A 55,749-nucleotide genomic window follows, 5' to 3' on the forward strand; every position below is an offset into this window, starting at 1 on the left:
GGTCGGTCGGTTTGTTCTTCGAGCGGTCGTCAAGTGCCTTGCCAGGGGCCGGTTTCTGGGGTTCCCCTAGTTGTAAACCGGGCGGTTGGTATGTACGTTCCGCAACCCGCGCGCGGGCGAGGACGACGTCGAGGTCGAGCTGGCGCGCGCGACGGAGGACGAGAAGAAGTCCCAGCTGGACCGCCTGGCGGACTTCCAGCACCGCCACCACGAGGAGGCGCAGCAGGCGCTGAAGACGTTGCGCGAGGCGGCCACCCGCGGCGGCAACCTGTTCGGGGTGCTGATGGATGCCGCGCGGGTGTGCTCGCTGGGTCAGATCACGGAGGCGTTCTTCGAGGTCGGCGGGCAGTACCGCCGCAACGTCTAGCGGCGGACCGCCGTCAGCTGCCAGACCGGGACGAGCACCCGGCCGTCGTCGTCGGTGTCCAGCCGGTCCAGGCCGGCCGGTTCCGCGTCGAGCATCGTCCGGATGCTCTGCTTCAGCTCCTCCGCGGTCATCGACGTCGTGTAGACGGTCGGCTCGAGCTTCTCGATCGTCCAGTCCTTGCCGACCGTCTCGCGCAGGTTGGCCTCGCTGATCAGGTACGGCGCCGGGAACGCGTCCGGCACCTCGGGGGAGAAGGCGAACAGGTGCAGCCGCGCGCCCGGCCGGGTCGCGCGGGTCAGGGCGGCGAGGTACCGGTGCCGCTCGTCCTCGCCCAGGCAGTGGTAGAGCGCGCTGTCCAGGACCGTGTCGAAGCGTCCTTCGTAACCTTCGAGCTTCGTCGCGTCGGCCACCGCGAAGGTGACGTCTCCCGTGCGGGTGCGGGCCTGCTCGATCGCCGAGGGCGCGCCGTCCAGCCCGGTCACGTGCAGGCCGCGGGAGGCGAGGAACGCCGAGTTGTCGCCGAGGCCGCAGCCGATGTCGAGCACCTCGCCGGTGAACTCGCCGGCGTCGGCCAGCGCGACCACCGCGGGTTGCGGCGCGCCGATGTCCCACGGCATCTTCCGGCCCATCGGCGTGGTGCCCCGGTAAAGCTCTTCGAAGTCGATGTCCTGCACGTCCATGACCACCCCATTATTCAACGTATGATGAGATCACTTCATCATGCACCCACCGCCGACCTGGTGGTAGTGGTTGGGTATGAAATTCGGGATCTCGACGTTCGTGACCGACGAGGGCATCCGGCCGGACGTGCTGGGTGCGGCGCTGGAGGAACGCGGCTTCGATTCGCTGTTCCTGGCCGAGCACTCGCACATCCCCGTCAGCCGGGAAAGCCCGTACCCGGGCGGAGGCGACCTGCCGGAGAAGTACAAGCGCACGCTCGACCCGTTCGTGGCGCTCACCGCCGCGGCCACCGCGACGTCCGAGCTGCTGCTGGGCACCGGCATCGCGCTGCTGATCCAGCGCGACCTGATCCACACCGCCAAGGAGGTCGCGTCGCTCGACCTGATCTCCGACGGGCGCGCGCTGTTCGGCGTCGGCGTCGGCTGGAACCGCGAGGAGATGCGCAACCACGGCACCGACCCCAAGACCCGCGGCGCGCTGATCGACGAGCAGCTGGCCGCGCTCAAGGAGATCTGGACCAAGGACGAGGCCGAGTTCCACGGCGAGCACGTCGACTTCGACCCGATCTACGCCTGGCCGAAGCCGGTGCGCAAGCCGCACCCGCCGATCTACATCGGCGGCGAGAGCGAAGCGGCGCTGAACCGCCTGGTCCGCTACGGCGACGGCTGGCTGCTTCGCGGTCACACGCACTTCGGCGAGGCGAAGCGCGTCCGCGGCTGGCTCGCCGACCAGGGGCGGGCGGACATCGAGTTCGCGGTCTTCGGCGGCGACACCAAGGGCAAGATCATCGACGGCTTCCGCGAGGCGGGCGTCGAGCGCTACACGTTCCTGCTGGAGACGCTGCCCGAGGCCGAGACGCTCAAGGCGCTTGACGAGCTGGCCGAGGTGGCCGCCGCCCACCGCTGACCGGCCACGGGCCCAGGTGCGGGAGGTCGCCGGCCAGCCGGGTGCCGGCGGTCCGCCCGGACAGCCACGCCGCGAGGTCGCGCGCGGACCCGGTGACCTCGGTGCCGCCCGAGCCCCAGCGGTGGTCGCCGGCGCGGACCGCCACGCCGTCCGGCAGCCGGCCCTGGAGGAAGTCCACGGCGTGGCCGCAGAAGTCGTCGGGCCAGTCGGCGAAGCCGATGCCGATGTCGAGGTCGACGGCGTGGATCCAAACCTCGCGCCAGCGGGCGAAGACCGTGCTGGACAGCTTGCCGTCGCGGTAGTCGACGTGCTGCTCCCAGTCCCTGACGCGAGCCCACGCGTCTTCGAGCCGGACGGAGTGCCGCAGCAGGTCCCGCCGGTGCTCCTCGGCGCTGCGGCCCGCGGTCGCCTCGATGGTGCCGTCCCGGTCGTGCGTTTTCGGGTCGTAGAGCGGGACGAGCACGCCGAGCAGTGCGTTCTCGACCAGGTCGGCGAGCGCGCGCCCGGCGTCGGTGACGTGGGAGAGGACGTGCCCGCGAGTCCAGCCGGGCAGCGGCGACGGCTCGCGCACCTGCTCGTCGGTCAGCGGTTCGAGGGCGCGGTGCAGCCTGCTGTGCGCCTCGGCGACCGCGGCCGCCGGGATCACTTGTCGAGCAGCAGGTGCACCGACAGTTCGAGGCGGTTCGCGACGTCGGCGGCGGACGCGCGGCGGGTCACCCACGCCACCAGGTTCGCCATCCAGACGTCCGCGACGACGTGGAAGATGTCGCGGTCGGCCTCGGTCGGCTCGGTGATGCCCATCGCCTGGGCGAACATGTTCTCCATCAGGCGCCCGACCTGCTCGACCTCGGCCGCGGCGGAGGTGTCGGCGAACATGAACGCCCGCACCATCGCCTCGGTCAGGTGCGGGTCGCGCTGCATCAGGCGGGTGTTGCGGCCGAGCACGAACATCAGCCGCTCGGCGGGGGTGTCGCCGGGGATGGCCTGGCGTTCCAGCTTCTCCTGCGCGCGCTCGAATTCGCGCGCGAGACCGGAGACCAGCAGGTGGATCTTGGACGGGAAGTACCGGTACAGCGTGCCGAGCGCGACGTCGGCCTTCTCGGCGACGGCGCGCATCTGCACGGCGTCGTAGCCGCCTTTCGAGGCCAGTGCGAGGGTGGCGTCGATGATCCGGCGACGGCGGTCGCGCTGGGCGGCCGAGCCGAGTTCGTCGGCGCCGATCGCGCTCAGGCCGTTCCCGCGTGCCTTCGCCGGCGCTTTGGCTTTGCCGGGCATCGGCATTCCCCCGTCCTTCGGAACTTGTTCCAGTTCACGACGTAGAGTACCTGTCCTGGCGAAACGTTCAACAATTGACCCACTGGCCGAAAAACTGTAACACGTTCTACACTCGCGAGTAGTGTCCCATGCCGCGAGGAGGGCCCATGCCGGTCGCGCTCACCGAGGAACAGGCCGCGCTGGCCGAGGCCATCCACGCCTGGTCCGCCGCGCACCACCCGCGAGAAGCGGTGCGAGCGGCGGAAACCGGCTCGGGCGCCGGGGTCCCGGCGAGCTTCGCGGGGCTCGGCCTGTTCGGCGTCGCCCTGCCCGCCGCGGCCGGCGGTGCGGACGGCACCCTCGCCGACCTGGCCGCCGGGCTGGCCGCGGCGGCCGAAGAACTCGTTCCCGGTCCGGTACTGAGCACCACGCTCGGCGGGCTGCTCCTGGCGGAGGTGCCGGAGGCGAAAGAGCTGCTCCAGGCCGTTGCCGAGGGGGAAGCCACGGTCGCGGTCCTGCTGGACGAGCTGGTCGACGGCGTCTCCGGGCCGGTGCCCGGTGTGGACTCCGGGACCTGGCTGGTGGTGCCGGTCGAGGGTGGTCACGTGCTGCTCGCGCCGGGGACGCCCGGGCTGAGCGTGGAGCCGCTGACGCCGTTCGACTTCTCGCGCCCGCTGGCGCGCGTCCGGTTCTCCGGGAGTGCCGACGTCCTGACACTGCCACCGGTCGCCTCGCTGGCGGTGACCCTGGCTTCGGCCGAGGCGGCGGGGGTCGCGCGGCGGTGCCTGACCGTCGCGGTCGAGTACGCCAAGGTCCGCGAGCAGTTCGGCAAGCCCATCGGCGGGTTCCAGGCGATCAAGCACCTGTGCGCCGAGATGCTGTGCCGCGCCGAAGCGGCCGAAGCACTGGCCTGGGACGCGGCTTCCGGGCAGCACCCGCTTTCGGTGGCGAGCGCGGCCGTCGTCGCTCTCGACGCCGCCGTCGCCAACGCGAAGGACTGCGTCCAGGTGCTCGGCGGGATCGGGTTCACCTGGGAGCACGACGCGCACCTCTACCTGCGGCGGGCCGTGGCGTTGCGGCAGTGGCTCGGCGGATCGGGGCCGTGGCGGCGTGACGCGGCTTCGCTGGCTCTCGCCGGGACCGAGCGGACGCTGGGCGTCGACGTCGGGGACGATCCCGCCCTGCGTGAGGAGGTGGCGCGGATCGCCACGTTGCCCGCGTCTTCGCAGCGTGTCGCCTTGGCCGACGCCGGACTGCTGACCCCGCACTGGCCTGAGCCCCACGGGCGCGGTGCCGACGCGGCGGAGCAGCTGCGGATCGACGGCGCGCTGGCGGCCGCCGGCGTCCGCCGTCCGGACCTGGTGATCGGCGCGTGGGCGGTCCCGACGATCCTCGAGCACGGCAGCGACGAACAGCGCTCCCGGTTCGCGCGGCCGACGTTGCGCGGCGAAATCACGTGGTGCCAGCTGTTCAGCGAGCCGGGCGCGGGGTCCGATCTGGCGTCGCTGCGGACGGCCGCGCGGCGCGTCGACGGTGGCTGGCGGCTGACCGGGCAGAAGGTGTGGACGTCTTTGGCGCGCGAAGCCGACTGGGGGATCTGCCTGGCGCGCACCGACCCGGACGCGCCCAAGCACAGGGGGATCACGTACTTCCTGGTGGACATGCGCGCCGAGGGCATCACGACGCGGCCGCTGCGGGAGATCACCGGCGAGGCCGTGTTCAACGAGGTGTTCCTCGACGACGTGTTCGTGCCGGACGCCGACGTCGTCGGCACGCCGGGCGGCGGCTGGCGGCTGGCGCGCACGACCCTGGCCAACGAACGGGTGGCCCTCGGGAGCGGGTCCGCGGTGGGGGAGAGCGTGCAGTCGCTGGTGTCCACAGTGGACGTCTCGGCGCTGGACGACGTCGCCTTGGACCGGCTCGGCTCGCTGGTGGCCTTCGGGGTGGCGGGTTCGGTGCTGGACCTGCGGGCCGTCCTGCGCCGGCTGGAGGGGCAGGACCCGGGCGCGGAGTCGAGCGTGCGGAAGCTGCTCGGGGTGGCGCACCGGCAGGACGTCGCGGAGTTCGCCCTGGAGCTGGCGGGCGCGGGTGCGCTGGTCGCGGGCGACCCGGCCCAGCACGAGTTCCTGCTGACGCGGTGCTTGTCCATCGCGGGCGGCACCACGCAGGTCCTGCGGTCCCTGACCGCGGAACGTCTGCTGGGCCTCCCGCGCGGCTAGCTTCCCGGCTGGGTTGCCCGACGAGACGGTGCGAAAGGACCGTTCGCGCCGCCGGGGCCGAAACTGTCGGGGTCGTGTTCTAGCGTTGCCGTCGTGGAGTTCAGCACAGACACCCAAGCCACGTACCTTCCCGCGGATCCCCCGCGGGACGGCGTGCTGGCCTTGTGGGGCGACGACGTGGCCGGCGGGACCACGATCGAGCTCGTGCTGCCCCGGGGCGCGAAGTTCGCGCGCACGAAGGTCGACGCGGAGCTCGTCCCGCTGGAACGCGCGCTGCCTCGCCTGCTCGCGGTGGGGGAGGAGGCCAGCCCGGCCGTCGCGGCGTGGTCGGCGGCCGTCAACGCGGGGGTGAACCTCGTCGCGCGGGGGCGGCTGCGGCCCGCCGTCTCGCCGGCCGGGGCGGCGGCCTGGCGGATCGGGCCGTTGGACGCGGCCGACGAAGAATTGCTGCGCGGCCTGGCCGGTGCGTTGCCACCGGAGGCGTACGCCCTGCCGCTGACCGGGCTGAAACGCATCCGCCTGCACTCGCCGGACTCCCTGGTCCGCGCACTCTGGGACGCGACCGCCGACCTGCTGGCGCGCAGCCCGGCGGCGCCGGTCGGAGCCGGCGACCCGGCGTTCGCGGCGCGCGAACCGGCGCTGCTCGGCCCGGACGGCGCGGCCTGGCTGGCCGAGCTGGATGCCCGCGAACCCCGCGGCGTCCAGGTGCTGCTGCGGGTCGAGGGCCGGGACGACGACACGTTCGCCGGCGTGCTGGCGGTGCGCAGCATGGCGGAGGCGAGCCTGGTGGTGGAGGCGTCGACGCTGTGGGACGCGCCGGACGCGGTGCTGAACCGGCTCGGCGACCAGGTCGAGACGCAGCTGCTGCTCGGCCTGCGCCGCGGCGCGCGGGCGTGGGCTCCGCTGGAACGGGTGCTGGCCCAACCGGCCCCGGCGGAGCTGCCGTTGACGGACGACGACGTCGTCGACCTGCTGACCGACGGCAGCCGCGACCTCGGCGGTGCCGGCATCGAGGTGCTCTGGTCGAAGGGATTGTTCGCCGGCGAGGTGAAGGCGAAGGCGAGCGCGACCCAGGCGCCGGCGAGCGTCACGGAGGCGGAGTTCGCGCTGAAGAGCCTCCTGGAGTTCCGCTGGCAGCTCAGCCTGGGCGGTGAGCAGCTGACCGAGGCGGAGGTCGCGGCCCTCGCGGAGGCGAAGCGCCCGCTGGTCCGGCTGCGCGGGCAATGGGTACGGGTCGATCCGCAGCTGCTCGCGCGCGTCCGGGGCCGCACCCGCAAGCTCGACGCGGGCGAGGCCCTCGCGGCGGCCCTGACGGGCGAGCTGGAACTGGACGGCGAACGCGTCGAGTTCGCGGCGCCCCCGGCGCTGGGCGATCTGGCCGAGCGGATCCGCGACCGGGAGGGCGCTTCGGTGCTCCCGCCACCCGGGTTGCACGCGACGCTGCGGCCGTACCAGCAGGCGGGACTGGCTTGGCTGGCGACGATGACGGGGCTCGGGCTGGGCGCCTGCCTGGCCGACGACATGGGGCTCGGCAAGACGATCCAGCTGATCGCGCTGCACCTTCATCGCCGAGCACTGGCCGGCGCGCACCGGTCCGGGAGTGAGCCGGTCACGGATCGGGGTGCCGCGCTCGCGGCGTGGGCGGCACCTGCCGCGCCCGAGGCCCACAGCCATCCGCACCCGGTCGATGCCGCCGCGGAGCCGGAACCCTCCACCGTCCTCGATCCTTCCACCGCCGGTCCGACCCTGGTCCTCTGCCCGACCTCCCTCCTCGGCAACTGGGAACGCGAGTTCGCCCGCTTCGCCCCGGACATCCCGGTCCGCCGGTTCCACGGCGGCCGCCGTCACCTCGACGACCTCGCCCCCGACGAGGTCGTGCTCGCCACCTATGGCGTCCTCCGCCGCGACCGCGAGACCCTGTCCGAAGTGGACTGGGGTCTGATCGCCGCGGACGAGGCGCAGCACGTCAAGAACCCGCTGTCCGCCACGGCCAAGGAGCTCCGCAAGATCCCCGCCCGGGCGAAGGTCGCCCTCACCGGCACCCCGGTCGAAAACCGGCTGACCGAACTCTGGTCCATTGTGGACTGGACGACGCCCGGGCTGCTCGGTCCGCTCGACCGGTTCCGCCGTACCGTGGCGCGCCCGATCGAGCGCGACCGCGACAAGGCCGTCACCGAGCGGCTGGCCGCGACCGTCCGGCCGTTCCTGCTGCGACGGCGCAAGTCCGACCCGGACATCGCCCCGGAACTGCCGCCCAAGACCGAGACCGATCGGTTCGTCCCGCTGACCGCCGAGCAGACCACGCTCTACGAGGCCGTCGTGCGTGAGAACCTCGCCGAAATCCGCGAGAAGAAGGGCGTCGAACGGCGTGGGCAGGTCCTGCGGCTGCTCACCGAGCTCAAGCAGATCTGCAACCACCCGGCCCAGTTCCTCAAAGAACCCCACAGCGCGCTCACCGGCCGGTCCGGCAAGCTCGCGGCGTTCGAAGAGCTGGTGGACGTCATCCTCGACGAGGGCGAGAGCGTCCTCGTCTTCAGCCAGTACGTCCAGCTCTGCCGGCTGCTCGAGCGCCGCCTCAAGGATCGCGGCCTGCCCACCGAGCTGCTCTCCGGGGAAAGCTCGCCCGCGAAACGCCAGGACATGGTCGACCGGTTCCAGGCCGGCGAGATCCCCGTGTTCCTGCTGTCGCTCAAGGCGGGCGGCGTCGGGCTCAACCTGACCCGGGCCACCCACGTCATCCACTACGACCGCTGGTGGAACCCGGCGGTCGAGGACCAGGCGACCGACCGCGCGTACCGCATCGGCCAGGACCGGCCGGTCCAGGTCCACCGGCTGATCGCCGAGGGCACCCTGGAGGAGCGGATCGCGCAGGTCCTGGAGAAAAAGCGCGGGCTGGCCGAGTCGATCGTCGGCGCCGGGGAGGACTGGATCACCGAGCTGTCCGACGACGAGCTCGCCGACCTGGTCCGGCTCGGGAGCGGGTGATGCCCCCGAGACGGAACTTCGGCCGGACGTGGTGGGGCCGCGCCTGGGTCGACGCGCTGGAGCAGCGCGCGAAGCTCGACCCGAACCGGCTGCCCCGCGGGCGGACGTACGCGCGCAAGGGCACGGTCAGCGAGCTGCACTTCGGCGCCGGGGAGATGACGGCGCGGGTGCGCGGCAGCCGGCCGCAGCCGTACAAGGTGACCATCACGATGCGCACCTTCACCGACGGCGAGTGGGACACGCTGCTCGGCGTGGTCGGCACGCAGCTCGGGCACGCGGCCGCGCTCCTCGACGGCGAGCTGCCGGCCGCGCTCACCGAGCAGGCCCGCGAGGCGGGCGCCGACCTGCTGCCCGGGCCGGGCGACCTGCGGCCGCGGTGTTCGTGCCCGGACTCGGCGAACCCGTGCAAGCACGTCGCCGCGGTGTACTACCTGGTCGCCGACGAGGTCGACCGCGACCCGTTCACGCTGTTCCTGCTGCGCGGACGTCCCCGCGCGGACGTCCTGGCCGAGCTGCGCTCCCGCCGCGCCCCGGCGCGCGGCGAGCGGCCCAAGCTGCCGAAGCGCGTGGACGAGGGGCTGACCCCGCGCGCGGCCTACGCCCGCCGGCCGGGGGCGATCCCGGCCCTCCCACCGCCACCGCGGGTGGCCGGACCACCGGCGATCCTGGACCTGGACCCGCCGCCGAGCACGGGCTGGACGGCGGAGATGCTCTCCAGCCTGGCGGCGGACGCGGCCTCGCTGGCCCGCGACCTGCTGACAGGCGGTGCCAAGGCGGCAGAGCTGACGTTCGAAGAGGACTTGGCCCGCCGAGCGGCGGCCCGGACCGGCTCGGACTTCACGGCGCTGGCCACGGCGGCCGAGGTACCGGCGCGAGACTTGGTCCTCTGGGCGGAGGCGTGGCGCGAAGCGGGCCGCACCGGCGTGGCGGTGGTGCGCGAGACGTGGCAGCCGGGCCCGGGCCCTCTGGCGGAGGCTCAGGCAGTGCTGGCCGAGGCCGGGCTCCCGGGAACGCCGAAGGTCTGGCGCAACCGCTTGACGCAGGGAGAGCTGCAGCTGCGCTACGGCCAGGACGCCCGCTGGTACCGCTTCATCCGAGTGGGCACGGAGTGGCGCCTGGACGGCCCACCTTCGGCAAGCCCGGTGGACCTGGCCTACTGATCACGGCTGCGACGAGCTTGGCCAGCCGCTCGCCGGATGGCGTGGGCCCGAGCGCACCGAAGGCCGCCTTTGGCTCGCCACCGCCGGCCGCGTCCCCCGCCCGGCCGCAGCTACCGGTTCTCGGCCTTCCAGGCGTTGTACGTGAAGTCCAAGAACCGCGCCACACCCCGTACCACATGCGCACTCCGCACGGAAGTGAACACATCGAACGCGTGCTGCGCCCCCGCCAGCTCCGCATACGCCACCGGCTGACGGGACTTCTCCCGCAACCGCCGCACGAACTCGCGCGCCTCTCGGACCGGCACCAGCGAATCATCCCGTCCGTGGATCACGAAAAACGGCGGCGCCTCGGAAGAAATCCGGTCCAGCGGCGACGCCGCCACGTAGTCGTCGAGGTGCCGGACCGGGTCCCGGTCCGCCGCGAACACCCGCCGGGCGATCAAGCTCTCCAACCGGTACTGACTCGCCCGAGAACCCGAAGTCGCCGCGAAGTCGTACACCCCGTAGTGCGGCACGCACGCTTGAACGCTCGTGTCGACGTCCTCGAACTCCGGCTGCAGCGCCGGGTCGTTCTGCGACAACGCCAGCAGGGCCGACAGGTGACCACCCGCCGAACCGCCCGTCACCGCGACGAACCGCGGGTCGCCGCCGTACGAAGCTATCGAAGAGCGGATCCACGCCAGCGCCTGCTTCGCCGCCACGATGTGCGCCGGCCAGCGGTGCGTCGGCGACAGCGGATAATTGATCGCGACGCACACCCAGCCGCGGCGAGCCAGGTAGCGCATCAGCGGACGGCCCTGCTCCTCCTTGTTGCCGATCACCCACGCGCCGCCGTGGACCTGCAGCAGCACCGGCGCGCCGGTCACCGGGGACGACGGGCGGTACACGTCCAGCAGGAACCGCTTGCCGCCCGGGGCGTACGCGATGTTGCGGTCGACCCGCACGTCCGGCGCGCCCATCCGGAACGGCAGCGCCAGCTCGCCCCACGGCAGGCCCAGGTCCGAACGCCCCAGTTCGGACGCGTAGTCCTCGCCCAGCGCGGACTCCAGCGCCTTCTCGATCTCCTCGCGCGCGCCGTGACCCGTCCGGATCAGCGCCGCGAGCCCGGCGGCGGACGCGGCGGCCATCGCCAGCCCCGCCTGCGTCGAGCGGTCGCGGACGCCGTGGCGGGCCACGTGCACCGCGGCGTCCGCCGCCGTCAAGGCCAGGAACTGGGGCGCGAGCTCCCCGGTCAGCCAGCCCGCGAAGAACGCCGGGATGGTCGTGGACCGGGCTCGCAACGGGCGGAGCGCGTTCGCGGTGAGGCCGAGCTGGACCGCGCGACGGATCAGGAAATTCGGCTGCACCACCGCGATGATACCGGCGAGTAGTGTAGCGCGCCGCTCACGGGAAGTGGCTTACGCTGATCGGCATGCAGAGACTGAGCGGCCTCGACGCGAGCTTCCTCTACCTCGAGACGCCGTCCCAGGTCCTGCACGTCTGCGGCCTGCTCGTCCTCGACGGCTCGACCGTCCCCGGCGGCTACAGCTTCGCGAAGCTCGCGGAAAAGCTCGACGAACGCGTCCGGCTGATTCCGGCGTTTCGCCGCAAACTGCACAATCCACTCTGGAACATCGGGCATCCCGTGTGGGTCGAGGACGAGGACTTCGACCTCGACCACCACGTGCACCGCATCGGCGTGCCGGCCCCCGGCGACCGCACCGAGCTGGCCGACCTGTGCGCGCACATCGCCGGGCAGCAGCTCGACCGCGCGTACCCGCTCTGGCAGCTGTACGTCATCGAAGGCCTGGCCGACGGCCAGATCGCGGTGCTGCTGAAGATGCACCACGCCAGCGTCGACGGCGTGAGCGGCGCCAGCCTGATCACCTACCTCGCCGGCCTCGAGCCGGACGCGCCGGCGCCGGAGATCGAGGGCCCCCGCAACGCCTCGATGCCGTCGCCGCTGAAGCTGCTTCGCACCGGCGTCGAAAGCTTCGCGAAACGCCCGGCCGAAATCGCGCGGCTGCTGCCGGACCTGCTGGGCCTCGTGCCGCAGTGGCTCGGGAAAGCCCTGCAGGGCAAGGGGATGCCGGTCCCGTTCACCGCGCCGCGGACGTCGCTGAACGGCACGATCACCGGCCACCGCAGCGTCGCGTTCGCCCAGCTCGACCTCGACGAGGTCAAGGACGTGAAGAACGCCTTCGGGGTGACGGTCAACGACGTCGTGCTCGCGCTCGTCGCCGGGGCGCTGCGGGACTTCCTCGCGGCGCGCGGCGAACTGCCGGAAGACCCGCTGGTCGCGACCGTCCCCGTCTCGGTGCACGACCGGACCGAGCGCGACCACGGCAGCAACAAGGTGTCCGCCTTCTTCGCGTCACTGCCGACGCACCTGCCCGACCCGGCCGCGCGGGTGTTCTTCCTGGCCGAGGCCAACCGGCTCTCGAAGGACCACCACTACGACATCGACGCCGACATGCTCCAGGACTGGGCGCAGTTCTCGGCCGCGACGGCGTTCGGCCTCGCCGTGCGCGCGTACTCGGCGCTGCGGCTGGCCGAGAAGCACCCGGTGGTGCACAACCTGGTCGTGTCGAACGTGCCCGGCCCGCCGATGCCGCTGTACCTGCTCGGCGCGCGGATCACCGGCTTCTACCCGCTCGGCCCGGTCTTCCACGGTGCCGGGCTGAACATCACCGTGCTGTCCAACGCCGGCAAGATCCACGTCGGGCTGCTCGGCGCGCGCGAGCTGGTCAAGGACCTCTGGCCGCTCGCCGACGCGCTCCCGGAGGCGCTGGCCGAGCTGCTCAAGGCCGCGGGCTGAGCACCACGACGGGGATCTCCCGGTCGGTCCAGGCCTGGTACTTCGCGAAGTCCGCGTACAGGTCCACCAGCCGCGGCCAGAGATCGGCGCGCTCTTCCGGCGAGGCCACCCGCGCCGTCACGAGCACCTCCCGCCGGCCCCTGAGGTGGACGCGGGTCTCGGGGTGCGCCAGCAGGTTCCGGTACCACTGCGGGTGCTTCGGCAGCCCGCCCTGGGAACCGACGATGACGACGTCCTCGCCGGAGCTCAGGTAGAGCAGCGGTGTCGTGAACAGCCGGCCGGACTTGCGGCCGCGGTGTTCCAGCAGCAGCGTCGGCACCGGCTTGCGGAACCCGGCCCCGACCCGCCATTTGCCGCCGACGCGGCCGCCGGTCAGCTTGAACACCGCCACCTGGGCTTTCGCCCCGTACTTCATGACCTTCGCCGTCACCGGCGAGTCGAGGCCGTCGGGCTTCTGGTCCGGCAGGCTGAAGCGTCCCATCACGGGTTCCTTCCTCGGAGGGAGTGGACGGCGGCGAGCAGGGCGGGCACCCAGCGGTCGGCGGCGAGCACGCAGGCGGCGTGCCCGGCCTCGACCTCGTAGGTCGCCGCGCCGGGGATGCGGTGGGCCAGCGATCGCTGGTGGTCGGGGGCGATGAACCGGTCCCGGGTGGTCACGACGACGGCCGCGGGCAGCCGCAGGGCGGGGAGCCAGCGCGTCGAGTCGAACCGGCCGATCTCGTCGACGGCGACCGCGATCTCCCACGGCGTGGTCGACCGGAACTCCCGCAGCCCCCACCGGTAGTCCTCGACGCGCTCACGCGGGACGGCGGCGGCCACGGCCGGCTGCTTCACCCGCTCGCGCAGCTGCCGCAGCGTCCGGCCGAACACGTCGAGCGCGACGCTCTGGCGCAGCCCGCGCCGGAAGTTGCTCGCGGTCGAGCACAGCACCAGTCCGGTAACACGTTCTGGTTCGGCGCGGGCGACGAGCTGGGCGACCATCCCGCCCATCGAGTACCCGGCGAGCGCGAACCGCCCGATGCCGAGCGCGTCCGCCACGGCGGTGACGTCCCCGGCGCAGTCGGCGAGCCGGAACCGCGGCGACCGGATGCCCCGGCCGTGCCACCGCTGGTCGAACACGACGACGCGGTGGTCGTGCGCGAGCCGGTCGAGCGCCGGGTACCAGGTCAGCAAGCCCGTGCAGGCCACCGAATGCAGCAGGACGAGCGCGGGCGCGTCGCGCGGGCCGACGTCGGTGACCACGGTCGTCCCGCGCCCGGGCAGCTCGAGGGGGACCGGGTCGGGCACGCCGGCGGTCGGGGGCACGGTGATCCGCCGGCGGCGCCGCGCGCCACTCGGTCCGGTCACCGCCACCGAAGCTCCTCCGCGGGGGTTGCCGTGCAGGGTGTTTCCGGTTAAGACTAGAACAGGTTTCAGTATTGCGTCGACCCGGAGGGCGGGCGTGGACTTCACCCTTGACGATACGCAGGCGGAGATCGCCGCCCTCGCCGCGAAAGTGCTCGGCGCGGCCGACGACCCCTGGCACGCGCTGGCCTCGTCCGGCCTGCTGGCCCTCGCCCTGCCGCCCGACCTGGAGGGCGACGGCCTGGGTGTCGCGGAGATCGCGCAGGTCCTGACCGAGGTCGGCCGCGCCGCCGCGCCCGTGCCCGCGTACGCCGCTCTCGCACTGGGCGTGCTGCCGATCGAGACCCTCGGCACGCCGCAGCAACGCGCGCGGCTGCTGCCGCCGGTCGCCGCGGGGGAGGCGCTGCTCACCGCGGCCCTGCACGAGCCGTCCGCCCCGCTCGTCGCCGAGCCCGCCACGACCGCGCGGGCCCGCGACGGGAAATGGCTGCTCGACGGTGTGAAGACGGCGGTCCCGTCGGCGAGCGAAGCCACCCGGATCCTGACCCCCGTGTCCACCCCGCACGGCACCGCCGTCTACCTGGTCGACCCGCACGCCGACGGTGTCACGCTCGTCCCGACGCCCACCTCGGCCGGGACGCCGGAGTACACCGTGCGGCTGGACAACGTCGCCGTCGAGGAGACCGACCTCCTGTTCGACCGGGGCGCCGTCGCGGCGCTGCACCGGTTCGCGCTCGCCGGCGCGCTCGCGGTCGGGGACGGCCTCCTGGCCGGCGCTCTCGCCCTGACGGTGAAGCACATCGGCGAACGCACCCAGTTCGGCCGCCCGCTGGCGACGTTCCAGGCGGTGGCGGGCCAGATCGCCGACGTCTACGTCGCCACGCGGACCGTCCACCTGGCCGTGACGTCCGCGGTGTGGCGGCTCGCGTCCGGCCTCGACGCGGACGCCGACCTGGACATCGCCGCGTACTGGTTCGCCCAGGAGACACCCCGGGCGCTCGCGACCTGCCACCACCTGCACGGCGGCGTCGGTGTCGACGAAACCTATCCGCTGCACCGGTATTCGTCGGCGGTGAAGGACCTCGGCCGGGCGCTCGGCGGTGCCACGCACCGGCTCGGCAGGCTCGGCGAACGAGTGGTGGGGGCGAGCTGATGCACGTCGAGCTGACCGCGGCGCAGAAGGCGCTGCGTGCCGAACTGCGCGACTACTTCGCCGGGCTGATCAGCCCGGAAGAACGCCAGGCGATGCTGCGCGAGCGGCACGGCCCGGTGTTCCGCGAGATCGTCCGCCGGATGGGCCGCGACGGGCGGCTCGGCGTCGGCTGGCCGGTCGAGTACGGCGGGCAGGGCTTCGGCGGCATCGAACAGCACCTGTTCGTCGACGAGGCCGCGCGTGCCGACGTCCAGCTGCCGTCGGTGACGCTGCAGACCGTCGGGCCGACGCTGCAGCAGTTCGGCACGGACGAGCAGAAGTCCTTCTTCCTGCCGCGCATCTTGGCCGGTGAGATCCACTTCGCGATCGGCTACACCGAGCCGGAAGCGGGCACCGACCTCGCGGCGCTGCGGACGACGGCGGTGCGCGACGGCGACGAGTACGTCGTCAACGGCCAGAAGATCTTCACCACCGGCGGCCACGACGCGGACTACATCTGGCTCGCCGTGCGGACCGCGCCGGACGCGCCGCGGCACAAGGGCATCTCGATCCTCATCATGGACACGAGCGACCCCGGCTACTCGTGGACGCCGATCATCACCTGCGACGGTGCCCACCACGTCAACGCGACGTACTATTCGGACGTTCGCGTGCCGGTGAACCGCTTGGTGGGCAAGGAAAACGAGGGCTGGCGGCTGATCACGACGCAGCTCAACCACGAGCGCGTCATGCTCGGCCCGGCCGGGCGGATCGGCGGCCTGTACGACCGCGTCCGCGCCTGGGCCGCCGCCCACGGCCTGCTCGACCTCGCCGACGTCCGGGCCGTGCTGGCCGACGCCCTGGCGGTGACGCGGGTGAACGAGCTGCTGAACTGGCAGGTCGCGGAGTCCGCGGCGAGCGCGCCGGTGGCCGTCGCGGACGCGTCGGCGACGAAGGTGTTCAGCTCGGAGGTCATCCAGCGCATCGGCCGGAACCTCGAAGAGCTGGTCGGGCGCCACGGCGACCTGGCCGATCCGGACACCGCCGAGCTGGCCGAATGGCTGGACGTCGCCGCGAAGCGCAACATCGTGCTGACGTTCGGCGGCGGGGTCAGCGAAATCCAACGGGAGCTGATCGCCTCGATCGGCCTGGGCCTGCCGAGGGTGCCGCGATGAACATCCGAGAAGCCGCCGAAGAGATCGCCGCCCGCGGGGAGTGCGCGCCGCGGAAGGCGCGCGACCCGGTGAACCAGGCCATGGTGAACAACTGGGTCGAGGCGATCGGCGACGACAACCCGGTCTACACCGACCCGGAGTTCGCCGCGCGGAGCGTCCACAAGGGACTGGTCGCGCCGCCCGCGATGGCCCAGGTGTGGACGATGGGCGGCCTGAACACTCCCCGGGGCAGTGACGATCCGCTCGGCCTGATGATGGAGCTGCTCGACGAAGCCGGGTTCACGTCCGTCGTCGCGACGAACTCGGAGCAGACCTACCACCGCTACCTGCGTCCCGGCGAACAGGTCGAGGCGCGGACGCGGCTGGAGGACGTCGTCGGTCCCAAGAGGACGGCGCTCGGCGAAGGCTGGTTCGTCACCACGCGGATGACCTGGTACGTCGAGGACGAAGCCGTCGCGGAGATGATGTTCCGCGTCCTCAAGTTCCGCCCGCCCGCGCCGAAACCGCCGCCGGCGCCGGTGCTGCGCCCGGTGATCAGCCGCGACACGGAGTTCTTCTGGGACGGCCTCCGCGAAGGCGAGCTGCGGATCCAGCGCTGGGGCGAGACCCTGCGGCACCCGCCCGGGCCGATGCCGCCCGACGGCTCGCTGGACACCAAGCCCGACTACGTCGTCGCGAGCGGGCGCGGGACGGTGTTCTCGTACGTCGTGCACCACCACCCGCCGGTGCCGGGCAAGGACCTGCCGTTCGTCGTGGCGCTCGTGGAGCTGGAAGAAGGGGTCCGCGTGATGGCCGAACTGCTGGACGCCACACCCGAGGAAGTCCACATCGGACTTCCGGTGGTGGCGGCGTTCGTCCGCGTCGACGACGACCTGACGCTGCCGGCCTGGAAGGTGGCGCGATGACCGTCACCGAAGGGACCGAGCTGCCGCCGCTGACGATCGAGGCGACGCCGACGTTCGTCGTCAGCACCGCGCTCGCCACCCGCGACTTCCAGGACGTGCACCACGACCGCGACTCCGCGATCGAGCGCGGGTCGAAGGACATCTTCCTCAACATCCTCACCGACACCGGCCTGGTGCAGCGGTTCGTGTCCGCGTGGGCCGGGCCGGAAGCGCTGATCCGGTCGATCAAGATCCGGCTCGGCGTGCCGTGCTACGCCTACGACACGCTGACGTTCACCGGACGGGTGGTGTCCTCGTCGGGGCGTGACGTCGTCGTCTCGGTGTCCGGAGTGGACAGTCTCGGCGAGCACGTCGCCGGGACCGTGGAGGTGACGCTGCCGTGACGCTCTCGGGCCAGGCGGCCATCGCCGGCATCGGCGCGACGGAGTTCTCGAAGGACTCCGGGCGCAGCGAACTGCGGCTGGCGGCCGAATGCATCTCCCACGCCTTGGCGGACGCGGGGCTTTCGCCGTCCGATGTGGACGGGCTCGTGTCGTTCACCATGGACGGCAACGCCGAGATCGCGGTGGCGCGGGAGCTCGGGATCCCCGAACTGAAGTTCTTCAGCCGCATCCACTACGGCGGCGGCGCGGCGGCGGCGACCGTGCAGCAGGCCGCGATGGCGGTGGCGACCGGCGTCGCGGACGTCGTCGTCGCCTACCGGGCGTTCAACGAACGCTCGGGCATGCGGTTCGGGCAGGTCTCCTCGGCCGCGGCCGGGCAGGTCAACTCGTCCGGGGTCGACAACGCGTTCCACTACCCGATGGGCATCGCGACGCCCGCGGCGACGGTGGCCATGGTCGCGCAGCGGTACCTCCACGACTACGGCGCGACGAGCGAGGACTTCGGGCGGGTCGCGGTCATCGACCGCAAGCACGCGGCGACCAACCCGAACGCGTGGTTCCACGAGCGGCCGATCACCCTGGAGGAGCATCAGGCGTCACGCTGGGTGGCCGAACCGCTGCACCTGCTCGACTGCTGCCAGGAGAGCGACGGCGGGGTGGCGCTGGTCGTCACCAGTACTGCCCGTGCCCGCGACCTGGCGCAGGCGCCGGCGGTGATCGCGGCGGCGGCGCAGGGGAGCGGGCCGGACCAGTACGTGATGACCAGCTACTACCGCGACGACCTGGCCGCGCTGCCTGAGATGGGCGTCGTCGGTCGGCAGCTGTGGGGGCAGTCCGGGCTCGGACCGTCCGATGTGGACGTCGCCGTGCTGTACGACCACTTCACGCCATACGTGCTGATGCAGCTGGAGGAACTCGGGTTCTGCGGTCGCGGGGAGGCGAAGGACTTCATCGCCGGCGGCGCGCTGGAACTGGACGGCGCGCTGCCGTTGAACCCGCACGGCGGCCAGCTCGGCGAGGCGTACATCCACGGCATGAACGGCATCGCGGAGGGTGTCCGGCAGATCCGCGGCACGGCGGTCAACCAGGTCGCCGGCGCGGCGCGGGTGCTGGTGACGGCGGGGACGGGCGTGCCGACGAGCGGCCTCGTCCTGACGGCTTCACCTCATTGACGGCTGGTGCCGGGCCGTCGCGGGTGTCACGGTGGAGACACCACCCGCGACGGAGAGTGAGGACGGCTGGCGATGGTGCTCGACTGGGCGCTCACCGCGCTGTTCGCGACGCTGGCGCTGCCGTGCGTGCTGCGGCTCGTCCGCCTCGACTACGCCCGGCTGGGGTGGCCGGTCCGCCACGGCGACCTGGCCGAGCTGCTGCTGGTGATCGCGATGGTGGCGATGCTGTCCCCGGTCGGCGGCCCGATCCCGGCGGCGGGCTGGCAGGCGGTCCTGGTGCTGACGACGGGCTGGTTCGCGGTCGCGTGGTGGCGCGGCCGGACGGGCTGCGCCCACCACGCCCTCTCGGCGGCGGCGATGCTCTACATGGTGACGGCGATGCCCCACACCGCCATGGCGCACGGGCCGTGGCTGACGATGAGCTCCTCGGCCCGGCTGGCGCTGCCGCTGGTCGCGGTGGCGGCGGCGGGGTATTTCGTGCTGGACGCGGCGCGGACGGGGGTGCTGGCGGTGCGCGGCTCGGCGGTGATGTCCGACGGGGCCGGGCAGGCATCACGCGCGGTCTGCCGGGTGGTGATGGGGGCGGGGATGGGCTACCTGTTGCTGGCGTCGGCTTTGTGAGGCGTGGGCGGTCGCCGTAGTTCGCGTGCTTGGGCCGGGACTCGCGTGATCGGCGGCGTCAGGCCTCGACTCGGCGGACCTCGCCCAACGGGCTCTCCCCGGCCGCCGGGAGCGTCTCCGCCGGGTGGTTCGCCACCCACTGCGTGGCCGCCGCGATGTCGTTCTTCAGCGCCGTGATCAGGTCCTCCGCCGACGCGTACGCCTGCTGGTCCCGCAGGTGGGCTCCCAGCCAGACCACCAGCGTCTCGTCGTACAGGTCCCCGGCGAAGTCCAGCAGGTGGGCCTCCAGCAGGCGGTACCCGTCCGCGCCGTAGTACGTCGGGCGGCGGCCTACCGAGATCGCCGCCGGGATGGGGGTTCCGTCGGCTCGGCGGACCCAGCCTGCCCACACCCCGTCGCCGACCGAGCCGGACTGGTCGCGCAAGGCGATGTTCGCCGTGGGAAAGCCCAGCTCACGGCCTCGTTCGTCGCCGTGTTCCACCGTGCCGCGCACCACGAAGTATTCCGGCATCGTCTTCCGTCCTCCCGAGGTCTCCCCACCACGGTAGCGGGCGACCGCCGGCACGCTCACGAAGTGGACACCAGCACCGTGTCCGCCAGCACCGGCGCGTCGTCGCGCTCCACCGCCGTCGTCGTCACCAGCAGCCGGTCGTCGTAGCGCCACACCCGGATCCGCAGCGTCTCGCCGGGGAACACCACCCCGGCGAACTTCGTCGCGAACGACGCCACCCGCGCCGGGTCGCCGTCCAGGAACTCGTCGACCAGCACCCGCGCGACGATCCCGTACGTGCACAGCCCGTGGAGGATCGGCCGGTCGAACCCGGCCGCGCGCGCGAACGCCGGGTCCGCGTGCAGCGGGTTCCGGTCCCCGCACAACCGGTACAGCAACGCCTGCTGCGGCAACGTCGGCGTCTCGAAGACGAAGTCCGGCTCCCGTGAAGGCCACTCGACGCGATCCGACGGACCCCGCGAACCGCCGAACCCGCCTTCGCCCCGGGCGAAGATGCTTGACCGAGCCGTCCACAGTGGATCGCCCGAGGACGACGTGACCGAGACCTCCTGGATCACCACCGCGGCCTTGCCCTTGTCGAACACGTCCGCGATCCGCGAGCGGGCCACCGCCTTCCCCGAGGTCGGGATGGCCCGGTGCAGGGTGACCTCCTGCTTGCCGTGCAGCACCTTCGCCAGGTCGATCTCCACCCCGGGGAACGACACCGCCGGCGGGTCGAACACCCGCAGGTTCGCCGCGACCGTCGCGAACGTCGGCAGCACGACCAGGTCCTGCTCGTACGTGTACCGCAGCTCGTCCGGGCCGGCCCCCAGCGCCAGGTGGTAGAGCAGCACGTCCGACGACGTCCAGGCGAAGTTCACCTCGCCGATCTCGGCACCGATGGCGACCGCGGGATCGATGGGCACGCAGGACTCCTATTCGTAGCTGATCGAGACCTCGTCGGTGACCGGCAGCGACTGGCAGGCCAGCACGATGCCGTCCGCCATGTCCTCGGCGTCCAGGACCTCGTTGTGCAGCATCTTCACCTCACCCGAAACGATCCGGCACGCGCACGCGCTGCATTGTCCCTCGCGGCACGAGTACGGCGCGTCCAGGCCCGCGTCCAGCAGGCGGTCGAGGAGCTTCCGCTGCCGCGGCCAGGCCATCGACTGCGTGGCGCCGTCCAGCGTCACCGTCAGCGCCGCCGGTGCTTCGTCCGACTCCGGCTCTTCCTCGGCGGGGGCGTCTTCGAACGGGTTCCCGGTCAGCGACGTGAACTTCTCGATGTGCACGCGGTCGCGCGGCACGCCGAGGTGCCCGAGCGCCTCGCGCGCGGCCGCCATGAACGGCGCCGGCCCGCAGAGGAACGCTTCGAAGGACGTGTACGCCGAGGCCAGCCCGCGCAGCTGCGAGACGTCGGGCAACCCCTGGACGCTCTCCAGCCAGTGCACGACGACCAGGCGGTCTCCGTACCGCTTCGCCAGCGAAGCCAGTTCGCCCGCGAAGATCACCGAATTCTCGTCGCGGTTCGCGTAGACCAGCACGACGCGCCCGGAACCCCGCTCCAGCGCCGTTTTCAGGATCGCCATCACCGGTGTGATACCGCTGCCGCCGGCGAACAGCAGGAAGTCCTCGTCCACCGACGCCGGGCAGAACACGCCGGCCGGCGCGAGGACGTCGATCGACATCCCCGGCTCGAGCGAGGAGCAGACCCAGCTCGACCCGTACCCGCCGTCGGTCCGCTTGACCGTCACCTGCACGCGGTTCTCGTGCGGCGCGCTGGAGAGTGAGTAGCACCGGGCCACCGAACCGGTCTCGTCGCTGGGGATCCGCAGCGTCAGGAACTGCCCGGCCTGGTAGGAGAACGCCGACGCGTGCTCGGGCGGGATCTCGAAGACCACCGACCGTGCGTCCGGCGTCTCGACGACCACGTCGGCGACGGTCAGCGTGTAGACCCGCTCACCCATCGGCCACCACCAGCGAACCCTCGCGGACCGCGTCGCCGATGCTGTCCGCCAGCTTCGGGCACGTGTCGAGCAGCGCCGAAGGTCCGTCCGCGTCGGCGAACACCGGGCACGTCTCGGCGGGCCGCGAAGTCCACTGGATGCTCGTGTGCTGGATGCTGTTCTTCTTCACCAGCACGCACGTCCCGCAGCTGCGGCACTCGTGCGGCCGCAGCCCGCCGCTGAGGAACTCGGTCTGTTCGGCGGTCGTCACACTTCCGCCTCGGTCTTCTGGCGGGCGAGGTTTTCCGCCACCTCCGCCGCCCACGCCTCGTTGGCCTTCGAAGTGTCCACTTCGAACTCGAACCGCCGGGTCATGTCCTCGGTGACGTCGGCCGCGTCGACGTAGAACTGCTGGTACCACCGGCGAAGCTGGTAGACCGGACCGTCCTCTTCGCACAGCAGCGGGTTGTCGATCTGGGTCTTGTGCTTCCAGATCTCGACGTCCTGCAGGAAGCCCGCGCCGATGCCCTTGGCCAGCTTGGCCGCGATCTTGTCCGCGTGCTCGTCGGTGAGCCCGTTCTGCTTCTTGACCTTCATCCCGTACTGCAGCACGAACGACGTCGGCGACACAGGGTAGTGGCAGTTGATGAGCACGCTCTCGATCTCGTAGCCCTGGAACGAGTTCACCAGCTTGTTGATCATGTAGGACGGCCCGAAGTACGACGCCTCCGACCGCAACAGGTTGTCCTCGCCGCCGTAGTTCGACGCCATCCCCATGTCCGGGCGGCCCTTGGTGTTGAGGTACTGCGTCGCGATGTGGCCTTCGAAGACGTTCTTGAAGTACGTCGGGTAGGCGTAGTGGATGTAGAAGAAGTGCGCCATGTCGACGACGTTGTCGATGATCTCGCGGCAGTTCGAACCATCGATGAAGATCGAGTCCCACGTCCAGTTGCTCCACTCGGAGCTGTCGGCGGCTTCGATGTGCGGGATGGCCAGCTCGTCCGGCGGCGGGTTGCCCTCCGGGTCGTGCCACACCATGAGCTGCCCGTTCTGCTCCTGCGCCGTCCACGCCCGCGTCCGCGCGCGCAGCGGAACCCGCTTGGCGTAGGGGATCGAGACGCACTTGCCCTTGCCGTTCCAGCGCCAGTCGTGGAACGGGCACGCGACCTCGTCGCCCTTGACGGAGCCCTGGGTCAGGTCGCCGCCCATGTGCCGGCAGTAGCCGTCGAGGACGTTGAGGCCGCCCTTCGAGTCGGCGAAGACCACGAGCTTCGTGCCGAACGCCGTCACCGCATGCGGTTTGCCGTCCCGGAACGTCTTCGCCAGGCCGAGGCAGTGCCAGCCGCGGGCGAACCGGGCCGGCGGCTCACCGGCGTAGATCGTGCGTACTGACTCCTGCGTCATCGCTCGCCTCCCGTGGTCCCTTGATCTTCGTGCGCCAGCCGCGTGGCCGCAAGGTAGCCGAACACCATGGCCGGGCCGATGGTCGCGCCCGGTCCGGCGTAGGTCCGGCCCATCACGGCCGCGCTGACGTTGCCCGCGGCGTACAGCCCCGGGACGACCGAGCCGTCCTCACGCAGGACTCGCGCGTGTTCGTCGGTGCGCAGCCCGCCCTTGGTCCCCAGGTCGCCGGGGACGATCTTCACCGCGTAGTACGGCGCTTTGTCGAGCGGGCCGAGGCTGGGGTTGGGCTTGTTGCGCGGGTCGCCGTAGTAGTGGTCGTACTTGCTGACGCCACGCTGGAAGTCTTCGTCGACGCCGTTTTGCGCGAAGCCGTTGAAGCGCGTCACCGTGGCTTCCAGGCCTTCCGCCGGGACGTCCATCTTCCCGGCCAGCCCGGCCAGGGTGGCTGACTTCACCGCGACGCCGGCCTTGAACCAGCGGCCGGGCAGCGGCTGGCGCGGCCCGACGCCGGTGAACATGTACCGGTCCTTGTAGCGCTGGTCGAACACGAGCCAGGTCGGGATGTGCTCGCCCGGCCCGTCGCCCTTGCCGTACATCGCGTGCACGGCCTCGACGTAGGGCGCCGACTCGTTGACGAACCGCTCGCCGCGCGCGTCGACCATGATGCAGCGCGGCCGCGACCGCTCGGCCAGCGCGAACCACGGGCCGCCGGTGAGCGGCAGCGACGGGCCCCACCAGGCGTCGTCCATCAGGTCGAGCGCGGCGCCGAGCTTGAGGCCGGCGGTGATGCCGTCGCCGGTGTTGGCGGCCGCGCCGACGGTCCAGTCGATGCCGATCGGGGCGCGCTGGTACTTCTCGCGCATCTCGAGGTTCTGCTCGAAGCCGCCGCTGGCGAGGATCACCCCGCGCCGGGCTCCGACGACTCCCTCGGAGGTGACGACCGCGGTCACGCGGTCACCTTCGAACCGGAGATCGAGCAGGGGAGTGTTCAGCCGGACGTCGACGCCTGCCCTGGTCAGCCCCACCCGCAGGCCGGCCGCAAGCGCTTGCCCCATGCTCAGCAGCCGCTGTCCGCGGACCTTCCCGACCAGCCACTGGACGCCCAGCGACAGCATCCGGACGACCCCGCGCGGGTGCCGCGCGAGGAGGCTCAGCCAGCGGTAGTCGGCCTGGGTGATCGGCACGCCGAGCGGGGGAGCGCTGTACGGCGGTTCGAGGTGGGCCAGGTCGTCGCCGAGCAGCTTGCCGTCGAAGGCCATCGGCTCGACCGAGCGGCCGCCGGGGCGGCCGCCGGGAGCTTCGGGGTGGTAGTCGCTGTAGTCGCGGACCCAGCGGAACTTCAGCGGCGTGTGGTCGCAGACGAACTTCAGCACCTCGGGGCCGTGGTCGAGGAACGTGTCGCGGCGGACGGCCGGGACGACGTCGCCGACGATCGAGGCCAGGTACTCGCGGGCCCGCTCGGGCGGTTCGTCGATCCCGGCGGCGCGCAGCGCGTGGTTGCCCGGCAGCCAGACCCCGCCGCCGGAGCGGGCGGTCGAACCACCGAAGCAAGGGGCTTTTTCCAGGAGGACCACGCTCAGGCCGTTATGGGCCGCGGCCAGCGCGGCGGTCATCCCGGCAGCGCCGCTGCCGACCACGACGACGTCGAACTGCTCCGTCATGCCACCTCACCTGTAACGTGTTCCACAAGACGAGTATCCAGTTGAGAGCCACTTTCGCTCACCATAGACGAGAACGTGTTCCAGTTCTAGGGTGGTGACCATGGACGAACTCGTCGCGGACGTCATCATCGTGGGGTTCGGAGCGGCCGGCGCCTGCGCCGCCCTCGAAGCGGCCGACGCAGGCGCCGACGTCATCCTCGTCGAGCGGTTCGGCGGCGGTGGCGCCAGCGCGGTGAGCGGCGGCGTGGTCTACGCGGGTGGCGGGACCGCCCAGCAGCTTGACGCGGGCGTCGACGACTCGGTCGACGCGATGTACGCCTACCTGCGGCTCGAAACCGGGGACGTCGTCGCCGAGAAGACCTTGCGGCGCTTCTGCGAAGGCAGCCGCGAGATGATCACCTGGCTGGAGGGCAACGGCGTGCCGTTCGAAGGCAGCCTGTGCCCCTACAAGACGTCGTACCCGAGCGACGCGCACTACCTGTACTACTCCGGCAGCGAAGCCGCGGGCGGTTTCCGCGACGCGGCGAAGCCCGCCCCGCGCGGCCACCGCGTCAAAGGGCCCGGGACCTCGGGAAAGATGCTGATGACGCGCCTGCAGGAGGCCGTCCGGAAGCGCGGCATCCGGGTGCTGACCCAGACGAACGCCCGCGGCCTGATCCGGGACGACGACGGCCGCGTCACCGGGCTCGTCGCCGACACCCTGCGGGACGCCCCCGCGCGGGTGCGGGCCCGGCACCGGCGGCTCGCGCGGTACTCCGCGAAACCCGGGATCTACGTGCCTTCGCTGCGCAAGTCGCTGCACCGCCGCGTCGAACGGCTGGAGCGCGCACACGGCCGTGAGCTGCGGATCACCGCCCGGCGTGGGGTCGTGCTGGCCGCCGGCGGGTTCATCGCGAACCGCGAAATGGTCCGCGAGCACGCGCCCGCCTACCGCGGCGGCCTCCCGCTCGGCACGTCCGCCGACGACGGCTCGGGCATCCGGCTCGGCGTGGAAGCCGGGGCGGCGACCGGCGAGCTGGGCCGGATCTCGGCGTGGCGGTTCGTCACGCCGCCCAGCGCGTTCCTCGGCGGCATCATCGTCGACGCGGGCGGGCGGCGGGTCATCGACGAGTCCCGGTACGGCGCCGCCGTCGGCGAGAAGCTCATCGAGGACCACGAGAGCAAGGGCTGGCTGCTGGTCGACGCGCCGATCGTGGCGGACGCGCGGCGGGACACCAAGGCGCAAAGCCAGTGGTTCCAGGGGCTCCAGCTGCGCTACCTGCTGCGCCGCGGCCGCGTCACCGGTGCGACGGTCGAAGAGGTGGCGCGCAAGGCCGGGGTCGATCCCCAGGGGCTGCGCGCGAGCGTCGAGGCCTACCGCGGGGCTTCGGATCCGGTCGGCAAGCCCGAGGAGTTCCGGCGGCGGCTGGACCACCCGCCGTTCTCGCTCATCGACATCTCGGTGCGGCCCAACCTGGGCTACCCGACGCCGATGCTCACGCTCGGCGGCCTGGTCGTCGACGAGGACACCGGTGCGGTGCGGAGCGCGGCGGGGGAGCCGATCGCCGGGCTGTACGCGGCCGGTCGCACCGCGGTGGGAATCTGTTCCAGGTCGTACGTGAGCGGGCTGTCCCTGGCCGACTGCGTGTTTTCCGGCCGTAGAGCAGGGATCAACAGTGCCCTGGCGCAGGGTGTTCTCGACAAAAACGAGAACGTGTTCTAGTCTTCTCGGAAGTGGAACCGAGAGAGGACTGCGCATGAGTGAGCAGGTGATCGCCGGGGTCCGGGACCTCCTGCCGGTCCTGCGGGAACGGGCCCAGGACACCGAGGACGCGCGATGCGTCCCCGCGGAGTCCGTCAAGGCCCTGCAGGAGACCGGGTTCTTCAAGATGCTGCAGCCGAAGTCGTACGGCGGCCTCGAAACGGACCCGGTGAGCTTCTACACCGCGGTCAAGCTGATCGCGAGCGCGTGCGGGTCCACCGGCTGGGTCGCCTCCATCCTCGGCGTCCACCCGTGGCACGTGGCGCTGTTCGACGACCGGGCGCAGCAGGAGGTCTGGGGCGAGGATCAGGACGTGCGGATCTCCTCGTCGTACGCCCCGATGGGCAAGGCGGAGGTCGTCGACGGCGGCTACCGGCTGTCCGGCCGCTGGAGCTTCTCCTCCGGCTGCGACCACTGCACGTGGGTGCTGCTCGGGGGACCCGCGTTCAAGGACGGCAAGCCCGTCGACTTCTGCACGTACCTGCTGCCCATCGCGGACTACGCCATCGTGGACGTCTGGGACACCGTCGGCCTGCGCGGGACCGGCTCGAACGACATCGTCGTCGAGGACGTCTTCGTCCCGCAGCACCGCGCGCTGAGCTTCATCGCGACGTCGAAGTGCAAGGTGCCGGGCCAGCTCGTCAACCCCGGGCCGCTGTACCGGCTGCCCTACGGCTCGGTGCACCCGAGCACGATCACCGCGCCGATCATCGGCATGGCGCAGGGCGCCTACGACGCCCACGTCGAACACCAGGGCAAGCGGGTCCGGGCCGCGTACGCCGGTGAACAGTCCAAAGAGGACCCGTTCGCCAAGGTGCGGATCGCCGAGGCCGCCAGCGAGATCGACGCCGCCTGGCTGCAGCTGACCCGCAACATCGAGGACCTCTACGAGCTCGCGAAGCGCGAGGAACGGCTGCCCGTGGACCTGCGGCTGCGCGTCCGGCGCGACCAGGTGCGCGGCACCGAGCGCGCGATCTCCGCGATCGACCGGCTCTTCGAGAACTCCGGCGGCCGCGCCATCCAGCGCGGCACGCCGATCCAGCGCTTCTGGCGCGACGCGCACGCCGGCCGCGTTCACGCGGCCAACGACGCCGAGCGCGCGTACGTCATGTTCGGCACCGGCGCCTTCGGGCTGCCCGTCGAGAACGCGATGTACTGATGGCCGCTCCGGAAGGCAAGTACGTCGAGGCCGGCTCGCTGAAACTGCACTACCACGAGGCTGGTGCGGAACACCCCGAGACGGTCATCCTGCTGCACGGCGGCGGGCCCGGCGCGTCGGCGTGGAGCAACTTCGGCCGCAACCTGCCGGAGTTCGCCAAGCACTACCGGACGATCGCCGTCGACCAGCCCGGCTTCGGCCGTTCGGACAAGCCGACCGAGCACCCGCAGTACTTCCGCCACAGCGCCGACGCCGTTGTCGGCCTGATGGACGTCCTCGGCATCGAGCGCGCCCACTTCGTCGGCAATTCGCTGGGCGGGGGAGCGGCGGTGCGGCTCGCGCTGAACCACGGCAAGCGGGCCGGGCGGCTGGTGCTGATGGGGCCGGGCGGGCTGAGCGTCAACCTGTTCGCGCCGGACCCGACCGAGGGCGTCAAGAACCTCGGGCGGTTCGCGGCCAAGCCGTCGCGCGAACGCATGGAAGCGTTCCTGCGCATCATGGTCCACGACCAGGGGCTGATCACCGACGAGCTGATCGACGACCGGTTCGCCGCGGCGAACACCCCCGAGTCGCTCGCCGCGATGCGGGCGATGGGCAGGTCGTTCGCGCAGCCCGGCACGTACGAAGAGGGGATGCTCTGGCGCGAAGCCCACCGGCTGCGTCAGCGCGTGTTGCTGATCTGGGGCCGCGAGGACCGCGTCAACCCGCTGGACGGCGCTATCCTCGCCCTGAAAACCATCCCCCGCGCGCAGCTGCACGTGTTCGGCGGCTGCGGGCACTGGGCCCAGCTGGAGAAGTTCGACGAATTCAACCGGCTGACCCTCGACTTCCTCGGGAGTTCCTGATGGGTATCCGGTCACTGGGCTACCTCCGCATCGAGGCCACCGACATGGCCGCGTGGCGCGAATACGGGCTCAAGGTGCTCGGCATGGTCGAAGGCAAGGGCGTCGACCCGGAGTCGCTGTACCTGCGCATGGACGACTTCCCGGCGCGGCTGGTCATCTCGCCGGGGCCTGCGGACCGGCTGGCCCGCACCGGCTGGGAGGTCGCGCACGCGGGTGAGCTGGCCGAGCTGCGGTCGCGTTTGGACAGTGCTTCGGTGCCCTACAAGGAGGGCACGCCGGAGGAGCTGGCCGACCGGCGCGTCGTCGAGCTGATCAGCTTCGACGACCCGTCCGGCAACACCCAGGAAGTGTTCCACGGCGTCGCGTTGCAGCACCGGCGCGTCGTGAGCCCGTACGGGCACACGTTCGTCACCGGCGAGCAGGGGCTGGGCCACGTCGTCCTGTCCACAAAGGACGACGAAGCGTCGTTGCGGTTCTACCGCGACGTGCTCGGCTTCCGGCTGCGCGACTCGATGCGCCTGCCGCCGCAGATGCTCGGCCGGCCCGCCGACGGCCCGCCCGCGTGGCTGCGGTTCTTCGGCTGCAACCCGCGCCACCACAGCCTCGCGTTCCTGCCGATGCCGACGCCGAGCGGGATCGTGCACCTGATGGTCGAGGTCGAGAACACCGACGACGTCGGGCTGTGCCTCGACCGCGCGATCCGGCGGAAGGTGCCGATGTCGGCCACGCTCGGCCGGCACGTCAACGACCTGATGCTGTCGTTCTACATGAAGACCCCCGGCGGTTTCGACGTCGAGTTCGGCTGTGAGGGCCGTCAGGTCGACGACGAGAACTGGATCGCCCGCGAGAGCACCGCGGTTTCCCTGTGGGGGCACGACTTCTCGGTCGGCGCGCGGCCTTCGGGCGCATGACCGCGATGGCGGTCGACCAGACCGCGTTCCGCAGCGTCCTCGGCCACTTCTGCACGGGCGTCACGGTGGTCACCGGCCGCGACGGCGACACCCTCGCCGGGTTCGCCTGCCAGTCGTTCGCGGCGCTGTCGCTCGATCCGCCACTGGTGCTGTTCTGCCCGGCGCGGACGTCCCGGACGTGGCCGGTGCTCGCCGCGGCGGGCCGGTTCGCGGTCAACGTGCTGGCCGAGCACCAGGAAGAGATCAGCGCGGTGTTCGGCGCCCGCGGCGAGGACAAGTTCGCCCGGGTCGCCTGGACCCCGGCACCGTCCGGAGCACCGCTGCTCGACGGCGCGTTGACGTGGATCGACTGCGAGCTGGAGGCGGTCCACGAGGCGGGTGACCACTACGTGGTGATCGGCCGCGTGACGGCGCTGGGCACGCCGTCGGAAGCCCGGCCGTTGCTGTTCCACCGGGGGCGGTACGCGGTGACCGAGCCGGCCCGCGACGCCCTGGCGGCGCTGATGCCGTGGCCGCGCCCGGACGACTGGCTCTGAGAGGACGCACGCGCCGCTTCGAGTAACAGCCGCCGGGTTGCGGGCGACTTCCCGGGAGTCGTCGCCCGAGGAGGACCACCGTGCAGCTGTGCGGGTTCCCGGCCGCCGAGGTCGAGTTCGACCGGGCGGGTGAGCTCGTCGGCGACCGGGGGGCCGCCGTGCGGGCGCTCGCCGCCGATCCCGGCGTCACCGATCTCGTCGTCCTCACCCACGGCTGGAACGACGACCCCCTGGTCGCGCGGCTGCTCTACTCGGCGCTGGCCGGGTCGATGCGCGCGGTGTCCGGTGGCGCGCCCGGGCGCCGGATCGCCTTCGCCTGCGTGCTGTGGCCGTCGCGCAAGCTCGCCGGACCGGAACCGGACGCCGGCCTGCCCGAGCGTCTCGACCTGCTGCGGGACCTCGTGCCCGGCCAACGGCTCACCATCGACGCCGCGGCCGACCTCGTGCCGGCGCTGACCGTCCGGGCGACCGCGCGCACCGCGTTCGCCGCCGCGCTGCTCTCGGTGGCCGCCCGTGGCGCCGACGACCGCGAAGACGCTTCGACGCAACTGTTCACCCTCCCCGGCGGCACCGTCATGGACCGCCTCGGGGCGACCGGGTTCGCCGACGCGGCGGCCGGCCTCCTCGACTTCCTCGCCTACTACGAGATGAAGGCCCGCGCGGGCGACATCGGCGTTCGCGGCCTCGCGCCGCTGCTGGCCACGCTCGACGGCCCGAAGATCCACCTCGTCGGCCACAGCTTCGGCGGACGGCTGGTGACCGCGGCCGCGGACGCGCGTCCGGCCGGGTCGCTGGCGACGCTGACCCTGCTGCAGGCGACGTTCTCGCACCACGCCTTCGCCGCCGGCTGGGACGACGGCGAGGCCGGCCCGCAGCCCGGCGCGTTCCGCCGGGTCCTGGACGAGCGGGTCGTGACCGGCCCGATCCTCGTCACGCACACCGCCAACGACCTCGAGGTCGGCGTTGCCTACGCCCTCGCGTCCCGGATCGCGGGCCGGCCGGCTTCCGCGGCCGGCGACGCGTCGAGCCCCTACGGCGGCCTCGGCCGCAACGTCGCGCAGCGGACCGCCGAAGCCGTCACCGCGGAGCTGCTGCCGGTCGGCGGGAGCTACCGCTGGCGGCCGGGCGTCCCGCACAACCTGCTCGCCGACCGGTTCGTGCGCGGCCACACCGACGTCTGCGGACCGCAGATCGCTCACGCGCTGTGGTCGGCGATCGCGTCGAGTTAGCGTCCGGGTGGTTGTGCGCGGTTCACAGGTGGGCCGCATCCCATTCACGAGAAAAAGTCGAGCCCCCGCGCGCACACTGTTATCGAGATGACGTCTTTCCGGGAGGAGTGAGTCGCGCATGCGTGGGCCCAGCGGACGGATCACCCGGTTCCGGCGTCGGCTGCACCCCGGCCGCAACCCGCTGACCAGGTTCGGCGATCGCGTCGAGGCCGCCCTGCTGGCGCTGGTCTTCGCGGGCGCGCTCCTGGCGCTGCCGTTCGCGGCGGCGTTCGGGTCCGACACCTACGCGGCGCAGACCGCCCGTGCCGCCCAGGAACGCACCACCCGCCACCCGGCGACGGCGGTGTCCCTGGCCGCGGCGCCCAACCAGAGCTACAGCAGCGACGGCGCGGGTGCCCCGGCCGACCAGACGACGGTCCAGGCCGCCTGGTTCGACGCGCGCGGCGTCCGGCACACGGGCGACGTCCTCGCCGACGCGGGCAGCCCGGTGGGCACGCACGTGCCGGTGTGGCTGGACCAGCGCGGCGAGCTGACGAACGAGCCGCTCTCGCCGTCCACCTCCGCGGCCGACGGCGTCTTCGCGGCGATCCTGCTGTGGGTCGCGATCACCGGGTCCCTGGCGGGCTTGTACGGGATCGGCCGGTTCGCGGTGAGCCGCCTCCACTCGGCGGCGTGGGACCGCGCCTGGGCCGAAGCGCGGCACGACAGCCGGTTCTGATCACTTCCAGCGGAAGTGCACGAAGACCCGGCCGAAGTTGTCCTTGTCCTTCTCGATCCGGTGGTAGAGCGCCTTGACGTCCTTGCGCTCGAGGAACCGCAGGACGTGCTTCTTCAGCTGGCCCGACCCCTTGCCCGGGATGATCTCGACGAGCGGCGCCTTCTTGGCGACGGCCTCGTCGATGATCGCCTTGAGCGCCCGGTCGATCTCCCCGCCGCGGTTGTAGATGTCGTGGAGGTCCAGCTTCAGCTTCACACGCGCTCCCGCCGCCGACGTGCTTGCGAAGCCGACACGCGTGATCGAAGGGTCGGCACGCGTGATTGCGGGGTCGACACGGCGGATCGAAGTCGTGTCGTCGCTCTGATCACGCGTGTCGGCTCGCTGATCACGGGTGTCGGCTCTTCCGTCACAGGGCCTGCCACCACCCGTCGACCGCCGGCGGCTCGGTCACGTCGACGCGCTCGCCCGGGCGGGGGATCGCCAGCGCCAGGTCCGCCGCCTTCGCTTCGCGCCACACCCGGTCCGCCGGCTCGCCCCACGGGTGCATCGCCAGCTGGAACGTCGCCCAGTGCACCGGGATCAGCAGCTTCGCCCGCACGTCGATGCCCGCCGCGACGCCTTCCTCCGGTGTCATGTGGATGTCGGACCACTGGGGGGCGTACGCGCCGATCTGGATCAGGGCCGCGTCGAACGGGCCGTGCTCCTCGCCGATCGCGGCGAAACCGTCGAAGTACCCCGTGTCGCCGCTGTAGAACACCCGGTGCGCGGGCCCCAGCAGCGCCCACGACGTCCACAGGGTGCTGTCGTTGGTGATGCCACGGCCGGAGAAGTGCTGGGCCGGCGTCGCCACGAACCGGACGCCCGCCACCGTCGCTTCCTCGTGCCAGTCCAGCTCGATGATCCGCGACGCCGGGACGTGCCAGCGTTCGAGGTGCGCGCCCACCCCGAGCGGCACCAGGAAGGGCGCCGAGGTCGACGCGACCAGGGAGCGGACCGTCGCGAGGTCCAGGTGGTCGTAGTGGTCGTGCGAGATCACGACGGCGTCGACCCGGCCGACCCCCGACAGCGCCACCGGCGGCTCGTGCAGCCGCCGCGGGCCCGCGAACGCCGCCGGCGACACCCGGTCGCTCCACACCGGATCCAGGAGCACGCGGGCGCCGTCCAGCTCGATCAGCGCCGACGCGTGGCCGTACCACGTCACGTGCAGGCCCTCGGCCGACTCGACCGGCGAAGCGGCGACCAGCGGAACCGCGCCGGCGGGCTTGCGCAGTTCGCGGTGCTCGCCGAAGAACATCTCGCGGAAGATGGTCCGCATCGACGCCGCGGTCATCGGGAGCCGGGGCGCGGCGTTGCGGAACACCTTGCCGTCGAACTGCGGTGACGTGCGGACGCGTTCGGCCCGCGCGCCGGTGGCTTTCGCGCCGAACGCCGCCGGGAGGTCGCGCAGGGCGGCGATCGTCTTTCTCATGTCTCCGAGTCTACGAAGGGTTCCTGAGAGGTGCCCCAGCTTCATGCAGGTGGGTGAGGGCCTGCCGGTAGGACTCGACGAGGCTCGTCTGCAGGTAGGGGATGTCCAGCTCGGCGCAGTAGCCCTGGACGATCGGCTGCGCCAGCCGCAGGTGCCGCGACGGCATGCTCGGGAACAGGTGGTGCTCGATCTGGTAGTTGAGGCCGCCGAGGGCGACGTCGGTGACGAGGCCGCCGCGGACGTTGCGCGAGGTCAGCACCTGCTTGCGGAGGAAGTCGAGCTGGGGCTGCCCGGTCAGCGTCGGCATGCCCTTGTGGTTGGGCGCGAAGATCGATCCCATGTAGACACCCCAGAGCGCCTGGTGGATCACGAAGAACAGCAGCGCCATGCCGGGGGAGAGCACGAGCAGCAGCGCGCCGAGGTAGACGACGACGTGCGTGGCGAGCAGCGCGGCTTCCACCCAGCGGCGGCGCAGGCCCGGCTTGACCACCGCGCGGATCCCCGAAACGTGCAGGTTGAGGCCTTCGAGCGTCAGCATCGGGAAGAACAGGAAGGCCTGGTACTTGCCGATGAACCGCGCGACCCCGCCCGCGTTCCGGGCCTGGTCCTTCGACCACACGAAGATGTCCGGGTCGACGTCGGGGTCGAGCTCCTCGTGGTTCGGGTTGGCGTGGTGGCGGGTGTGCTTGTCCATCCACCAGCCGTAGCTCATCCCGATGCCGAGGTTGCCGACGAGCATCCCGGCGATCTCGGTGGGCCGCCGGCGGCGGAAGACCTGCTTGTGCGCGAGGTCGTGGGACAGCAGGGCGATCTGGGCGAACATGACGGCCTGGAACGCCGCGACGGCCAGCTGCCACCACGAGTTGCCGAGGAACGCGAAGGCGACCCACCCGGCGGCGAAGAGCCCGCCCACGATGGCGAACCGGGCGGTGTAGTAGCCGGGGCGGCGCGCCATCAGGCCGGCGGCGGAGATGCGTTGGCTCAGCCGGGCGAAGTCGCTGCCGGTGTGCACGAGGTTCTCTGTGGTCACCGGCAGCAGTCTTCCTGGTAGGGGTTCGTCGCGGAACCCGGAGCGCCCCCGGCACATTCCGGGGGCCTGCCCTACCGCCGAATCTGGTATAGGGGCTCCTTGATCAGCCGACGTACTCCGCGAGGTGCTCGCCGGTGAGCGTCTTGCGCGATTTCACCAGGTCAGCGGGGGTGCCCTCGAAGACGACGCGACCGCCGTCGTGGCCCGCGCCCGGGCCGAGGTCGATGATCCGGTCCGCGTGGGCCATGACCGCCTGGTGATGTTCGATGACGATCACCGATTTGCCCGAGTCCACAAGTCGGTCGAGGAGGCCCAGCAGCTGCTCGACGTCGGCCAGGTGCAGGCCCGCCGTCGGCTCGTCGAGGACGTAGATCCCGCCCTTTTCCGCCATGTGCGTCGCCAGCTTGATCCGCTGCCGCTCGCCGCCGGACAGCGTCGTGAGCGGCTGGCCGAGCGTCAGGTAGCCGAGGCCGACGTCGGACAGGTGCGTCAGGATCTTGTGCGCCGCCGGAAGCTGGGCCTCGCCGCCGGCGAAGAACTCCGTGGCCTCGGCGACCGACATCGTGAGGACTTCGCTGATGTCGCGCCCGCCGAACTTGTAGTCCAGCACCTCCGCCATGAACCGCTTGCCTTCGCAGACCTCGCACGGCGTCGCGGTGCCGGCCATGATCCCCAGGTCGGTGTAGACGACGCCGGCGCCGTTGCAGTTCGGGCACGCGCCTTCGGAGTTGGCGCTGAACAGGGCGGGCTTGACGCCGTTGGCCTTGGCGAACGCCTTGCGGATCGGCTCCAGCAGGCCCGTGTAGGTCGCCGGGTTGCTCCGGCGCGAGCCGCGGATGCCGGTCTGGTCGACCGTCACCACGCCCTCGCCGCCGGACACCGAGCCGTGGATCAGCGAGCTCTTGCCCGAGCCCGCCACCCCGGTCACGACGGTCAGGACGCCGAGCGGGATGTCGACGTCGACGTCCTGGAGGTTGTGCGTCGACGCGCCGCGCACCTCCAGGAAGCCCGACGGCGACCGCACCGACGGCTTCAGCGAAGCGCGGTCGTCCAGGTGCCGCCCGGTGAGCGTCTTGCTCTTCCGCAGGGCGTCCACCGTGCCCTCGAAGACGACTTCGCCGCCGTCGGAGCCGGCGCGGGGGCCGAGGTCGACGACGTGGTCGGCGATCGCGATCGCCTCCGGCTTGTGCTCGACGACCAGTACCGTGTTGCCCTTGTCCCGCAGCTGCAGCAGCAGGTCGTTCATGCGCTGGATGTCGTGCGGGTGCAGCCCGATCGTCGGCTCGTCGAAGACGTAGGTGACGTCGGTGAGCGACGACCCGAGGTGCCGGATCATCTTGGTGCGCTGGGCCTCCCCGCCCGAGAGCGTCCCGGAAGGACGATCGAGCGAGAGGTAGCCGAGCCCGATCTCGACGAACGAGTCGAGGGTGCGGCGCAGCGCGTCCAGCAGCGGCGCGACCGACGGCTCGGCCAGCTTCCCGACCCAGCCGGCGAGGTCGCTGATCTGCATCGCGCACGCGTCGGCGATGCTGATCCCGTCGATCTTCGACGACCGGGCCTCTGCGGACAGCCGCGTGCCGTCGCAGTCCGGGCACGTCGTGAACGTGACGGCCCGCTCGACGAACGCGCGGATGTGCGGCTGCATCGAGTCGACGTCCTTGGACAGCATCGACTTCTGGATCGCCGGGACGAGTCCCGAGAACGTCAGGTTGATGCCTTCGACCTTGATCTTGGTCGGTTCCTTGTACACCAGGTCGTTGAACTGCTTCTTGGTGAACTTCTTGATCGGCTTGTCCGGGTCGAAGAAGCCGGAGCCGCGGAAGATGCGGCCGAACCAGCCCTCCATGCTGTAGCCCGGGATCGTGATCGCGCCCTCGTTGAGCGACTTGTTCTCGTCGAACAGCGCGGTCAGGTCGATGTCGTTGATCTTGCCGCGGCCCTCGCAGCGTGGGCACATGCCGCCGGTGATGCTGAAGCTGCGGCGCTCCTTGATCTGGCGCCCGGCCTTCTCGATGGTGACCGCGCCCGCGCCGCTGATCGAAGCGACGTTGAACGAAAACGCCTGCGGTGAGCCGATGTGCGGCTGCCCGAGCCGGCTGAACAGGATGCGCAGCATCGCGTTCGCGTCGGTGGCGGTGCCGACCGTGGAGTGCGGGTTGGCACCCATCCGCTCCTGGTCGACGATGATCGCCGTCGTGATCCCGTCGAGCACGTCGACGTCGGGCCGGGCCAGCGTCGGCATGAACCCCTGGACGAAGGTGCTGTAGGTCTCGTTGATCAGCCGCTGCGACTCGGCGGCGATCGTGCTGAACACCAGCGAGCTCTTGCCCGAGCCGGAGACGCCGGTGAACACGGTCAGGCGGCGCTTCGGCAGCTCGACATGTACGTCCTTGAGGTTGTTCACGCGCGCGCCGTGGACGCGGATCAGGTCGTGGCTGTCGGCGACGTGCGGCGCGGACTTCCTCGTGGGCTTGGTCATCGGGTCTCCAGCACTCGGTCGAAGGTGAGCGTGCGGGCCGCCAGGGCGGCCCGCCGGTAGGCGTGCGGGGACTGCCCGTAGGCGTCCCGGAAGCGGCGGAGGAACTGCCCGGCCGTCATGCCGGCGCCGCGGGCGAGCGCCTCGACGTCGAGGGCCGGTTCGCGGTCGATGCGGTCGCGGGCCCGGCGCAGCAGCGCCAGCTCGCGGAAGTGCTCGTGCGCGGCGGCTTTCAGGCTGAGGCACATGTCGGTCCCCTTTCCTGGGTGCGGCCCAGCACCGCCCGGGCCGCGATCGGGAGCAGCAGGAGCGTCAGCACCCCGGAGAGCACGAGCCCGCCGGTGGTGCCAGTCAGCTCGATCAGGGGACCGCCGAGGGCCAGGCCCAGCGGGGCGGCCACCGTGGCCCCGGTCGTCCACAGCGTCACGACCTGCTGCTGTTCCCCGGGAGCGAGCCCGGACTGCAGGAAGCTGTACGCGACGGGCGTGAACGGCGCGTACACCAGGCCGCCCAGCGCGAAGACGACCAGCGCGGCCGGGAGGTCGCCGACGACCGCGAGCGCGATCGGGCACAGCGCCCACAGCCCGATGATCGCGACCAGCAGCGGCCGCTGCGGGAGGTTGCGCAGCCGGCCGACGAGCGCCGCGCCGACGAACGCGCCGGCACCCAGCGCGCCCCACAGCAGCCCCAGCCCGGACGCGCCGGCGTGCAGCGTCCCGCTGACGTACAGCGGGAGCGCCACCTCGATGGGCATGTAGAGGAAGTTGAAGAAGAACTCGACCACGAGCAGCCGCGCGGCCACCGGGCGGCGGCGCAGGATCCGCCAGCCCGAGGTCTTCGGCTCGCGCAGCGCGTCCCGGCCCCCGGTGTCCCGCGGCACGGACAGCAGCGTGGCCGTGAGCAGGATCAGGGCGCCGCCGGCGTCGAAGAAGAGCGCGTAGCCGGCGCCCGCGGTCGCGACGACCAGCCCGCCCAGCACCGGCCCGGCGATGTAGAGCGCGAACGTCGTGTTCAGCCCGAGCAGGCCGTTGACCGAAAACCGGCCGGCCTCGCCCGCGGCCGACGTCGCCAGGAGCCGGCGGCTGCTCGACCCGGCGAGCCGGAAGGTCGCGCCGAAGAGCAGGCCGGTGAACAGCACCGGCAGGGTGAGCGTGCCGGTGACGGACAGGACGCCGAGGGTCGCGAACGTCAGCGACCGCAGCACGCAGTCGGCGACCAGGAGGGTGCGCGGCGGGACCCGCACCCGGCCCAGGCCGATGGCCAGCGCGAGCACGGTCGACAGGGCGAACGGCGCGGCTTCCACCAGCCCGATCGCGATCGCCTTCGGCACGCCGCCGTGCAGGGACAGCGTCTGCACGGGCATGGCGACGATGATCATGCCGGTGCCGACGTTGGCCAGCAGGTCGCCGAGCAGCAGGCCGGCCACCCGGCTGTCCCGCAGGACCTCGCGATAGCTCCGGGCGACCGCGACCTCGGTCAGCGCAGCTCCTGGATGCGCAGGAGGTTGCCGGCGGGGTCGCGGAAGGAGCAGTCGCGGACGCCGTAGGGCTGGTCGACCGGCTCCTGGACGACCTCGGCGTTGCCTGCTTCGAGCTTCGCGAACAGCGCGTCGAGGTCCTTGGTGGCGAGGTTGATGCCGGCGTAGGTGCCCTTGGCCATCATCTCGTTGATGGTGCGGCGCTCGTCGTCGGTGAGGCCGGGGGTCGCGGTCGCCGGCGCCAGCACGATCGCGGTGTCGGGCTGGTTCGGCGGACCCACGGTGATCCAGGCCATCTCGCCGTACTTGACGTTCATCCGGACCTCGAAGCCGAGCAGGTCGCGGTAGAAGGCGAGCGACGCTTCCGGGTCGGTGTGGGGGAGGAAGCTCGAGTGAATGGTGACGTCCATGACGGTGACCCTAGGTGGCGGCCGAGGGCCGCGCTTCTCGATTCCTGATCGGTCTGGTGACCTGTTTGGCCACGCACGCCGGCATCCCCAGGGTGGCCTCGGCCTGCTCCTCGCGGTAGACGCTCGGCGGCACGCCCACCAGCTCGGCGAACCGGGTGCTGAAGGTACCCAGCGACGAGAAGCCGACGGTGAAGCAGACCTCGGTGACGCTCAGCTCGCCCTTGCGCAGCAGGGCCATCGCCCGCTCGATCCGCCGCGTCATCAGGTACGAATAGGGTGACTCTCCGTACGCTTTCCGGAACTGCCGGCTGAGGTGGCCGCCGGACATGTTCACGCCCCGCGCGAGCGCTTCGACGTCGAGCGGCTGGGCGTACTCCCGGTCGATCCGGTCCCGGACCCGGCGCAGCAGCGCGAGGTCGCGCAGGTACTGGGCCGAGGCGGCGGTGCTGGTCACGCTTGAATCGTGCCACACCGGACAGCTCCGGCGGAGAGCTTCGTGTCGTCCCTCGGATCACGCGTGTCGTCCTTCGGATCACGCGTGTCGACCGTTTCCGCACGACATCGGACGTGCGCCGAGAGGCATCGAGCGTGGTTGGGGAGGCATCACGCGTGATCGGAGGGTCGACACGGTCAGCGGAGGGTGTCGCCGATCGTGTCGCGCAGCCAGCGCTGGGCCGGGTCCGCGTCCAGGCGGGCGTGCCAGTACAGCCGGACGTCGGTTTCCGGCAGCTCCACCGGCATCGGGAACCAGCGCAGGCCCAGCGCCGGGCCGTGCTGCTCGGCGAGCCGGCCGGGGACCATGCCGACGTAGCCGCTCGACGCCACCAGCAGCGTCGCCACGGCCGACGTCGGGACCACCGCCGCCACGTGCCGCCGCAGGCCGAGCGCGGCCAGCGCCTCGTCCAGCGGACCCCGGGCCAGGCCGCGCCGGGACGCCGCCACGTGCGGGTGGCGGCACAGCTGCGCCGGGGTCGGACGGCGGCCGCGGCCCAGCGGGCTGTCGGCCCGGACGATGCCGACCAGCTGTTCGCGGTACAGCACCGTGGTCCGGATGTCCGGGGCCGGAGCGTCGCCGACGCCGATGTCGAGGTCGATCGAGCCGTCGCGCAGCGCCTCCGGGCTTTCGCTGCCCTCCGCGACGAAACGCAGCGTGACGCCCGGCGCGGCCGCCGCCGTCGCTTCGACCGCCGCCGACGCCAGGGTCGCCGCCACGCCGTCGTTGATGCGGATCGTGAACGTCCGCTCGAGACCGGCCACCGAGAAGTCCACGTTGACCAGGGCCGCCGCCTCCTCCAGCAGCGACCGCACCCTCGGCGCCGTGCGGAGCGCGAACGGTGTCGGTGCCATCGCGCGGCCGGCGCGCACGAGGATCGGGTCGCCCATCGCGCGCCGCAGCCGGGCCAGCGCCCGGCTCGTCGCCGGGATGGACAGGTGGAGGCGCTCGGCCGCCGCCGTCACGCTCCCGTCCCGCAGCAGAGCGTCGAACACGCGTAGGAGGTTGAGGTCGAGCTGATCGGACATAGTTGCAGCGTACGCAACTCTGTATTGCCGAAGTTGCGTGGCGCGCTACGGCAGGCGGTTCCTACCGTCGGGCTCATGCACCTCGAGAAACGAACCGGCCTGCTCACGATCGTGTGCGCCTGCGTCGTGCTCGTCGTCGGCATGGTCGCGGCGGTCAACCTCGCCGTCCCGATGCTCGCCGCGAGCGCGCTGCACCCGTCGGCGTCCGCGCTGGTCTGGATCGTCGACACCTACGTCATCGTCTTCGCCTGCCTGGTTATCCCGGCCGGGGCGGCGGGCGACCGGTTCGGCCGCAAGGGCGTCCTGCTGGCCGGGCTCGGGCTGTTCGCCGCCGGCGCGCTGCTGTCGGCGGTGGCGCCGGACGTCGTCCCGCTGCTAGCCGGCCGGGCGCTCACCGGGGTCGGCGCCGCCGCGGTGCTGCCGAACTCGCTCGCCGTGCTGCTGCACGCCGTGCCGCCGGAGAAGCGGGCCGCGACCATCGCGACCTGGGCGTCGATGACCGGCATCGGCGGCGTCCTCGGCAACGTCGGCGGCGGGCTGGTCCTGACGGCCGGCTCGTGGCGGTGGCTGTTCGCCGCCGTCGTGCCGCTCGCCCTCGTGACCGCCGCTCTGGTGGCGCGCACGGCTCCGGTGTCCTCGCGCCACGACCGCGCGCTGGACCCGCTCGGCACGGTGCTGCTGGTCGGGGCCTCGGTCGCGCTGCTCGTCGGCATCGTCCAGGGCCCGGAGGCGGGCTGGGGGAGCGCGGTCGTGGTGACCGGGTTCGCCGGCGCGGCCGTGCTGTTCGCGGCGTGGACGTTCGTCGAACTGCGGGCCGCGCACCCGCTGCTGGACCCGCGGTTGTTCCGGATCGCGGGCCTGCGCAGCGCCTGCCTCGGGATGACGACGATCTTCTTCGGCATGTTCGCGCTGTTCTACGTCAACGCGTCGTTCCTGCAGTACGCCAAGGGGTTCGGCGTCCTGGGCACCGGGCTGGGGATCATCCCGCTGACCGTCCCGATCATCGCCGGCGGCCGCCACGCCGGCCCGCTGGCCCGGCGGATCGGCCTCGACACCACCGTGGCGCTGGCCTTCGCGTTCGTCGGTGGCGGCCTGCTCGGACTGTCCACAAGCGACACGACGACGCCGTACGCCGGCTACGCGGCCTGGCTGGTGGTGACCGGGATCGGGGTGACGCTGGCGCTGCCGACGCTGTCGGGTGTCATCGCCGGCTCGCTGCCGCCGGACCGGGCCGGCGTCGGCACCGGGCTGCAGGCCACCACGCGGGAGTTCGGCAGCGCGCTCGGCGTCGCCGTCATCGGCACGGTCATGACCGCGGCGAGCCACGGGCCCGACTTCGTCACGGCGTTCGTCGCGGGCGCGGACGCCGGGCTGCGGGTGGTCGGGATCGTGGTGCTGGTGCTCGGCGTGCTCGTGGTGGCCGAATCGAAGGTCTCACAAGGGGTCAGGACGAGGTGAAGGCCGCCTCGAGGGTTCCCGTTTCCCTCGAGACGGCCTTCGCCGGTGCAACCCCGACCCGACTTTCGACCGTGCCGGCCTTTCCGGCGGCATACCCTTCCGCCGGAAAGGCCGGCACGGACGTGCACGCCGCGACAGTGGGGACCACCGCAGCGCTCGACCCCGGGCCCCCGCCCGGTGCGCCGGAAGAAGGCCACCCCGGGGGCGTCGGGTTCCCTCGGGATGGCCCTCTCCTGGCCCGCCGGACGCTCGGTGCGCGACACGCGAGGCGGGCAGGGGGACGCTTGTTGTTCTGGGGTTCCGGTGACGGAGCCCCGGTTGTCACAGTTGTCGTTCGGGGGTTCCGGGTGGCGGAGCCCCCGGCCCGAGGCGGAGCCTCGGTTGTCACAGTTGCCGTTCGGGGGTTCCGGGTGGCGGAGCCCCCGGCCCGAGGCGGAGCCTCGGTTGTCACAGTTGGGGGGCCGGTCACCACACCGCCCAGCCGCGGAGGGGATGTGGTGACCGGCAAGGGACGATGGCCGCCGCGCGCAGCCACGTCCCGGCTTTCTACCTCCCCATCGGGATGGCCATGGTCGGCGGCGCCGCGGCCCCGGGCTGTGCGGCGAACGCCGTGGTGGGCGGGGCCGCCAGCGCGGGGAACGCCGTCGTGGGGATGTCGTTGGCGAACTCGCTCTCGAACTCGCGCTCGAAGGCCTGCTCGTCGAAGCCGCTCTCGAACTCCGGCGGCACCTCGGCCGCCAGCGCGGCGAGCGACGGTTCGACCGCCGGGACCTCGGGCACGACGGCGGCGGGAGCGGGCTCCGGCTCCGGAACGTAGTCGGGTGCGGGCAGCCGGCGGTCGAGCTCGGCCATCCAGTCGAGCATCGCCCGGGGCTTGTCCCACGCGGAGATGCCGACGAGCTGTCCGTCGCGGATGAAGCCGGTGATGCCGTCCGCCAGCGTCACGGTGTCCTCGGCCAGGCTGGGCATCCCGCACATCTGCAGCCGCGTGTCGTACAGCGTCGACCAGGCCCGGGGGAGCGGGGTGAACGGCTTGGCGCTGGACTGGCCCATCAGCAGGTTGTCCGCCGCGTGCCGGGCCGACTCGACGGCGTTGATCCAGTGCTCGACCCGCCGCGGGGTCTCGTCGAACCGCAGGTTCGGCCAGCGCGCGATGTCCCCGGCGATGACGACATCGGAGGCGCCTTCGGCGAACAGCTTCGAGTCGCAGAGCACGCCGTCGCTGATGTCGAGGCCGGAGCCGCGCATCCAGTCGACCGACGGGACGCTGCCGATGGCGAGCACGACGACGCTGGCGACCAGCAGCTGGTTGTTCGTCAGGTGCAGGCCGACGGTGTCCTTCGTGCTGATCCAGTGCCGCACTTCGCTCTTCATCGCGAGCTTCGCGCGGTGCTCGTGGTGCGCCTCGACGACGCCGCTGGAGACGCGGTCGCCGAAGCGGTGCAGCGGTGCCTTCGCGTGGCCGATCAGGGTGACGTCCCGGCCGATGTGCCGCATGCTCGCGGCGAACTCGTTGCCGATCAGGCCGGCGCCGATCACGACCGCCGGCTTCTTGCTGGCGTTGAGGCAGCGCCGCACGGCCATCGAGTCCTCGACCGTGCGCAGGATCCGCACGCGCGGGTCGTGCCGCGGCGACCCGGGCAGGTGCCGCGGGTAGACGCCGGTCGCGGCGATCAGGCCGTCGTACCAGAGGGACTCGCCGCCAGGCAGGTGCACGACCCGCTCGGTGGTGTCGAGGTGCGTGACCCGCGCGCCGAGGCGCCAGTGCACGTCGAGGTCCGGCAGGTAGTGCGAAAGGCCCACGTCGCTGGGCCGTTCGGTCCCCATGACGAGCGCCTTGGAGACCATCGGCCGGTGGTAGGGACGCCGCGCCTCGTCGCCGATGAGGACGATCTCGCCGTCGAAGTTCTGTTCCCGCAGCCGTTCCGCGGCGCGCAGCCCGGCGACACCCGCACCGACGATGACGATCCGGTCGCCGTCAGCCATCGAGCTCTCCTCTCATGACGACCGCCTGCATCGGGCAGCAGCGGGCCGCCATCTTCGCCTGTTCGATCGTGGTTTCGTCCAGCAGCCGCGTGTGGAAGCGCAGGCGGCCGTCCTGGCCGAGGTCGAAGACGTCCGGCGCTTCCATGGCGCAGATGCCGTAGAGCTCGCACCGGTCGTTGTCGACGCTGATCCGGGGCCCGCCACCGGGCAAACGGAAGGGCATGTCAGGCCACCTGCTCTTCCACGAGTCCGATGCGTTCGAGGGTCCGGGCCGGCATGAACCGCAGCAGCGACGTCGTGACCGCCGGGACGAGCAGCGTGATGCCGCCCAGCCAGACGACCGCGAGGTGGCCGTTGGCGATCGAGCCGAACCACGCGTGCAGCGCGGTCAGCGCGACGGCCGGGTAGGCGCAGCGGTGCAGCCACAGCCAGCGGCGGTAGGAGGTGAACCGCTGCAGGCCGGCGGTGAGCGCGATGGCCAGCATGACCTCGAAGCCGACGATGCCGATGCTGTGCCGGGTCTCCTGGCCCGACAGGAAGGGGAGGAACAGGTACTGCAGGCTGTACGGCTGGACCGTCAGGTAGAAGAAGCCCAGCGCGTGGATGCCGCCGAAGATCAGCGTGCCGGTGGCGAGCACCATGTGGGAGCTGCGGAGTGCCTTGCGGCCGGTGACCGAGCGCACCCAGCCGGTGGCGGTGAGCACGCCCCAGGTGAGCGTGAGCATCATCGCCGCGTAGGACGCGCGGGCGGCGAACGCCGCGAGACCGCGGGCCGCCGGGTCCGTCTTGGGCTGGAACTGCTGCGTGAGGAAGATCGTCGCGTCGTGCCAGGTCTCAACCATCACTGCCCCCGGTTCTGACGGTGGCCGGCCGGCGCGTCGCCTTGGCGCGGCCGCGGTTGCCCTTGATCTGGCGCAGCACGTAGAAGAGACCGCCACCGACCAGCAGGAACAACGCTCCCACCACGGCGATCTGCGAGGTGTCGAGGCCGAGCGGCTGCCCGGCGGGCGCGGACGTCGCGGAGACGACCGGTGCGGGAAGCGCCGTGTAGTCGACCATGCCGGTGCTCTCGAGCATCGTCATGTGCCGCATGACGGCCTGGTTGCCGACGGTCGCGAACGCGCGCACGTCGTCGTTGCGGGTGCCGGCGCGCAGCTGCGCGAGGACGGCGAACACGGCGCCGTGCGCCGAGCGGAGCCGGTTGGCGAAGACGCTGTCGAACGCCGGCCCGGGGGCCGCGTTCATCTCTTCGAGGAGCCAGCCGCGTTGCTCGTCCGACGGCTGGTCGGGCACCGGCGAGTTGAGCTTCGCCGACAACGCGCGGGTGGCGACGTCGAGCCGGCCGTGGTCCATCATGATCGCGAAGCCGACCGCCTGGACCTTCGGGCTGCCCTTCTGCATCGCCATCATGCCCGAGGGCATTTCCCACAGCCCGGCCTGGCGGACCTTGTTCAGCAGGATGGCGTCTTCGGGGGAGATGCCGGTGCTCGTCTGGGCGATCGAGGCCGGGGACACCGACGCGAGCAGGGTCAGCACCGCGACCAGCACGAACAGGATCCGGACCACCGGGCGGGAACGCTCGGGCGAGGACGGCGGGGCGAACTCCGGACCGGCGAACTCAGAGGCCGAAAGCATTGGTCCTCCACTCGTCCTGGGTCAGGGTGATCTTCTTGCCGTCCGGCGCGATCGGGTACCAGGCCTGGTCGGCACCCTGACCGGAGGTGTCGGCCGGCTCGCTGTCCCCGACGAAGTGGTAGAGCGGCCAGCCGGCGAGAGTGGCCTGCTGGGTGCCGTCGTCGCGGGTGAGCTCGCCGATCAGCGACTGGTCGACGTCGATCGGCGCGGGACCGCCGGTCTTGACGGGGATCCACTTGGTCGCACAGGCGTCGTTGCAGTTCGACCGCGGCGGGTTGGTCGAGTCGCGGTCGTAGCGGTAGATCGTGTATCCGGTTCCGTCGACGAGCATCAGGCCGAGGTCGAAGGTCTTCGCACCCCTGAGCTGGCTCTTCATCGGGTCGTTCGGGTTGGCCGTGATGGGCTGCGGCATGGCGAGGGTCATCGGGGCCTGCATACCGGGCATTTGCATACCGGCGCCGCCGCCCGCCGCGTAGCCACCCGAGGTGGCCGCGCCGGCGGTACAGGCGGTGAGCAGGGCGAGTGCGGTGAGGCACACGGCGGCGGGGACCACCGTTCGGGGAATGCGTATCACTGCTCCTCCGTGGGCATGACTACGCGCAGTAGCCTGGGGTGAGGCGAAAATGCGCGCGAAAGATCCACAATGGACAATCAGTCCGGAGTGGATGCGGAGCGTTGCGGGGGACAACGCGTTGTCGGGGGTCTTCGGTAGGGGATACGGACACGGTCGGGAAACGGTTCAAAAAAGTTTTGCCCCCCGCGTTGCGGCATTTGGTACTAGACGTACGCCGTCCGGCCCACCAGGATGTCCCGCGTGGGACGGCACACTCGAGCGCTGAGACCCGTCGAAGATCATGAAGTCGTCGGTGTTGAGCCCAACGACGCCCATGACGATCTGGCGAAGGCGCTCTACCAGGAGTTCGGCGGGTCCCTCATGGCGTTCGCGCTCCGGCTGACCGGCCACGACCGGCAGTGGGCCGAAGACGTCGTGCAGGAGACCCTGATCAAGGCGTGGCGGAACGCGGACAAGCTCGACCGCCAGCCGGAGATGCTGCGCGCGTGGCTGTTCACGGTCGCCCGGCGCACCGTCATCGACGGCTGGCGCAGCCGGAGCGTCCGCCCCCAGGAGCTCGAGGAGATCGAGTCCGACGCGATCGCGGTCTCCGACGAGTCGGACCGGACGCTCGCCGCGATGATCGTCTACGAGGCGCTGCAGGGCCTTTCGCCCGAGCAGCGGGAGGCCATCCAGCAGACCTACCTGCGCGATCGCACCGTGAACGAGGTGGCGGCGACCCTCGGGGTACCGCCGGGCACCATCAAGTCCCGCATCCACCACGCCGTCCGCGCGCTGCGCCGGGCCCTGCGTGAGCGGGGGTGAACTGAGGGTGGCCGGGTCCGCACACACCGACGTCGCCGCGTACGTGCTCGGCGTCCTCAGCGAGGCCGAGAGCACCCAGTTCGAAGCCCACCTCATGAACTGCCCGCACTGCCAGCTCGACCTGATCGAGCTCTACCAGCTGCCGGACGTCCTCGACCTCGTGAAGCGCAGCTGGCCCGAGCCCCCGATGCCCGCGCCGGGCCCGCGCACCCTCGCCCCCGGGCCCCGCGTGCTGCGCGGCCTGATGGAAGAGGCCTCGGTCAAGCGCCGCCGCCGCAAGCGCCTCGGCATCATCGCCGGCGCCGCGGCCGCCGCCCTCGTCGTGGCCGGCCCGCTGGTGACCCTCGCGGTCCGGCCGGCCGACGCCGTCCCGCCCGCGTCGCTCTCGGCGCCGAGCACCAAGCAGCCCCCGCCGGTGACGAGCGTCCTGGCGACGAGCGTCCCGGCGCCGTCCACTGGCGCGCCGAGCCAGCCCGGTGGCGGCCAGATCTACGGCCGCGGCAGCGGTAGCGGCGGCTCCGCGGTCAGCGCCGTCGTCACGGTGTCCCCGGTGGAGTGGGGCAGCCGCGTCGACCTCGAGCTGCGCGGCATCGTCGGGCCGTTGAAGTGCCAGCTGTTCGCCATCTCGACGACGGGCGACGCCCGCGTGGTGTCCGGCTGGTCGGTGCCGCCCAAGGGCTTCGGCATCCCCGGCTCACCGGAACCGTTGCGGCTGCAGGGTTCCGTTTCGCTGGCGATGGACCAGATCTCCCGGTTCGAGGTCCGCGGCGACGACGGCACGGTCCTCGTCGTCGTGCAGCGCTGAGTTTCCTTCCCCGTACCCGGCGCCCCGCCGGGTGTTCCGCGTGCCGTCGTCGTGAACCACGGGCGTCGCCGAGTCGTGGTTCACGGTATGAGCGAGACTTCATTTCCGCGGTCGCACCGCCATGACCTGGATAAATGGCGTCCGGTTGCGCTTCGCTTGATAACGAACAGATAACGGGCTGGTCGCTTTTGAACCTCGGGCCGCTCACGTCCGTATCCCCCAATGCATCCCCCGATGCATCCCGACAGCCGGAACCAGAGCTCCCCGCGGGTTCCGTGCGATCTCGACCTCAACCAACGGTAGTTCTTGCCCGGGCCGCCGCGCTATTCGGCGTGCCCGGAATAACGAACGAGGTGAACTAGTCTATGGCCCGGAATTCTCGGTCCCCCGTGACGGGCAAGCATCGCGTCGCCCGCCGTACCAAGATCGCCATGGGCGCGATCGGCCTGGCGATCGCGGTCGGCGCACTCGCCGTCGCGGTCAGCACGGGCCGCACGGGCGAAGCGAGCGCGGACCCCGCGGACCCGTCGTTCTTCATCGACATCAACAAGGTTCCCGCCGGCAACAACGTCAACGCGGCCTTGAAGAAGAAGGGTGCGCAAGGGTCCTTCACCGTCGACTGTGGAACGAACGCGGACGGCGCGCACCACAACCCGGACAACTTCATCGCGCAGCCCGGGATCAAGAACGGCGCGCAGCACCTGCACGACTACGTCGGCAACGTGACGACCGACGCCGACTCGAGCCTCAAGAGCCTGCTCGCCGGCGACACCACCTGCAAGAACGGTGACAAGTCGGCTTACTTCTGGCCCGTGATCCGCATCGACCGCGAAGACAACGCGGCGAACGAGAGCGAGAACCAGAAGGCGCAGCAGAAGCAGCAGGGCAAGACCGGCGACGTCCAGCAGGACCAGAGCGCCAAGGATGCCCAGGCCGCGGACGCCGCCGGTCAGGGCCAGGACGCGCAGGACCCGAACGCGCAGGACCAGCAGGGCCAGGACGCGAACGCCCAGGACCAGCAGGACCCGAACGCGCAGGACCAGAACGCGCAGGACCAGAACGGGCAGCAGCAGAAGCGCCGGAACACCGGTGGCGGCGCGACCCGCAACGGTGACGCGAGTGCCCAGCAGCAGGACGGGCAGAACCAGCAAGACCAGCAGCAGGCCCAGGACCGCCGTCGCGGCGGCCAGAACGGTGGCCAGAACAACGGTGGCAAGAACGGCGGCCAGAACAACGGTGGCCAGAACGGCAACCAGAGCAGCTCGGCCGCCGCACCGCCGGCCGAAGAACTCGGCGGACCCGAAGGCGCGAACGAAGAGGTCGGCGACAACGACGGCGAGATCGTCGAGCCGGAGTCCGCGACCCTGAAGTTCATCGGCGGTGGCGCGCAGAACGTCGTCGCGATGCCGCTCGGCCTGAAGATCCTCTACGGTGACGCCAAGCAGAGCACCAACGGCCCGGCCAACGCCCGGCCCAGCTGGACCTGCACCGGGTTCGAGGACCGCCTGACCGACCTCTACCCGATCTGCCCGGCGGGCAGCAAGGTGGAGCGGATCCACGCCTTCCCGAACTGCTGGGACGGCAAGAACACCGACAGCGCGAACCACCGCACGCACATCGTGTTCGCGAACCAGCAGGGCAAGTGCCCGCAGGGCTTCAAGAACGTGCCCCAGCTGCAGGTGACGCTGGTCTACGACGTCCCGCAGGACGTCCAGCAGAAGGGCCAGTACAAAGTGGACGCCTTCGCCCAGGAAAAGCACAACCCGCGGTCCGACCACGACGACTTCGCGAACGTGATGAGCCGCAAGATCATGGGTCGCCTGGTCAACTGCATCAACTCCGGCAAGGCCTGCGCGGAATAGTCCTTCCGCACCAGTCAGTCCACGCCAGGAGGGAGAACGTCCGATGAACCGTGCTCGTCCGAGTGCTGTCGCACTGTCCGCCGCCATCGCCGGTCTCGCGCTGGTCGCGGCCTGCGGGACCAACCCGTACGCCACGTCCGGTGCCGTCCAGCAGGTGTCGCTCGGCGCACAGCAGCAGCTCTCGGCGAGCACGGTTCAGGCCGCCCCCGGGGCCGGCCAGGCCCAGCTGGTCACGTCCACTGTGGAGGGTCTCGGCGCGGTCCTCGCCGACGCCGAAGGCCACACGCTCTACCGCTACGCCAAGGACACCGCGAAGCCGCCGAAGGTCGCTTGCGTCGACGGCTGCGCGGAAATGTGGCCCCCGCTGCTCTCCGACTCCCCGGCACTGGCCGCCGGGGTGGACGCCCGGCTCGTCAGCCTGGTCACCCGGCCCGACGGCCGCAAGCAGGTGACGGTCGGCGGCTGGCCGGTGTACCGCTACGCCAAGGACACCGGCTCCGGCATCGCGCTCGGCCAGAACGTCAGCGCGGACTGGGCGGCGATCACGCCGGCGGGGGAGAAGGCGGCCGCGGCGGCGGGTGCGCCCGCCGCGAAGACCAGCATCGGCACCGCCGACATCGGCGGTCTCGGCCCGGTACTGACCGACCCGGCCGGGCGCACGCTCTACCTGTTCACCCAGGACGGCCGGGGTTCCGGAACGTCCACTTGCGACGGTGCCTGCGCACGGACGTGGCCACCGCTGCTCGTCGACGGCCGGATCACCGTCGCCGAAGACATCGACACCGGCCTGGTCGGGCAGATCACCCGGGCCGACGGGAGCAAGCAGGTCACCGTCGGCGGCTGGCCCGTGTACACCTACGCGAAGGACGGCGCGCCCGGCGAGGCGAACGGCCACGGCGCCGGGAACACCTGGTACGCCATGGAACCCAATGGCTGCAAGGTCGACCCGTCGCGCCGGCCGGACAACTCCATCGCGACGGCCTCTTCCAGCGGGTACTGACCCGCTCCCCGAACCCCGGCCCGGCGGACACTTCCCTCCACCTCACCCCCCTCGTCCGCCGGGCCGGTCGCACCACCCGAAGTACCGCGGGACCCCTGTCCCGCGCCCCGAGCCCCGGCCCGGGTGGACGCTTCCCTCCACCTCACCCCCAATGTCCCCCCGGGCCGGGATTCCTCACCCCCCACCGATCCGGCTCCGCCGGATCAGCGAAGGAGGAAATAGGCGGGCGCTTCCCCGCCCCGCGAGTTCCGGCCGGTGGACGCTTCCCTCCACCTCACCCCCCGAGTCCACCGAGCCGGAACTCCTCCCTCACCCCCGTGATGCCCCTCCAATCACGCAAGATGCCTCCCCAGTCACGCGAGTTGCCCCACCAGTCACGCGAGTTGACCCTCCAATCACGCGAGATGCCCCTCCGATCACGCGTGATGCCTCCCCAGTCACGCGAGTTGCTTCCCCAGTCACGCGAGATGGCCCTCCAGTCACGCGTGATGCCTCCCCAGTCACGAGAGATGCCCCTCCGATCACGCGAGATGCCTCTCCAGTCACACGTGATGCCCCACCGGTCACGCGAGATGCCCTACCAGTCACGCGAGATCCGTCCCTAGTCACACGAGTTCTGCCTTCAGCCACGCGAGATCTCCTCCAGACACGCGAGTCACGTCTCCGATCACGCGAGATCCGCCCAGACTTCCCGGCCCGTCGGTCACCCGGCCGGAGCCCCTCAAAAAAGACCCCGGTCCGGTGGATGCTTCCCTCCACCTCACCCCCCTCATCCCCCGGACCGGCCTACGCTGCGGTCCCCGTGCTCCGGCACGGGGACCGCGGCCCAGAAGTCCAGCGGCACGCGCCCGGTTCCGCGGCCGGCCGCGTCGAGCAGGCGGCCCATCAGCTTGACGTTCCGCAGCGTCACCGCCCGGCCGGTGATCTCCAGCCACGGCAGCTTCGCCGCCAGCACCGCTTCCAGCGCCAGCGTGTCGTGCTGCGAAGGCAGCCACACCACCAGCATCAGGTTCGCCGCCCCGGTGAGGCCCGCGCACATGCGCACCTCCGGCAGCATCGCCAGCGACCGCGCGGTCGTCTCCAGCTTGTCGGGCGGCACCCGCAGCCACAGCGTCACCGTGACCGGCGCCGGCGACACCGACCGCGCGATCTCGCACCGGACGCGGATCGCACCCCGGGCCAGCAGGGCGTCCAGCCGGCGCCGGACCGTCGTCGCGCCGACGCCGAGTTCGATCGCCAGTGCTGCCGCCGACGCCCGGGCGTCCACGCCGAGGGCCAGGATCAGCGCCCGGTCCGCGTCGTCGAACCGCAGGGGTGCCCGGTTCTTCGCCGGCTTCACCGACAGCGCCTCGCGCTGACCCGGCGAGATCGCCCGCACCCGCCACCGGCTGCCCTCGGTGAACATCCGCGGCGACAGCACCGTGCGCACCCGCGTCACCCCGGGCACCGCCGACACCCGGTCCAGCACGTGCGCGCCCAGCTCCCGCAGAGACGGCGCGACGACGTGGGCGAGCAGGTCGCACGGCCCGGCCACGTACTCGACGGTGACCACCTGGGGGTCCGCGGCCAGCGCGGACGCCACCGAAAGCGCGGTCCCGGGCGCACAGTCGATCTCGACGAACGCCAAGGCCAGCTGCGCGGTCAGCTCCCCGCCGATGTACGCGGTCAGCCACGCGTCGCCGCGCTCGACCAGCGTGTCCCAGTGCCGGGCGGCGGTCACCGCGCCCAGGCCGAGCGCGCGGCCCAGCGTCGACCACGACGCGCGCGGCGCCGCCTGCAGCGCGTCGACCAGTTTGAGGTCCTGCTCGGTCAACATGGCGGATTCTTCGCTCATCGGCTCTCGCAACGGTGGTTTCGGTGTTTTTCTGCAGCCATTGTGCTCGACACTTGCATGATCTGCGAATGACCCTGCGCTCGGACGCCGCCGCCCTACTCGACGACCTGGTCGCTCTCCGTCGCGACCTGCACCGCATCCCCGAGATCGGCCTGCACCTGCCGCGCACCCAGGAGCGGGTCCTCGCGGCCCTCGACGGCCTGCCCCTCGAACTCAGCCTGGGCAAGAACCTCTCGTCGATCACGGGAGTCCTCCGAGGCGGCAAGCCCGGCGGAACCGTTCTCCTCCGCGGGGACATGGACGCCCTCCCGGTGACCGAAGCCAGCGGCGAGGAGTTCAGCTCGACCCTCGACGGCGCCATGCACGCCTGCGGCCACGACCTCCACACGGCGGGGCTGGTCGGCGCCGCCCGCCTGCTCGCCGCCCGCCGCGAGGAACTCGCCGGCGACGTCGTCTTCATGTTCCAGCCCGGCGAAGAAGGCTGGGACGGCGCGGGCATCATGATCGACGAAGGCGTGCTGACGGCGTCCGGCAAGCACGTCGACGCCGCGTACGGCCTGCACGTTTCGGCCGCCAGCTACGCGAAGGGCCAGTTCACCGCCCGCCCCGGCACGCTGATGGCGGCCTCGGGCGCCCTCGAGGTCCGCGTGCGGGGCGAGGGCGGCCACGGCTCGTCGCCGCACGACGCCCGCGACCCGATCCCGGCGGCCTGCGAGATGGTCACCGCCCTGCAGACGATGGTCACGCGCACCTTCGACGTCTTCGACCCGGTCGTGGTCACCGTCGGCTCGTTCCACGCCGGCACCCGGCGCAACATCATCCCGGACGACGCGGTGTTCGAGGCGACGCTGCGGTCGTTCTCGCCCGAGGTCGCGGCCCGGGTGGGGGAGAAGGCGGTGCAGGTCTGCCGGGGCATCGCCGACGCGCACGGCCTCGACATCGACGTCACCTACGAGCCGGAGTACCCCGCGACGGTCAACGACGCGGCCGCCTACGACTTCGTCGCCGACACGATCCGTGACGTCTTCGGGGAGGAGCGGTTCACCGAGATGGCCGATCCGATCACCGGCTCGGAGGACTTCTCCCGCGTGCTCGAACGCGTCCCCGGCGCGTACCTGTTCCTCGGCGCGTGCCCGACGGACCCGGAAACCGCGCCGGACAACCATTCCCCACGGGCCCGCTTCGACGACAGCGTGCTCGGCGACGGCGCCGCGCTGCTGGCCGAGCTCGCCGTCCGCCGCCTCGGGCTCCTGGCCGGGTGACGGGAGTGCGCAGCTACCACTGGCCTCCGCTGCTGCCCGTGCTCGCGCTGGTCCTGATGCCGTTCCTGCCGTTCGTCAACACGACCGGGCTGTGGCTCGGGCTGCCGCGGATGATGGTGTGGGGCGCGTTCTGGTGCCTCATGTTCACCCCGGCGCTGCTGCTGTCCGAACGCCTGCTGCGCGGGCGGGAGGACGAGTCGTGATCCTCGCCTTCACCCTCGTGGGCATCGTCCTGATCGGTGTTCTCGGCTTCGTCGGCCGGCGCAAGCCCGTCGCCGACCTGGCCGAGTGGACGGTCGGCGGGCGGCGCTTCGGCGCGCTCACCATGTGGTTCCTGCAGGCGGGCGAGGTGTTCACCACCTTCACCTTCCTGGGCATGGCCGGCCTCGCGTTCTCCGGCGGTGTCGCGGCGATGTACGCGCTGCCGTACGTGCCGATCGCCTACGTCGTGCTGTTCTTCCTCGCGAAGCGCCTGTGGACGATGGGGAAGGAGCGCGGCTACCTCACGCAGGGCGACTTCCTCGAGGACCGTTACTCCAGCCGGGCGCTCGGGACGGTGTCCGCGGTACTCGGCGTCGTGTTCGTGCTGCCGTACCTGCAGCTGCAGATCACCGGGCTCGGCCTGATCGTCCGGCTGGTCACCGGCGACAGCGCGTCCGGCACGCTGAGCATGGTCACCGGCAGCGTGCTAGTGGTCGCGTTCGTGCTGTGGGCGGGGCTGCGCGGCGTCGCGGCGACGTCCTACTTCAAGGACGGGATCATGCTGGTCGCGCTGGTGGTGCTGGCCATCGCCGTGCCGACGCACTTCGCCGGCGGGATCGGGGGTGTGTTCCGCAAGATCGAGCAGCTGCACCCGGAGAAGCTGATCGTCCACAGTGGAGCGAACGACCACGTCTGGTTCGTGACGAGCATGCTGGTCAGCGCGATCGGCGTCGGCCTGATGACGCTGCCGCACTCGTGGCCGGCGCTGATGTCGGCGCGCGACCCGAAGGTGCTGCGGCGCAACTACGCCTGGATGCCGGTGTACGAGCTGTGCCTGCTGCTGCCGATGATCATCGGGTTCGCGGCGATCCTGGTGGTGTCGAAAGGCAGCGTTTCTCACAAAACAGACCCGAACGGCGTATTGCTGACGCTGTCGAAGGACGCCTTGCCCGGGTGGGTGACGGGGATCGTCGTGGTCGCCGCGACGGCCACCGCGATGGTCCCGGCGGCCGGGATCCTGATCGGCATCTCGTCGCTGGTGGCGCGCAACATAGTCCGCGTCCGCAGCGGCCGCAAGCAGTTCTGGATCAACCACGGCACGGTTGTGCTCGCGAGTACTCTTGCCCTCGTGCTGGGCATCTTCCGGCCGGACCTGCTGGCCAACCTGCTGTTGCTCACCTATTCGGGGTCGGTCCAGCTGGCCCCGGCGAACCTGCTGGGCTTCCTGCGGCGGGTGCCCGTCGGCAAGGGCCCGGTGTTCGCCGGGCTGATCGCCGGCGAGCTCGTGGTCGTGTACCTGACCTTTGTGGACACCCATCTGGCCGGCACGGTCAACGTGGGCTTGATCGGGCTCGGCGTCAACGTCGTCGTCCTCGCACTGGCCGCGGCGGCGCGGCGACAGACTTCTCCCGTGGAGGCGGCGTGACGCGCACGGTTTTCACCGGTGGTTCGGTGTTCGACGGCACCGGGTCCGAGCCGGCGGCGGCCGACGTCGTCGTCGAGCACGGCCGGATCGTCGAGGTCGGCACGGACCTGGACGGCGACGAGGGCGTCGACTGTTCCGGCGCGGTGCTGCTGCCGGGGCTCTTCGACTGCCACGTGCACGTCACGGTGTCGGACATCGGGCTGATGTCGCGCGTGCAGAAGCCGTTCTCCTACCAGTTCTACGAAGCCGCGCGGAACCTGTGGGCGACGCTCGGGCTGGGCATCACGACGGTGCGCGACGCGTCCGGCGCGGACCTCGGCATCAAGCAGGCGGTGGACGACGGGCTGATCCCGGGGCCGCGGATGCAGATCTCGATCGGGCTGATCAGCCAGACCGGCGGGCACGGCGACAGCTGGAACCCGTCGAGCATCTGCGTCCCGCTGCTGGTGCCGCACCCCGGCCGCCCGGACGCGACGGCCGACGGCCCCGACGAGATGCGCCGCGTCGCCCGGACGCTGCTGCGCGCGGGAGCGGACGTGCTGAAGGTGTGCACGACCGGCGGCGTGCTGTCCCCGCGCGACGACCCGCGGCATTCGCAGTACACGCCGGAGGAGCTGGAGGTCCTGGTCGCCGAAGCGGCGGCGCAGGGCCGGCCGGTGATGGCGCACGCCCAGGGCGCGGCGGGCATCAAGAACGCGGTGCGGGCGGGCGTGCGCTCGATCGAGCACGGCATCTACCTCGACGATGAGGCGATCGAGCTGATGCTGGGCCACGGGACG

At 71.6% G+C, this 55,749-nt stretch carries 54 protein-coding genes and 1 pseudogene (1 of these 55 only partly in view); 28 read left to right on the forward strand and 27 right to left on the reverse strand.

Annotated features, from left to right (window positions below; all coding sequences use genetic code 11):
* Window positions 1-94 precede the first annotated feature (94 nt).
* A pseudogene (locus tag ABZ342_RS30435) lies at window positions 95-367 on the forward strand (methylmalonyl-CoA mutase family protein); the annotation flags it as partial.
* On the opposite strand, the gene ABZ342_RS30440 reads toward ABZ342_RS30435, so the two are convergent.
* Window positions 364-1,047: a class I SAM-dependent methyltransferase gene (locus ABZ342_RS30440; RefSeq protein ID WP_360480097.1), complete on the reverse strand. Its 684-nt coding sequence runs from the start codon at window positions 1,045-1,047 to the stop codon at window positions 364-366. The pseudogene ABZ342_RS30435 and the gene ABZ342_RS30440 overlap by 4 nt on opposite strands.
* Window positions 1,048-1,123: 76 nt before the next feature.
* On the opposite strand from ABZ342_RS30440, the gene ABZ342_RS30445 reads away from it, so the two are divergent.
* Entirely contained in the window at window positions 1,124-1,954 is an 831-nt protein-coding gene (locus tag ABZ342_RS30445) for an LLM class F420-dependent oxidoreductase (protein ID WP_360480100.1), read from the forward strand.
* Here ABZ342_RS30445 and ABZ342_RS30450 read toward each other — a convergent pair.
* The gene (locus ABZ342_RS30450) at window positions 1,908-2,600 is read right to left on the reverse strand and encodes a maleylpyruvate isomerase family mycothiol-dependent enzyme (RefSeq protein ID WP_360480103.1); all 693 of its coding nucleotides are present in this window, start codon (window positions 2,598-2,600) and stop codon (window positions 1,908-1,910) included. The genes ABZ342_RS30445 and ABZ342_RS30450 overlap by 47 nt on opposite strands.
* On the reverse strand, window positions 2,597-3,235 hold the full coding sequence (kstR, locus tag ABZ342_RS30455; protein WP_155542181.1) for a cholesterol catabolism transcriptional regulator KstR: 639 nt from the start codon (window positions 3,233-3,235) through the stop codon (window positions 2,597-2,599). Before kstR ends, ABZ342_RS30450 begins: the two co-directional genes overlap by 4 nt.
* Before the next feature lie 140 nt (window positions 3,236-3,375).
* Here kstR and ABZ342_RS30460 point away from each other — a divergent pair, with 140 nt between their 5' ends.
* The 3 genes from ABZ342_RS30460 (at window position 3,376) to ABZ342_RS30470 (ending at window position 9,572) form a co-directional block, all read left to right on the forward strand.
* Window positions 3,376-5,427, forward strand: a complete 2,052-nt coding sequence (locus ABZ342_RS30460) for an acyl-CoA dehydrogenase family protein (RefSeq protein WP_360480107.1) — start codon at window positions 3,376-3,378, stop codon at window positions 5,425-5,427.
* Between the two features lie 93 nt (window positions 5,428-5,520).
* Window positions 5,521-8,412: a DEAD/DEAH box helicase gene (locus tag ABZ342_RS30465; protein WP_360480110.1), complete on the forward strand. Its 2,892-nt coding sequence runs from the start codon at window positions 5,521-5,523 to the stop codon at window positions 8,410-8,412.
* A complete protein-coding gene (locus ABZ342_RS30470; protein ID WP_360480113.1) occupies window positions 8,412-9,572 on the forward strand; it encodes an SWIM zinc finger family protein in 1,161 nt (386 codons plus the stop codon). Before ABZ342_RS30465 ends, ABZ342_RS30470 begins: the two co-directional genes overlap by 1 nt.
* Before the next feature lie 110 nt (window positions 9,573-9,682).
* On the opposite strand, the gene ABZ342_RS30475 is transcribed toward ABZ342_RS30470, so the two are convergent.
* Window positions 9,683-10,918: an alpha/beta hydrolase gene (locus ABZ342_RS30475; protein WP_155542185.1), complete on the reverse strand. Its 1,236-nt coding sequence runs from the start codon at window positions 10,916-10,918 to the stop codon at window positions 9,683-9,685.
* Window positions 10,919-10,983: 65 nt separating this feature from the next.
* On the opposite strand from ABZ342_RS30475, the gene ABZ342_RS30480 reads away from it, so the two are divergent.
* Window positions 10,984-12,369 (forward strand): wax ester/triacylglycerol synthase family O-acyltransferase, encoded by a 1,386-nt coding sequence (locus ABZ342_RS30480; RefSeq protein WP_360480117.1) that lies wholly within the window; start codon window positions 10,984-10,986, stop codon window positions 12,367-12,369.
* On the opposite strand, the gene ABZ342_RS30485 is transcribed toward ABZ342_RS30480, so the two are convergent.
* A complete protein-coding gene (locus ABZ342_RS30485; RefSeq protein ID WP_360480120.1) occupies window positions 12,353-12,850 on the reverse strand; it encodes a nitroreductase family deazaflavin-dependent oxidoreductase in 498 nt (165 codons plus the stop codon). The two genes, ABZ342_RS30480 and ABZ342_RS30485, sit on opposite strands and share 17 nt — an antisense overlap.
* Window positions 12,850-13,716, reverse strand: a complete 867-nt coding sequence (locus ABZ342_RS30490; protein WP_360480123.1) for an alpha/beta hydrolase — start codon at window positions 13,714-13,716, stop codon at window positions 12,850-12,852. Before ABZ342_RS30490 ends, ABZ342_RS30485 begins: the two co-directional genes overlap by 1 nt.
* 94 nt (window positions 13,717-13,810) lie before the next feature.
* Here ABZ342_RS30490 and ABZ342_RS30495 point away from each other — a divergent pair, with 94 nt between their 5' ends.
* The 6 genes from ABZ342_RS30495 (at window position 13,811) to ABZ342_RS30520 (ending at window position 19,101) form a co-directional block, all read left to right on the forward strand.
* On the forward strand, window positions 13,811-14,866 hold the full coding sequence (locus tag ABZ342_RS30495) for an acyl-CoA dehydrogenase family protein (RefSeq protein ID WP_360480126.1): 1,056 nt from the start codon (window positions 13,811-13,813) through the stop codon (window positions 14,864-14,866).
* Entirely contained in the window at window positions 14,866-16,020 is a 1,155-nt protein-coding gene (locus tag ABZ342_RS30500) for an acyl-CoA dehydrogenase family protein (RefSeq protein WP_155542190.1), read from the forward strand. Before ABZ342_RS30495 ends, ABZ342_RS30500 begins: the two co-directional genes overlap by 1 nt.
* Window positions 16,017-16,925: an OB-fold domain-containing protein gene (locus ABZ342_RS30505; protein ID WP_360480130.1), complete on the forward strand. Its 909-nt coding sequence runs from the start codon at window positions 16,017-16,019 to the stop codon at window positions 16,923-16,925. Before ABZ342_RS30500 ends, ABZ342_RS30505 begins: the two co-directional genes overlap by 4 nt.
* A complete protein-coding gene (locus ABZ342_RS30510; RefSeq protein ID WP_360480133.1) occupies window positions 16,922-17,308 on the forward strand; it encodes an acyl dehydratase in 387 nt (128 codons plus the stop codon). The genes ABZ342_RS30505 and ABZ342_RS30510 overlap by 4 nt, the downstream gene beginning before the upstream one ends.
* On the forward strand, window positions 17,305-18,480 hold the full coding sequence (locus tag ABZ342_RS30515; RefSeq protein ID WP_360480136.1) for a lipid-transfer protein: 1,176 nt from the start codon (window positions 17,305-17,307) through the stop codon (window positions 18,478-18,480). The genes ABZ342_RS30510 and ABZ342_RS30515 overlap by 4 nt, the downstream gene beginning before the upstream one ends.
* 72 nt (window positions 18,481-18,552) lie before the next feature.
* Window positions 18,553-19,101, forward strand: coding sequence for a DUF5134 domain-containing protein (locus ABZ342_RS30520; RefSeq protein ID WP_360480138.1), 549 nt, complete (start codon window positions 18,553-18,555; stop codon window positions 19,099-19,101).
* A gap of 58 nt (window positions 19,102-19,159) precedes the next feature.
* Here the strand turns inward: ABZ342_RS30520 and ABZ342_RS30525 are convergent, their stop codons facing one another.
* Genes ABZ342_RS30525 through kstD form a run of 6 tightly spaced genes read right to left on the reverse strand, consistent with a single transcriptional unit; the run spans window position 19,160 to window position 24,602 of the window.
* Window positions 19,160-19,612: a riboflavin kinase gene (locus ABZ342_RS30525; protein ID WP_360480141.1), complete on the reverse strand. Its 453-nt coding sequence runs from the start codon at window positions 19,610-19,612 to the stop codon at window positions 19,160-19,162.
* 56 nt (window positions 19,613-19,668) lie between these two features.
* A complete protein-coding gene (locus ABZ342_RS30530; RefSeq protein ID WP_360480144.1) occupies window positions 19,669-20,517 on the reverse strand; it encodes a MaoC/PaaZ C-terminal domain-containing protein in 849 nt (282 codons plus the stop codon).
* A gap of 9 nt (window positions 20,518-20,526) precedes the next feature.
* Complete coding sequence (locus ABZ342_RS30535) at window positions 20,527-21,558, reverse strand: ferredoxin--NADP reductase (RefSeq protein ID WP_360480147.1); 1,032 nt, start codon at window positions 21,556-21,558, stop codon at window positions 20,527-20,529.
* Window positions 21,551-21,808, reverse strand: a complete 258-nt coding sequence (locus ABZ342_RS30540; protein WP_360480150.1) for a hypothetical protein — start codon at window positions 21,806-21,808, stop codon at window positions 21,551-21,553. Before ABZ342_RS30540 ends, ABZ342_RS30535 begins: the two co-directional genes overlap by 8 nt.
* A complete protein-coding gene (locus ABZ342_RS30545; RefSeq protein WP_360480153.1) occupies window positions 21,805-22,941 on the reverse strand; it encodes a Rieske 2Fe-2S domain-containing protein in 1,137 nt (378 codons plus the stop codon). Before ABZ342_RS30545 ends, ABZ342_RS30540 begins: the two co-directional genes overlap by 4 nt.
* Window positions 22,938-24,602, reverse strand: a complete 1,665-nt coding sequence (gene kstD, locus ABZ342_RS30550) for a 3-oxosteroid 1-dehydrogenase (protein ID WP_360480156.1) — start codon at window positions 24,600-24,602, stop codon at window positions 22,938-22,940. Before kstD ends, ABZ342_RS30545 begins: the two co-directional genes overlap by 4 nt.
* A 100-nt stretch (window positions 24,603-24,702) precedes the next feature.
* Between kstD and ABZ342_RS30555 the strand changes: the two genes are divergently transcribed.
* The 7 genes from ABZ342_RS30555 to ABZ342_RS30585 all read left to right on the forward strand — a co-directional run bounded on the left by ABZ342_RS30555 (window position 24,703) and on the right by ABZ342_RS30585 (window position 31,741).
* Entirely contained in the window at window positions 24,703-26,304 is a 1,602-nt protein-coding gene (locus ABZ342_RS30555) for an FAD-binding protein (RefSeq protein WP_360480159.1), read from the forward strand.
* A 34-nt stretch (window positions 26,305-26,338) separates the two neighbouring features.
* Window positions 26,339-27,502 carry a 3-hydroxy-9,10-secoandrosta-1,3,5(10)-triene-9,17-dione monooxygenase oxygenase subunit gene (gene hsaA, locus ABZ342_RS30560; protein WP_360480162.1) on the forward strand — a complete coding sequence of 388 codons (1,164 nt, stop codon included), beginning with the start codon at window positions 26,339-26,341 and terminating at the stop codon, window positions 27,500-27,502.
* Window positions 27,502-28,347: a 4,5:9,10-diseco-3-hydroxy-5,9,17-trioxoandrosta-1(10),2-diene-4-oate hydrolase gene (gene hsaD, locus ABZ342_RS30565; protein ID WP_360480165.1), complete on the forward strand. Its 846-nt coding sequence runs from the start codon at window positions 27,502-27,504 to the stop codon at window positions 28,345-28,347. The genes hsaA and hsaD overlap by 1 nt, the downstream gene beginning before the upstream one ends.
* Window positions 28,347-29,258: an iron-dependent extradiol dioxygenase HsaC gene (hsaC, locus tag ABZ342_RS30570; RefSeq protein WP_360480168.1), complete on the forward strand. Its 912-nt coding sequence runs from the start codon at window positions 28,347-28,349 to the stop codon at window positions 29,256-29,258. Before hsaD ends, hsaC begins: the two co-directional genes overlap by 1 nt.
* A complete protein-coding gene (gene hsaB, locus ABZ342_RS30575) occupies window positions 29,255-29,794 on the forward strand; it encodes a 3-hydroxy-9,10-secoandrosta-1,3,5(10)-triene-9,17-dione monooxygenase reductase subunit (RefSeq protein WP_360480171.1) in 540 nt (179 codons plus the stop codon). The genes hsaC and hsaB overlap by 4 nt, the downstream gene beginning before the upstream one ends.
* An 80-nt stretch (window positions 29,795-29,874) precedes the next feature.
* A complete protein-coding gene (locus ABZ342_RS30580) occupies window positions 29,875-31,023 on the forward strand; it encodes a hypothetical protein (RefSeq protein ID WP_360480174.1) in 1,149 nt (382 codons plus the stop codon).
* A 118-nt stretch (window positions 31,024-31,141) separates the two neighbouring features.
* Window positions 31,142-31,741 (forward strand): hypothetical protein, encoded by a 600-nt coding sequence (locus tag ABZ342_RS30585; RefSeq protein WP_360480177.1) that lies wholly within the window; start codon window positions 31,142-31,144, stop codon window positions 31,739-31,741.
* On the opposite strand, the gene ABZ342_RS30590 is transcribed toward ABZ342_RS30585, so the two are convergent.
* The 9 genes from ABZ342_RS30590 to ABZ342_RS30630 form a co-directional block, all read right to left on the reverse strand.
* Complete coding sequence (locus ABZ342_RS30590; protein WP_155542207.1) at window positions 31,742-31,996, reverse strand: Smr/MutS family protein; 255 nt, start codon at window positions 31,994-31,996, stop codon at window positions 31,742-31,744.
* A 151-nt stretch (window positions 31,997-32,147) separates the two neighbouring features.
* Window positions 32,148-33,209 (reverse strand): MBL fold metallo-hydrolase, encoded by a 1,062-nt coding sequence (locus ABZ342_RS30595; protein ID WP_360480180.1) that lies wholly within the window; start codon window positions 33,207-33,209, stop codon window positions 32,148-32,150.
* Between the two features lie 10 nt (window positions 33,210-33,219).
* The gene (locus ABZ342_RS30600) at window positions 33,220-34,239 is read right to left on the reverse strand and encodes an acyl-CoA desaturase (RefSeq protein ID WP_230862402.1); all 1,020 of its coding nucleotides are present in this window, start codon (window positions 34,237-34,239) and stop codon (window positions 33,220-33,222) included.
* A 103-nt stretch (window positions 34,240-34,342) separates the two neighbouring features.
* On the reverse strand, window positions 34,343-36,718 hold the full coding sequence (locus ABZ342_RS30605; RefSeq protein WP_360480183.1) for an excinuclease ABC subunit UvrA: 2,376 nt from the start codon (window positions 36,716-36,718) through the stop codon (window positions 34,343-34,345).
* Window positions 36,715-36,963: an AraC family transcriptional regulator gene (locus ABZ342_RS30610; RefSeq protein ID WP_360480186.1), complete on the reverse strand. Its 249-nt coding sequence runs from the start codon at window positions 36,961-36,963 to the stop codon at window positions 36,715-36,717. Before ABZ342_RS30610 ends, ABZ342_RS30605 begins: the two co-directional genes overlap by 4 nt.
* Complete coding sequence (locus ABZ342_RS30615) at window positions 36,948-38,141, reverse strand: MFS transporter (RefSeq protein ID WP_360480189.1); 1,194 nt, start codon at window positions 38,139-38,141, stop codon at window positions 36,948-36,950. Before ABZ342_RS30615 ends, ABZ342_RS30610 begins: the two co-directional genes overlap by 16 nt.
* Before the next feature lie 50 nt (window positions 38,142-38,191).
* A complete protein-coding gene (locus ABZ342_RS30620) occupies window positions 38,192-38,602 on the reverse strand; it encodes a VOC family protein (RefSeq protein WP_155542213.1) in 411 nt (136 codons plus the stop codon).
* A 10-nt stretch (window positions 38,603-38,612) separates the two neighbouring features.
* The gene (locus tag ABZ342_RS30625) at window positions 38,613-39,056 is read right to left on the reverse strand and encodes a helix-turn-helix transcriptional regulator (RefSeq protein WP_155542214.1); all 444 of its coding nucleotides are present in this window, start codon (window positions 39,054-39,056) and stop codon (window positions 38,613-38,615) included.
* 176 nt (window positions 39,057-39,232) lie between these two features.
* Complete coding sequence (locus tag ABZ342_RS30630) at window positions 39,233-40,123, reverse strand: LysR family transcriptional regulator (protein ID WP_360480193.1); 891 nt, start codon at window positions 40,121-40,123, stop codon at window positions 39,233-39,235.
* A 111-nt stretch (window positions 40,124-40,234) separates the two neighbouring features.
* On the opposite strand from ABZ342_RS30630, the gene ABZ342_RS30635 reads away from it, so the two are divergent.
* Window positions 40,235-41,581, forward strand: coding sequence for an MFS transporter (locus ABZ342_RS30635; RefSeq protein ID WP_360480272.1), 1,347 nt, complete (start codon window positions 40,235-40,237; stop codon window positions 41,579-41,581).
* A 546-nt stretch (window positions 41,582-42,127) separates the two neighbouring features.
* Here the strand turns inward: ABZ342_RS30635 and ABZ342_RS30640 are convergent.
* Genes ABZ342_RS30640 through ABZ342_RS30660 form a run of 5 tightly spaced genes read right to left on the reverse strand, consistent with a single transcriptional unit; the run spans window position 42,128 to window position 45,776 of the window.
* The gene (locus ABZ342_RS30640) at window positions 42,128-43,567 is read right to left on the reverse strand and encodes an FAD-dependent oxidoreductase (protein ID WP_155542217.1); all 1,440 of its coding nucleotides are present in this window, start codon (window positions 43,565-43,567) and stop codon (window positions 42,128-42,130) included.
* Entirely contained in the window at window positions 43,560-43,790 is a 231-nt protein-coding gene (locus tag ABZ342_RS30645) for a ferredoxin (RefSeq protein ID WP_086675010.1), read from the reverse strand. The genes ABZ342_RS30640 and ABZ342_RS30645 overlap by 8 nt, the downstream gene beginning before the upstream one ends.
* Before the next feature lies 1 nt (window position 43,791).
* Window positions 43,792-44,409 carry a ferric reductase-like transmembrane domain-containing protein gene (locus ABZ342_RS30650; RefSeq protein ID WP_155542218.1) on the reverse strand — a complete coding sequence of 206 codons (618 nt, stop codon included), beginning with the start codon at window positions 44,407-44,409 and terminating at the stop codon, window positions 43,792-43,794.
* Entirely contained in the window at window positions 44,402-45,202 is an 801-nt protein-coding gene (locus ABZ342_RS30655) for a DUF4142 domain-containing protein (protein WP_360480198.1), read from the reverse strand. Before ABZ342_RS30655 ends, ABZ342_RS30650 begins: the two co-directional genes overlap by 8 nt.
* Window positions 45,186-45,776, reverse strand: a complete 591-nt coding sequence (locus ABZ342_RS30660) for a hypothetical protein (RefSeq protein ID WP_155542220.1) — start codon at window positions 45,774-45,776, stop codon at window positions 45,186-45,188. The genes ABZ342_RS30655 and ABZ342_RS30660 overlap by 17 nt, the downstream gene beginning before the upstream one ends.
* Before the next feature lie 240 nt (window positions 45,777-46,016).
* Here ABZ342_RS30660 and ABZ342_RS30665 point away from each other — a divergent pair, with 240 nt between their 5' ends.
* The 4 genes from ABZ342_RS30665 (at window position 46,017) to ABZ342_RS30680 (ending at window position 50,247) form a co-directional block, all read left to right on the forward strand.
* A complete protein-coding gene (locus tag ABZ342_RS30665; RefSeq protein WP_155542221.1) occupies window positions 46,017-46,580 on the forward strand; it encodes a sigma-70 family RNA polymerase sigma factor in 564 nt (187 codons plus the stop codon).
* A 7-nt stretch (window positions 46,581-46,587) separates the two neighbouring features.
* Entirely contained in the window at window positions 46,588-47,385 is a 798-nt protein-coding gene (locus ABZ342_RS30670; RefSeq protein WP_360480201.1) for a zf-HC2 domain-containing protein, read from the forward strand.
* A 365-nt stretch (window positions 47,386-47,750) separates the two neighbouring features.
* Window positions 47,751-49,247, forward strand: a complete 1,497-nt coding sequence (locus tag ABZ342_RS30675; protein ID WP_360480204.1) for a DUF1996 domain-containing protein — start codon at window positions 47,751-47,753, stop codon at window positions 49,245-49,247.
* Window positions 49,248-49,290: 43 nt separating this feature from the next.
* Window positions 49,291-50,247 carry an SCO0930 family lipoprotein gene (locus ABZ342_RS30680; protein WP_360480207.1) on the forward strand — a complete coding sequence of 319 codons (957 nt, stop codon included), beginning with the start codon at window positions 49,291-49,293 and terminating at the stop codon, window positions 50,245-50,247.
* Between the two features lie 769 nt (window positions 50,248-51,016).
* Here the strand turns inward: ABZ342_RS30680 and ABZ342_RS30685 are convergent.
* Window positions 51,017-52,081, reverse strand: coding sequence for an Lrp/AsnC ligand binding domain-containing protein (locus ABZ342_RS30685; protein WP_230862404.1), 1,065 nt, complete (start codon window positions 52,079-52,081; stop codon window positions 51,017-51,019).
* A gap of 68 nt (window positions 52,082-52,149) precedes the next feature.
* Here ABZ342_RS30685 and ABZ342_RS30690 point away from each other — a divergent pair, with 68 nt between their 5' ends.
* The 4 genes in view from ABZ342_RS30690 to ABZ342_RS30705 are tightly spaced (at most 5 nt apart) and all read left to right on the forward strand, a layout consistent with a single transcriptional unit that may run on beyond the window.
* Window positions 52,150-53,343, forward strand: a complete 1,194-nt coding sequence (locus ABZ342_RS30690; protein WP_360480210.1) for a M20 family metallopeptidase — start codon at window positions 52,150-52,152, stop codon at window positions 53,341-53,343.
* 5 nt (window positions 53,344-53,348) lie between these two features.
* A complete protein-coding gene (locus tag ABZ342_RS30695; protein ID WP_155542226.1) occupies window positions 53,349-53,546 on the forward strand; it encodes a hypothetical protein in 198 nt (65 codons plus the stop codon).
* On the forward strand, window positions 53,543-54,970 hold the full coding sequence (locus tag ABZ342_RS30700; protein ID WP_360480214.1) for a sodium:solute symporter family protein: 1,428 nt from the start codon (window positions 53,543-53,545) through the stop codon (window positions 54,968-54,970). The genes ABZ342_RS30695 and ABZ342_RS30700 overlap by 4 nt, the downstream gene beginning before the upstream one ends.
* Window positions 54,967-55,749 carry the 5' portion of an amidohydrolase family protein gene (locus ABZ342_RS30705; protein ID WP_155542228.1) on the forward strand. It continues 420 nt past the right edge of the window, so the window shows 783 of its 1,203 coding nt (coding positions 1-783); it begins with the start codon at window positions 54,967-54,969; its stop codon lies beyond the right edge, outside the window. Before ABZ342_RS30700 ends, ABZ342_RS30705 begins: the two co-directional genes overlap by 4 nt.

The organism is Amycolatopsis sp. NPDC005961, assembly GCF_040629235.1.
In the GTDB taxonomy this organism is placed as follows: Bacteria; Actinomycetota; Actinomycetes; order Mycobacteriales; family Pseudonocardiaceae; genus Amycolatopsis; species Amycolatopsis camponoti.

Coding starts and splice junctions, on each gene's coding strand:
- ABZ342_RS30535 (WP_360480147.1), bottom strand. CDS start 21,558: ATGGGTGAGCGGGTCTACACGCTGACCGTCGCCGACGTGGTCGTCGAG.
- ABZ342_RS30630 (WP_360480193.1), bottom strand. CDS start 40,123: ATGTCCGATCAGCTCGACCTCAACCTCCTACGCGTGTTCGACGCTCTG.
- ABZ342_RS30485 (WP_360480120.1), bottom strand. CDS start 12,850: ATGGGACGCTTCAGCCTGCCGGACCAGAAGCCCGACGGCCTCGACTCG.
- ABZ342_RS30500 (WP_155542190.1), top strand. CDS start 14,866: ATGCACGTCGAGCTGACCGCGGCGCAGAAGGCGCTGCGTGCCGAACTG.
- ABZ342_RS30545 (WP_360480153.1), bottom strand. CDS start 22,941: ATGACGCAGGAGTCAGTACGCACGATCTACGCCGGTGAGCCGCCGGCC.
- hsaB (WP_360480171.1), top strand. CDS start 29,255: ATGACCGCGATGGCGGTCGACCAGACCGCGTTCCGCAGCGTCCTCGGC.
- ABZ342_RS30675 (WP_360480204.1), top strand. CDS start 47,751: ATGGCCCGGAATTCTCGGTCCCCCGTGACGGGCAAGCATCGCGTCGCC.
- ABZ342_RS30470 (WP_360480113.1), top strand. CDS start 8,412: ATGCCCCCGAGACGGAACTTCGGCCGGACGTGGTGGGGCCGCGCCTGG.
- ABZ342_RS30620 (WP_155542213.1), bottom strand. CDS start 38,602: ATGGACGTCACCATTCACTCGAGCTTCCTCCCCCACACCGACCCGGAA.
- hsaC (WP_360480168.1), top strand. CDS start 28,347: ATGGGTATCCGGTCACTGGGCTACCTCCGCATCGAGGCCACCGACATG.
- ABZ342_RS30585 (WP_360480177.1), top strand. CDS start 31,142: ATGCGTGGGCCCAGCGGACGGATCACCCGGTTCCGGCGTCGGCTGCAC.
- ABZ342_RS30655 (WP_360480198.1), bottom strand. CDS start 45,202: ATGCTTTCGGCCTCTGAGTTCGCCGGTCCGGAGTTCGCCCCGCCGTCC.
- ABZ342_RS30640 (WP_155542217.1), bottom strand. CDS start 43,567: ATGGCTGACGGCGACCGGATCGTCATCGTCGGTGCGGGTGTCGCCGGG.
- ABZ342_RS30505 (WP_360480130.1), top strand. CDS start 16,017: ATGAACATCCGAGAAGCCGCCGAAGAGATCGCCGCCCGCGGGGAGTGC.
- hsaA (WP_360480162.1), top strand. CDS start 26,339: ATGAGTGAGCAGGTGATCGCCGGGGTCCGGGACCTCCTGCCGGTCCTG.
- ABZ342_RS30555 (WP_360480159.1), top strand. CDS start 24,703: ATGGACGAACTCGTCGCGGACGTCATCATCGTGGGGTTCGGAGCGGCC.
- kstR (WP_155542181.1), bottom strand. CDS start 3,235: ATGCCGATGCCCGGCAAAGCCAAAGCGCCGGCGAAGGCACGCGGGAAC.
- ABZ342_RS30510 (WP_360480133.1), top strand. CDS start 16,922: ATGACCGTCACCGAAGGGACCGAGCTGCCGCCGCTGACGATCGAGGCG.
- ABZ342_RS30525 (WP_360480141.1), bottom strand. CDS start 19,612: ATGCCGGAATACTTCGTGGTGCGCGGCACGGTGGAACACGGCGACGAA.
- ABZ342_RS30680 (WP_360480207.1), top strand. CDS start 49,291: ATGAACCGTGCTCGTCCGAGTGCTGTCGCACTGTCCGCCGCCATCGCC.
- ABZ342_RS30520 (WP_360480138.1), top strand. CDS start 18,553: ATGGTGCTCGACTGGGCGCTCACCGCGCTGTTCGCGACGCTGGCGCTG.
- ABZ342_RS30645 (WP_086675010.1), bottom strand. CDS start 43,790: ATGCCCTTCCGTTTGCCCGGTGGCGGGCCCCGGATCAGCGTCGACAAC.
- ABZ342_RS30460 (WP_360480107.1), top strand. CDS start 3,376: ATGCCGGTCGCGCTCACCGAGGAACAGGCCGCGCTGGCCGAGGCCATC.
- ABZ342_RS30650 (WP_155542218.1), bottom strand. CDS start 44,409: ATGGTTGAGACCTGGCACGACGCGACGATCTTCCTCACGCAGCAGTTC.
- ABZ342_RS30480 (WP_360480117.1), top strand. CDS start 10,984: ATGCAGAGACTGAGCGGCCTCGACGCGAGCTTCCTCTACCTCGAGACG.
- ABZ342_RS30610 (WP_360480186.1), bottom strand. CDS start 36,963: ATGTGCCTCAGCCTGAAAGCCGCCGCGCACGAGCACTTCCGCGAGCTG.
- ABZ342_RS30685 (WP_230862404.1), bottom strand. CDS start 52,081: ATGAGCGAAGAATCCGCCATGTTGACCGAGCAGGACCTCAAACTGGTC.
- kstD (WP_360480156.1), bottom strand. CDS start 24,602: ATGACGGAGCAGTTCGACGTCGTCGTGGTCGGCAGCGGCGCTGCCGGG.
- ABZ342_RS30690 (WP_360480210.1), top strand. CDS start 52,150: ATGACCCTGCGCTCGGACGCCGCCGCCCTACTCGACGACCTGGTCGCT.
- ABZ342_RS30605 (WP_360480183.1), bottom strand. CDS start 36,718: ATGACCAAGCCCACGAGGAAGTCCGCGCCGCACGTCGCCGACAGCCAC.
- ABZ342_RS30595 (WP_360480180.1), bottom strand. CDS start 33,209: ATGAGAAAGACGATCGCCGCCCTGCGCGACCTCCCGGCGGCGTTCGGC.
- ABZ342_RS30440 (WP_360480097.1), bottom strand. CDS start 1,047: ATGGACGTGCAGGACATCGACTTCGAAGAGCTTTACCGGGGCACCACG.
- hsaD (WP_360480165.1), top strand. CDS start 27,502: ATGGCCGCTCCGGAAGGCAAGTACGTCGAGGCCGGCTCGCTGAAACTG.
- ABZ342_RS30445 (WP_360480100.1), top strand. CDS start 1,124: ATGAAATTCGGGATCTCGACGTTCGTGACCGACGAGGGCATCCGGCCG.